Origin of the sequence: Thermorudis peleae, from assembly GCF_000744775.1 — a bacterium.
Taxonomy (GTDB): domain Bacteria; phylum Chloroflexota; class Chloroflexia; order Thermomicrobiales; family Thermomicrobiaceae; genus Thermorudis; species Thermorudis peleae.
The window spans coordinates 115,343-172,171 of record NZ_JQMP01000004.1 but is presented as its reverse complement, the minus strand read 5'-3'; the positions used below and the strand labels follow the sequence as shown (position 1 = coordinate 172,171).

Annotated in this window: 52 protein-coding genes, 2 tRNA genes and 1 riboswitch (2 of these 55 only partly in view); of the genes, 17 read left to right on the top strand and 37 right to left on the bottom strand. The window is 61.9% G+C overall.

Going from position 1 to position 56,829, the window contains the following annotated elements:
* Positions 1-412: the start of a glycosyltransferase family 2 protein gene (locus tag N675_RS10665; RefSeq protein ID WP_081887059.1), read on the bottom strand. 608 nt of this gene lie to the left of the window's left edge; the window shows 412 of its 1,020 coding nt (coding positions 1-412); the start codon lies at positions 410-412; the stop codon falls past the left edge of the window.
* On the bottom strand, positions 372-2,306 hold the full coding sequence (locus N675_RS13760) for a TolB-like translocation protein (protein WP_051914645.1): 1,935 nt from the start codon (positions 2,304-2,306) through the stop codon (positions 372-374). Before N675_RS13760 ends, N675_RS10665 begins: the two co-directional genes overlap by 41 nt.
* 252 nt (positions 2,307-2,558) lie before the next feature.
* Here N675_RS13760 and N675_RS10655 point away from each other — a divergent pair, with 252 nt between their 5' ends.
* Positions 2,559-3,782 (top strand): argininosuccinate synthase, encoded by a 1,224-nt coding sequence (locus tag N675_RS10655; protein ID WP_038039896.1) that lies wholly within the window; start codon positions 2,559-2,561, stop codon positions 3,780-3,782.
* Here the strand turns inward: N675_RS10655 and N675_RS10650 are convergent.
* Positions 3,779-4,267, bottom strand: a complete 489-nt coding sequence (locus N675_RS10650; protein ID WP_081887058.1) for an HIT family protein — start codon at positions 4,265-4,267, stop codon at positions 3,779-3,781. The genes N675_RS10655 and N675_RS10650 overlap by 4 nt on opposite strands.
* Positions 4,268-4,376: 109 nt before the next feature.
* On the opposite strand from N675_RS10650, the gene pdxH reads away from it, so the two are divergent.
* The 4 genes from pdxH (at position 4,377) to N675_RS10630 (ending at position 9,393) form a co-directional block, all read left to right on the top strand.
* Positions 4,377-5,006, top strand: coding sequence for a pyridoxamine 5'-phosphate oxidase (pdxH, locus tag N675_RS10645; RefSeq protein ID WP_038039895.1), 630 nt, complete (start codon positions 4,377-4,379; stop codon positions 5,004-5,006).
* Positions 5,007-5,051: 45 nt separating this feature from the next.
* Entirely contained in the window at positions 5,052-6,416 is a 1,365-nt protein-coding gene (locus N675_RS10640) for an MFS transporter (protein ID WP_038039893.1), read from the top strand.
* Between the two features lie 78 nt (positions 6,417-6,494).
* Positions 6,495-7,901, top strand: coding sequence for an AI-2E family transporter (locus tag N675_RS10635; protein ID WP_051914644.1), 1,407 nt, complete (start codon positions 6,495-6,497; stop codon positions 7,899-7,901).
* Between the two features lie 16 nt (positions 7,902-7,917).
* Positions 7,918-9,393: an aldehyde dehydrogenase family protein gene (locus N675_RS10630; RefSeq protein WP_038039892.1), complete on the top strand. Its 1,476-nt coding sequence runs from the start codon at positions 7,918-7,920 to the stop codon at positions 9,391-9,393.
* Positions 9,394-9,698: 305 nt separating this feature from the next.
* On the opposite strand, the gene N675_RS10625 is transcribed toward N675_RS10630, so the two are convergent.
* The 16 genes from N675_RS10625 to N675_RS10550 form a co-directional block, all read right to left on the bottom strand.
* Positions 9,699-11,033, bottom strand: a complete 1,335-nt coding sequence (locus N675_RS10625) for an amidohydrolase family protein (protein WP_038039891.1) — start codon at positions 11,031-11,033, stop codon at positions 9,699-9,701.
* Positions 11,030-12,316, bottom strand: coding sequence for an imidazolonepropionase (hutI, locus tag N675_RS10620; RefSeq protein WP_038039890.1), 1,287 nt, complete (start codon positions 12,314-12,316; stop codon positions 11,030-11,032). The genes N675_RS10625 and hutI overlap by 4 nt, the downstream gene beginning before the upstream one ends.
* Before the next feature lie 3 nt (positions 12,317-12,319).
* Positions 12,320-14,020 carry a urocanate hydratase gene (gene hutU, locus N675_RS10615; protein ID WP_038039889.1) on the bottom strand — a complete coding sequence of 567 codons (1,701 nt, stop codon included), beginning with the start codon at positions 14,018-14,020 and terminating at the stop codon, positions 12,320-12,322.
* Complete coding sequence (locus N675_RS10610) at positions 14,020-15,477, bottom strand: aromatic amino acid ammonia-lyase (RefSeq protein ID WP_038039888.1); 1,458 nt, start codon at positions 15,475-15,477, stop codon at positions 14,020-14,022. Before N675_RS10610 ends, hutU begins: the two co-directional genes overlap by 1 nt.
* Before the next feature lie 5 nt (positions 15,478-15,482).
* Positions 15,483-17,552: an ABC transporter ATP-binding protein gene (locus N675_RS10605; protein ID WP_051914643.1), complete on the bottom strand. Its 2,070-nt coding sequence runs from the start codon at positions 17,550-17,552 to the stop codon at positions 15,483-15,485.
* Positions 17,549-18,388: an ABC transporter permease gene (locus tag N675_RS10600; protein WP_156100874.1), complete on the bottom strand. Its 840-nt coding sequence runs from the start codon at positions 18,386-18,388 to the stop codon at positions 17,549-17,551. Before N675_RS10600 ends, N675_RS10605 begins: the two co-directional genes overlap by 4 nt.
* Positions 18,389-18,393: 5 nt before the next feature.
* Positions 18,394-19,359 (bottom strand): ABC transporter permease, encoded by a 966-nt coding sequence (locus N675_RS10595; protein ID WP_051914641.1) that lies wholly within the window; start codon positions 19,357-19,359, stop codon positions 18,394-18,396.
* Between the two features lie 13 nt (positions 19,360-19,372).
* Positions 19,373-21,091, bottom strand: coding sequence for an ABC transporter substrate-binding protein (locus tag N675_RS10590; RefSeq protein ID WP_038039887.1), 1,719 nt, complete (start codon positions 21,089-21,091; stop codon positions 19,373-19,375).
* A 185-nt stretch (positions 21,092-21,276) separates the two neighbouring features.
* Positions 21,277-21,756, bottom strand: coding sequence for a hypothetical protein (locus N675_RS10585; protein ID WP_038039886.1), 480 nt, complete (start codon positions 21,754-21,756; stop codon positions 21,277-21,279).
* Between the two features lie 133 nt (positions 21,757-21,889).
* The gene (gene hutH / locus N675_RS10580; protein WP_051914640.1) at positions 21,890-23,440 is read right to left on the bottom strand and encodes a histidine ammonia-lyase; all 1,551 of its coding nucleotides are present in this window, start codon (positions 23,438-23,440) and stop codon (positions 21,890-21,892) included.
* 32 nt (positions 23,441-23,472) lie between these two features.
* A complete protein-coding gene (locus N675_RS10575; protein WP_038039885.1) occupies positions 23,473-24,273 on the bottom strand; it encodes an ABC transporter ATP-binding protein in 801 nt (266 codons plus the stop codon).
* On the bottom strand, positions 24,270-25,169 hold the full coding sequence (locus tag N675_RS10570) for an ABC transporter permease (protein ID WP_231578019.1): 900 nt from the start codon (positions 25,167-25,169) through the stop codon (positions 24,270-24,272). The genes N675_RS10575 and N675_RS10570 overlap by 4 nt, the downstream gene beginning before the upstream one ends.
* A gap of 23 nt (positions 25,170-25,192) precedes the next feature.
* Positions 25,193-26,335 carry an ABC transporter substrate-binding protein gene (locus N675_RS10565; protein WP_051914639.1) on the bottom strand — a complete coding sequence of 381 codons (1,143 nt, stop codon included), beginning with the start codon at positions 26,333-26,335 and terminating at the stop codon, positions 25,193-25,195.
* A gap of 83 nt (positions 26,336-26,418) precedes the next feature.
* Positions 26,419-27,204 (bottom strand): IclR family transcriptional regulator, encoded by a 786-nt coding sequence (locus N675_RS10560; RefSeq protein ID WP_051914638.1) that lies wholly within the window; start codon positions 27,202-27,204, stop codon positions 26,419-26,421.
* A 169-nt stretch (positions 27,205-27,373) separates the two neighbouring features.
* Positions 27,374-28,726 carry a glutamine synthetase family protein gene (locus tag N675_RS10555; RefSeq protein WP_051914637.1) on the bottom strand — a complete coding sequence of 451 codons (1,353 nt, stop codon included), beginning with the start codon at positions 28,724-28,726 and terminating at the stop codon, positions 27,374-27,376.
* Positions 28,727-28,786: 60 nt separating this feature from the next.
* A complete protein-coding gene (locus N675_RS10550; RefSeq protein WP_038039884.1) occupies positions 28,787-29,434 on the bottom strand; it encodes a DedA family protein in 648 nt (215 codons plus the stop codon).
* Between the two features lie 145 nt (positions 29,435-29,579).
* Here N675_RS10550 and N675_RS10545 point away from each other — a divergent pair, with 145 nt between their 5' ends.
* On the top strand, positions 29,580-30,038 hold the full coding sequence (locus N675_RS10545; RefSeq protein WP_038039882.1) for a RidA family protein: 459 nt from the start codon (positions 29,580-29,582) through the stop codon (positions 30,036-30,038).
* Positions 30,039-30,053: 15 nt separating this feature from the next.
* Here N675_RS10545 and N675_RS10540 read toward each other — a convergent pair whose 3' ends face one another.
* Genes N675_RS10540 through N675_RS10530 form a run of 3 tightly spaced genes read right to left on the bottom strand, consistent with a single transcriptional unit; the run spans position 30,054 to position 32,503 of the window.
* Entirely contained in the window at positions 30,054-30,389 is a 336-nt protein-coding gene (locus tag N675_RS10540) for a hypothetical protein (protein ID WP_038039880.1), read from the bottom strand.
* Positions 30,376-32,208 carry an aldehyde ferredoxin oxidoreductase family protein gene (locus N675_RS10535; protein ID WP_038039878.1) on the bottom strand — a complete coding sequence of 611 codons (1,833 nt, stop codon included), beginning with the start codon at positions 32,206-32,208 and terminating at the stop codon, positions 30,376-30,378. The genes N675_RS10540 and N675_RS10535 overlap by 14 nt, the downstream gene beginning before the upstream one ends.
* Position 32,209: 1 nt before the next feature.
* Positions 32,210-32,503 carry a MoaD/ThiS family protein gene (locus N675_RS10530; protein ID WP_038039877.1) on the bottom strand — a complete coding sequence of 98 codons (294 nt, stop codon included), beginning with the start codon at positions 32,501-32,503 and terminating at the stop codon, positions 32,210-32,212.
* Between the two features lie 81 nt (positions 32,504-32,584).
* On the opposite strand from N675_RS10530, the gene N675_RS10525 reads away from it, so the two are divergent.
* A complete protein-coding gene (locus tag N675_RS10525; protein WP_038039875.1) occupies positions 32,585-33,541 on the top strand; it encodes a DMT family transporter in 957 nt (318 codons plus the stop codon).
* Between the two features lie 28 nt (positions 33,542-33,569).
* On the opposite strand, the gene N675_RS10520 is transcribed toward N675_RS10525, so the two are convergent.
* The 3 genes from N675_RS10520 to N675_RS14680 all read right to left on the bottom strand — a co-directional run bounded on the left by N675_RS10520 (position 33,570) and on the right by N675_RS14680 (position 36,701).
* Entirely contained in the window at positions 33,570-34,910 is a 1,341-nt protein-coding gene (locus N675_RS10520) for a PQQ-dependent sugar dehydrogenase (protein WP_038039874.1), read from the bottom strand.
* A gap of 92 nt (positions 34,911-35,002) precedes the next feature.
* Positions 35,003-36,271, bottom strand: coding sequence for a M20 metallopeptidase family protein (locus N675_RS10515; protein ID WP_038039872.1), 1,269 nt, complete (start codon positions 36,269-36,271; stop codon positions 35,003-35,005).
* A gap of 229 nt (positions 36,272-36,500) precedes the next feature.
* Complete coding sequence (locus N675_RS14680; protein ID WP_231578053.1) at positions 36,501-36,701, bottom strand: cupredoxin domain-containing protein; 201 nt, start codon at positions 36,699-36,701, stop codon at positions 36,501-36,503.
* A gap of 28 nt (positions 36,702-36,729) precedes the next feature.
* Here N675_RS14680 and N675_RS14755 point away from each other — a divergent pair, with 28 nt between their 5' ends.
* Complete coding sequence (locus tag N675_RS14755; RefSeq protein ID WP_051914636.1) at positions 36,730-37,107, top strand: hypothetical protein; 378 nt, start codon at positions 36,730-36,732, stop codon at positions 37,105-37,107.
* An 18-nt stretch (positions 37,108-37,125) separates the two neighbouring features.
* Here the strand turns inward: N675_RS14755 and N675_RS10505 are convergent, their stop codons facing one another.
* Positions 37,126-37,653 (bottom strand): Rossmann-fold NAD(P)-binding domain-containing protein, encoded by a 528-nt coding sequence (locus N675_RS10505; protein ID WP_038039871.1) that lies wholly within the window; start codon positions 37,651-37,653, stop codon positions 37,126-37,128.
* Between the two features lie 203 nt (positions 37,654-37,856).
* Here N675_RS10505 and map point away from each other — a divergent pair, with 203 nt between their 5' ends.
* Complete coding sequence (gene map / locus N675_RS10500; protein WP_038039870.1) at positions 37,857-38,606, top strand: type I methionyl aminopeptidase; 750 nt, start codon at positions 37,857-37,859, stop codon at positions 38,604-38,606.
* On the opposite strand, the gene N675_RS10495 is transcribed toward map, so the two are convergent.
* Both N675_RS10495 and N675_RS14490 read right to left on the bottom strand, forming a co-directional pair.
* Complete coding sequence (locus N675_RS10495) at positions 38,603-39,529, bottom strand: N-acetylmuramoyl-L-alanine amidase family protein (RefSeq protein ID WP_038039869.1); 927 nt, start codon at positions 39,527-39,529, stop codon at positions 38,603-38,605. The genes map and N675_RS10495 overlap by 4 nt on opposite strands.
* 160 nt (positions 39,530-39,689) lie before the next feature.
* Positions 39,690-41,408 carry an LPXTG cell wall anchor domain-containing protein gene (locus tag N675_RS14490; RefSeq protein ID WP_197066295.1) on the bottom strand — a complete coding sequence of 573 codons (1,719 nt, stop codon included), beginning with the start codon at positions 41,406-41,408 and terminating at the stop codon, positions 39,690-39,692.
* Positions 41,409-41,525: 117 nt separating this feature from the next.
* Positions 41,526-41,610: riboswitch (cyclic di-GMP riboswitch) on the bottom strand.
* A gap of 301 nt (positions 41,611-41,911) precedes the next feature.
* On the opposite strand from N675_RS14490, the gene N675_RS10470 reads away from it, so the two are divergent.
* Together N675_RS10470 and N675_RS10465 are read left to right on the top strand one after the other, a co-directional pair.
* Positions 41,912-42,481: an NUDIX domain-containing protein gene (locus N675_RS10470; protein ID WP_038039865.1), complete on the top strand. Its 570-nt coding sequence runs from the start codon at positions 41,912-41,914 to the stop codon at positions 42,479-42,481.
* Positions 42,482-42,872: 391 nt separating this feature from the next.
* Positions 42,873-43,586 (top strand): response regulator, encoded by a 714-nt coding sequence (locus N675_RS10465; RefSeq protein WP_038039863.1) that lies wholly within the window; start codon positions 42,873-42,875, stop codon positions 43,584-43,586.
* 4 nt (positions 43,587-43,590) lie between these two features.
* On the opposite strand, the gene purD is transcribed toward N675_RS10465, so the two are convergent.
* Both purD and guaA read right to left on the bottom strand, forming a co-directional pair.
* Positions 43,591-44,859, bottom strand: coding sequence for a phosphoribosylamine--glycine ligase (purD, locus tag N675_RS10460; protein ID WP_038039862.1), 1,269 nt, complete (start codon positions 44,857-44,859; stop codon positions 43,591-43,593).
* 4 nt (positions 44,860-44,863) lie between these two features.
* Positions 44,864-46,444, bottom strand: coding sequence for a glutamine-hydrolyzing GMP synthase (guaA, locus tag N675_RS10455; protein ID WP_051914634.1), 1,581 nt, complete (start codon positions 46,442-46,444; stop codon positions 44,864-44,866).
* A 123-nt stretch (positions 46,445-46,567) separates the two neighbouring features.
* On the opposite strand from guaA, the gene purN reads away from it, so the two are divergent.
* Positions 46,568-47,236 (top strand): phosphoribosylglycinamide formyltransferase, encoded by a 669-nt coding sequence (gene purN / locus N675_RS10450; RefSeq protein WP_231578018.1) that lies wholly within the window; start codon positions 46,568-46,570, stop codon positions 47,234-47,236.
* On the top strand, positions 47,214-48,317 hold the full coding sequence (locus N675_RS10445) for an alanine racemase (RefSeq protein ID WP_231578017.1): 1,104 nt from the start codon (positions 47,214-47,216) through the stop codon (positions 48,315-48,317). Before purN ends, N675_RS10445 begins: the two co-directional genes overlap by 23 nt.
* On the opposite strand, the gene N675_RS10440 is transcribed toward N675_RS10445, so the two are convergent.
* From N675_RS10440 to N675_RS10420, 5 genes are all read right to left on the bottom strand, one after another.
* Positions 48,314-48,541, bottom strand: coding sequence for a hypothetical protein (locus tag N675_RS10440; protein ID WP_038039858.1), 228 nt, complete (start codon positions 48,539-48,541; stop codon positions 48,314-48,316). The genes N675_RS10445 and N675_RS10440 overlap by 4 nt on opposite strands.
* Complete coding sequence (locus N675_RS10435; protein WP_051914632.1) at positions 48,541-49,206, bottom strand: helix-turn-helix domain-containing protein; 666 nt, start codon at positions 49,204-49,206, stop codon at positions 48,541-48,543. The genes N675_RS10440 and N675_RS10435 overlap by 1 nt, the downstream gene beginning before the upstream one ends.
* A 65-nt stretch (positions 49,207-49,271) precedes the next feature.
* Positions 49,272-49,775 carry a ribonuclease FAU-1 family protein gene (locus tag N675_RS10430; RefSeq protein WP_038039856.1) on the bottom strand — a complete coding sequence of 168 codons (504 nt, stop codon included), beginning with the start codon at positions 49,773-49,775 and terminating at the stop codon, positions 49,272-49,274.
* 5 nt (positions 49,776-49,780) lie between these two features.
* The gene (locus N675_RS10425) at positions 49,781-51,133 is read right to left on the bottom strand and encodes a phosphomannomutase/phosphoglucomutase (RefSeq protein WP_038039855.1); all 1,353 of its coding nucleotides are present in this window, start codon (positions 51,131-51,133) and stop codon (positions 49,781-49,783) included.
* Between the two features lie 70 nt (positions 51,134-51,203).
* Complete coding sequence (locus N675_RS10420) at positions 51,204-51,959, bottom strand: Nif3-like dinuclear metal center hexameric protein (RefSeq protein WP_038039854.1); 756 nt, start codon at positions 51,957-51,959, stop codon at positions 51,204-51,206.
* An 82-nt stretch (positions 51,960-52,041) separates the two neighbouring features.
* Between N675_RS10420 and N675_RS10415 the strand changes: the two genes are divergently transcribed.
* The 3 genes from N675_RS10415 to N675_RS10405 all read left to right on the top strand — a co-directional run bounded on the left by N675_RS10415 (position 52,042) and on the right by N675_RS10405 (position 53,533).
* On the top strand, positions 52,042-52,974 hold the full coding sequence (locus tag N675_RS10415) for a PHP domain-containing protein (RefSeq protein WP_051914631.1): 933 nt from the start codon (positions 52,042-52,044) through the stop codon (positions 52,972-52,974).
* Positions 52,975-53,382: 408 nt separating this feature from the next.
* Positions 53,383-53,458 (top strand) — tRNA-Thr (locus N675_RS10410).
* Between the two features lie 3 nt (positions 53,459-53,461).
* Positions 53,462-53,533: transfer RNA gene (locus N675_RS10405), tRNA-Thr, on the top strand.
* 397 nt (positions 53,534-53,930) lie between these two features.
* Here N675_RS10405 and N675_RS10395 read toward each other — a convergent pair.
* Entirely contained in the window at positions 53,931-54,239 is a 309-nt protein-coding gene (locus N675_RS10395) for a hypothetical protein (RefSeq protein WP_038039852.1), read from the bottom strand.
* Between the two features lie 539 nt (positions 54,240-54,778).
* On the opposite strand from N675_RS10395, the gene N675_RS10390 reads away from it, so the two are divergent.
* Positions 54,779-55,324, top strand: a complete 546-nt coding sequence (locus N675_RS10390; protein WP_038039851.1) for a VUT family protein — start codon at positions 54,779-54,781, stop codon at positions 55,322-55,324.
* 17 nt (positions 55,325-55,341) lie between these two features.
* On the opposite strand, the gene N675_RS10385 is transcribed toward N675_RS10390, so the two are convergent.
* Positions 55,342-56,829, bottom strand: partial view of a DEAD/DEAH box helicase gene (locus tag N675_RS10385; RefSeq protein WP_038039850.1) — the 3' portion only. The gene runs 3,561 nt beyond the window's last position; the window shows 1,488 of its 5,049 coding nt (coding positions 3,562-5,049); the start codon falls outside the window, past its right edge; it ends in the stop codon at positions 55,342-55,344.

Below are 56,829 nucleotides of genomic sequence, written 5' to 3'. Positions count from 1 at the left end.
CGACAATACCGGCATCGGGATGCTTGTCGAGGAACAGCGCTAAGCGCTGAAGGGTCTCTGGCTCGACGAAACAGTCGTTGTTCAACAGGAGCACAAGATCGTGTTGGTGAGACCCTTCGGCCAAAATCTCCCGCAGCACCACGTTATTTGCCCGGGCAAAGCCGAGGTTGGTGTCCAATGGGCGAATGCGCAGTCGGGGATCGCTACTATAGGTTCGGGCGACGGTCATGCTGTCATCAGTCGAGGCATTGTCAACGACATAGACAATCAAGCGCCGGTCCAGCTGGCTTGCCAGCACGCAGCGCAGACAACGGTCGAGCAACTGCGCAGCGTTGTAGCTGACGATAATCACCCAGAGCGTTCGCGTGTCGTTAGAAGCCGTAGCGCCAGCGTGCGTAGTGCCAACCGACATTGCCCATTTCCACTTGCCAGCCTGGTGGGTTCGATGGGGTGTACGTCAAACAGCGTCGTTCAAAACACTGAATGAGCACGTCCTTTACCTGCCCACCAACTTTCACCTGTGCCCAGTATGCCTCAGTAATCGGGTATCCAGTCGCGAAGAAGAGCGGATCGAAGAGCTTTCCAGTGACAAACGCTTGGCCGTTCCAGATCGGCCCTTCGCTTTGGAGATATGCCCAGAAAACGTCGGCGATCGTGTGCTGCGTTTGGGGCACAAGGTAGGCCGCATGAACCCCGCCGGGACCGTCTTGCGTCACGGTGCCGTCTCGGTGAAGCCGCTGCCGGATCTCTGCACCGACCGGCGTGGGTGGAGTGGCCAGGACACGGGCGAGCGTCGCGTAGGTTGGACCTGTCTGGTCATCAGGATCGCCAGCAACCGGGATCTGCGCCGGAGCGCGCGGAATGAACTGGTTGTCGCCGACCTGCAACTGGCCGGTGATCAGCTCACGGACAAGCAAACCGTTCGTCACATACCAGCGGTTCGATCGATCCGCCCTCGGTTGATTAACCTCCATCCGCGCTTTGTCCCAGTACTCGACTGCGCGATGACCGCCAGTGGCGTCCGCATAGGGTTCTTCGAAAACCGCGAAGGGTTGTGGACCCCACATCCAGGTTCGCTGGGCCGCTCCTGCAGCGACCGGGCGATCTTCGCGGTCCCAGACCGCCTGCCATGCCTGGAACGTTAGTGGTGTGAGGGCTGGAGGCTGCCATGCCAGCCAGCCGATGCCGTTCAACGCGTGCGTCTGCCGTGTCGTGAGATCAAGGAGTGTCACAATCGGTGGTTTGCCAGTCGGGTTATCCAGGAGTGCCAGCGTCTGCCCATCTGGCGCAACAGCGAGCAGCATGCGGTAGTCGTTTTGCAGCAGCGTCGTCTGGGCTCCCGAAGCCAGATCAATGCGCGTTACCGTGGTGGGATAACTTTGGGTGACATACGCAACCTGAGCCGTTGGGTCGATCCAGAGATAGGCGTGGGGCAAGTGCTGGCCAGGGTAGCCGATCGGCAGATTGGGATACTCCCGTACCCGCCCAGAGGCCAGGGAGAGCGCGATGAGCGTTCGCCCAGATGACGTCGCGTCGAGGAAGAACACGGTTGTGCCATCAGCCGACATAATGAGATCGCTGTGGCAGACATCAGGGGTGCGGGCGAGGAGTTGCTGAGCTTTACCGCTTGTAAGGTCGTAGCGCCAGAGCGTGGCATCTTGTCCAGAAACGTAGAGGATGGCGCTTCCAGTCCCTTGCCAGGCAAAGTCGCCAAAGCTTGTTCCGATTGGCCGAGCCTGCCCGGTTGCAGTGTCAATCCAACCGAGCACCTGGCTTGGACACTCAGGAGCGAGCTGAGTTCCGCCAGCCGGCTGTGTAAAGCCGATGGCGTGTCCGTCCGGGGCCCAGCGAATTGCCGATGCGCCGACGGCATAGGTGGCAAGTGGCGCTCCGGTGTGGTCAACAACGCGGATTGTTCCGTGATCAAGATACGCGAGCCGGCTGCCATCAGCGGTCCAGCTTGGCTGAGCGCCCGGTCCAAGCAGATGGACTGAGCCTGTCCCGAGGTCAGCAATCGCAACAATAGCCTGGCCGTTTTGGTCTGCGGTCAAGGCGACGGCATCGCCGCTCGGTGCCCAGACAACGTCGCGAACGGCAAGGTCGTGTGTCACTTGGCGCGTTGGACCGTGCTGGTCATCGCCAAACCATAACGATTGGTCGCGTGCCAGGAAAGCGAGAGGTCGTGGAGTGGTCGATGGCGAAGCTTGTGGTGATGCGGCAGCGACTAGACCGACGCCGACAAACGCTGTCAGGATCAGGAGCCAGGCCAGCGTCCGCAGCGTTCGCTGAACGGAGCCAAGTCGCACTGAGGGTCCTTCCCGCAATCCCTCCCCTGCCCTCGGCCTCTCTGCCCTGAAGAATGATAGCATGCGACGCGTGGCACAGGCTCTGCGTCTTGCGCACACTGACGCGCGTTGTTAGGCTTGGGAAGGTTATGGTTCGGAGGGTGTGGGAGGACAGCGTGATTCGACACCACCTGCCAGGACGAGTCAGGCCAAGCGGCATAGTACGCACGTTGTCGGAGCTTGGCCGGTACTGACAGAAAGGAGCATGTTCCGATGGGCGAGAAGCCGACAGTGAAGAAAGTCGTCCTGGCGTATTCTGGCGGGCTCGATACGTCGACCATCTTGAAGTGGATCAAGGAGACGTACCAGTGCGAGGTCATCACCTTCACAGCCGATATTGGCCAAGGTGATGATCTTTCGCAGATCGAGCAGAAGGCCCTGGCGACGGGCGCTTCAAAGGCCTATGTCCTTGACCTGAAAGAAGAGTTCTTAACACAATACGCATTTCCGACCTTGCGCGCTGGTGCGGTTTACGAGCGCAAGTATCTGTTAGGCACGAGCTTTGCGCGACCGCTCATCGCAAAGTACCAGGTCGAGATCGCCAAGAAAGAGGGCGCTGATGCTGTCGCGCACGGCTGTACCGGCAAAGGGAACGATCAGGTTCGCTTTGAGCTGACATACAAGGCGCTGGCCCCCGAACTCAAAGTCATAGCTCCGTGGCGTGAGTGGGACTTGAGCGGGCGTGAAGCGTTGCTCGAGTATGCCGCCTCGCGTGGTATCCCCGTAAGCCAATCGCGCGAAAACATCTACAGCCGCGACCAAAACCTGTGGCATCTTAGCCACGAAGGTGGACCGCTTGAGGATCCCTGGACTGCTCCGCGCGAGGACATGTTCCAGCTGACGAAGAGCCCGGAAGCTGCGCCCGATACGCCGGTTGAGATCACGCTTGGCTTTGAGCAGGGCTATCCCGTCAGCCTGAATGGCGAGCGACTTGATCCGGTGACGCTCCTCGAGAAGCTCAACCAGCTGGGCGGTGAGCACGGTATTGGACGCATCGACCTGGTTGAAAACCGCCTCGTCGGCATGAAAAGCCGTGGCGTCTATGAGCAGCCTGGGGCAACGATTTTGGCGATTGCTCATAACGAGCTGGAATCAATCACGCTCGATCGCGAGACCCTGCACTACAAAGACCTCGTGGCCCAGAAGTACGCTGAGCTTGTCTACTATGGCCTCTGGTTCACTCCGCTCCGTGAGGCGCTCGATGCCTTCGTTGACGTGACCCAGCGGACAGTTACTGGCGAAGTCCGACTGAAGCTGTACAAAGGAAACTGCATCGTCCTCGGTCGCCGCTCGCCCTATAGCCTCTATCAGGAGTCGCTGGCCACGTTTGGCGCTGATGCAGTCTATAACCAAAAGGATGCCGAAGGGTTCATTAACCTCTTCGGCTTGCCACTCACGGTTGCTGCATTCGCCAAACAGCGTCGCCAATCCTCCTAGCGTTCACGGTCACAGTCGTGCCGATACTCTGCCCGGGTGGAGGATTCTCCCTCGGGCAGAGTTATGAGGGTGACAAGCGCTGCACGGATACGTGCGCCGATGGCTGCCATATCCTCTGGGCTGGCATAGCGCGTCCGCGGCCAAAAGAAACCGCGGAGGCCATCGCCGCGGCGACGCGGAACGACGTGAACGTGGAGATGCGGAACGCTCTGGCTCACGCGGTTGTTGATGGCGATGAAGCTGCCATCAGCGTTGAGCGCCTGTGGCACTGCTTGTGCCAGGCGCTGGACAACGCCGAAGAGAGGGGGGATCAGCGCTGGTGGCAAGTCAGGCAACGTCGCGTAGTGTTCACGGGGAATGACAAGGGTATGGCCGAGGAAGAGCGGACGGTGATCGAGGAAGGCCACGACGTGATCGTCGGCGTACACAATCTCAGCTGGTGCTGCACCCGTGGCGATGGCACAAAACGGGCACGATCGCGACATAGCAGGCTCCTTTCCTCGCTGGCGAACAATACACGGTCTGGCTGTTCCGCTCTATCCTTAGCGCAGTCAGCGGCCTAAGCGTGCCGTGTTGCAGCGAAAGGATGGAGGAGTGCAGACGCGAGTCCCAAGTCTTGATCGCCCGCTCTGCCGCCATGACCTCGCCGATGACCCGTTTCAGCAGTTTGCTGCATGGTTTGCTGACGCTGAACAAGCCGGCATCCGCTATCCCAACGCGATGGCGCTCGCGACGGCCACGCCCGATGGAGTGCCCTCGGTACGCATGGTCTTGCTGCGCGGCGTTGATGAGCGTGGGTTTGTGTTCTACACCAACTATGAAAGCCAAAAAGGCAAAGAGCTTGCGCTTAATCCGCGAGCTGCGTTGCTCTTCTACTGGGATGCCCTCGAGCGGCAAGTGCGCGTGAGCGGCTTGGTTGAGCGTGTCAGCTCGGCTGAATCAGATGCCTACTTTGCGTCTCGTCCCTATGGCTCTCAGCTCAGTGCATGGGCGTCGCAGCAAAGCCAGCCGATTGACAGCCGGGCCGCGCTTGAGGAGCGCCACGCAGCACTTGCCCAAGCGTTTCCCGAAGGTGCTGTTCCCCGTCCCCCGTTCTGGGGCGGCTTTCGGGTTGTCCCCGAGACATTTGAGTTCTGGCAGGGGCGGCGCGATCGGCTGCACGATCGTTTTCGCTATCGCCGCCAGGCCGATGGGCAATGGCAGATTGAGCGGCTGCAGCCGTAAGGCAGGCATGCGCAGCCGATCCTCGACTGAGGAGGAGCGAGGCGAATGCATGAGCCGGCATCTCCGGGTAGGAGGGAGACAACCCGTGCGCGAACACGCCGCGATGTCGTTTTCGGAATCGCGAACGGCGCACTCCTCGTCCTCGGCGACACGCTGATCCATCCGACACTGGTGCTTGCTCCGCTCATCAGCGAACTCGGCGGTTCGAATGTCCTTGCCGGTCTCATGCCAGCTATCAACACGGGCTTCTGGCTCCTTCCACAGGCTGTAGCGGCGGCAGTCATTCAGCGTCGCCGGCGGCTCCGTGCGTGGGCCGGTTGGCCGGGACTCCTCCGTGCCTGGGCAATCCTGCCCCTCGGCCTGGTGGCCCTCGTGGGGGCACAGCAGCACGTGCTGCTCTGGCTGATCCCGCTTGCCTACGCCATCTACAATCTTGCGGCTGGCTTCGCGTTTGTCCCGCTCGTCGAACAGCTTACCCGCGCGATTCCTGCCGATGTCCGTGCCCGTTTTTTTAGCCAGCGCAACGTGTGGGGCAGTGCTCTTGCGTTCCTAGCTGGCCTCCTCGTAGCGCGTGCCGTGAGCAACGCGCAGGGCGCAACACGCGCTGCGTACGGCACGATTTTTCTTGCAAGCTTTGCTGCGCTTGCGTTAGCGAGCTACGCCGGTGCACGGGTGAGCGATCCGCCGCTGCGGCGTCGCCCGTCTATGCAAACGGCTGAGCCAGTCCAAAGCTGGGTCGCGGATTTGCCAATCGTCCTGCGACAGTCGGCATTCCGCCGGTTTCTGAGCTACCGTACGCTGGTAACCCTCGCGAGTCTCGCTGATCCCTTTTTTCTTATCTATGCGCAGCTCGTTCTCGGGGCGCCTGCTCAGTTTCTTGGGCTTGCCCTGATGATCATGGCGGCGTGCCGGTTTGCCAGTAGCCCAGTCTGGGGGTGGATCGTTGAGCGATGGGGAAATCGGCTAGCGCTCCAGCTCATTGCGCTCCTCCGTGCGCTCATGCCCCTTCTGGCACTCGCGCTCCCGCCGTTACTGAGCTGGACGGTCATCGCTGATCGATTGCCGGTGAGCGATCCGCCTGTGATCCTATTGTTCTATAGCTTGATCTTCGCGCTCTACGGAGCTGTCCTCAGTGGCCAGGGGCTGACGAACCTCACCTATCCGCTGGAGATTGCGGAACCAACGACACGCCCAGCCTTTATCGGCCTTTCGAACACTGCTATTGCTCTTGTCTCGCTCACTCCTCCACTCGGTGGTGTGCTGCTTGATCACTTTGGCTTTCTTGTCCTGTTTCTTGTTACCCTTGCCCTTGCGCTGGCCGCAGTATTGACCAGTGGCATGCTCCCCGAGGTTCGGCGGACGCCGCAGGTTCGTGCATCGTCTCGCTTGCGTCGCGTGTCGCTTCGGTAGCGTACGAATCGCGGACAAGTTTGATAGAGTTATCTTGCGGTATTGCGGCTGCTGGACGTAAGGACATCCGAGAGACACATGGACGCCTTTGAACGGATCCGCACATCGCCTGGGCTCATGGTCATTCTTGGGATCGCGATCCTGGTCGGGGGCTATGTCCTGCTCCAGGTCAGCTCGATCCTCACGCCATTTATCCTCGCGGCAATTTTTGCATACGTGCTCCACCCCCTTGTTGACTGGCTCGAGCGCAAGACAGTCTTACCACGCGTCTTGATCATCCTGCTGCTCTACGTTGTTTTCCTCGGCCTCCTTGTGCTGGCTGGCTTTCTGCTGGTTCCGGCGTTTGCTTCTCAGGTTCAAGCCTTCTTCAAGTTCTTGCCGAATGTGATCGAACAAGCCCAACAACGACTGACCAATCTGCCGTTCCTCCGTTTCGGGGAGATTGCTATTAGTACGGAAATGATCTCGCAACGGCTTGTTGCCGTCACACAAGCCCTGGCGGAGCGCTTCGGTACACAAGCGGTACCGATTGTGCTTGCGACCTTCGAAGTCGTCATCAAGTTTTTCGTCTTCGCTGTCTCAAGCTTCTACTTCCTCCTGCATGGGCGGCAATTGATCGCACACCTGCGTCGTCTTGCCCCGCGGCGGTACCAGCGCACGATCCACCGCATTCTCTCGCAGGTGAATGCCACGTTTGGCGCGTATATCCGCACGCAGTTGTTGCTGCTCCTGATCATGACAACGGCCAGCTTCATCGCCCTGACAGTGCTCCAGGTGCGCTATGCGCTCGCGTTAGCGTTTGCAACTGGTGTGCTTGAACTGGTGCCGTTTGTTGGCCCCTGGATTGCGGGCGCAACGGCAGTGATCGTGGCCTTGGCGCAAGGAACGGCACCGTTCGGCTGGTCCTCGCTTGAGCTGGCGCTGGTGATCGCTGCGATCTACTTTGCCCTGCGCATCCTGGAAGACCAGTTCGTGATTCCGCAACTGGTTGGCCACTTTATCCGCCTTCATCCCGTGCTGGTTATCTTTGCTGTGCTGGCTGGGGCGAGTTTGGCTGGTTTCCTTGGCCTGCTCCTGGCCGTGCCGACGCTGGCTGCGTTGAAAATCATTGTGCTCGCGATCGTTGAAGAGTTACGGCATCCACCGCCCCGTGAAATTGTGCTGGTGCGGCATCGCGATGATGTGCCGTTACTCCGCGAATATCTGCAGCAGCGGCCGCGGCGGACGCTCGTGCTGTTGGTCCAGCCCAATGCGCTGACGTGGGATGATCTCCCGGCATTGAGCCTGCTGGTTGAGCAAAGTATAGAGACAACCAGTCAGCTCCAGGTCGTGACGCCGGATCCGCTGATTGCCAGCATTGCCACAGCTGCCGGTATCCCGTCCGCAAGCCGGCTTCCCGTTCCCCTTCGTCCCGATCGCGTTATCATGGACCTTCGACAGGAAATGCAATCGCTGTCCGTGCCCGTTGTGGGTCAACATTGGTAGGGGAGGCAGGGCGAACATGACGACAACGGTTGCGCAACAGTACAAGAACTACATTGGCGGCGAGTGGGTCGAGCCAAGCGGCAATGAGGTGCGACCCGATGAAAATCCGGCCGATACCCGTGAAATTCTTGGTCTTTTCCCGCGGTCCACAGCCGAGGACGTGAATCGCGCGGTTGAAGCGGCAGCGGAGGCGTTCAAAACCTGGCGCCGGACCTCAGGGCCACAGCGTTCCGCGATTCTCCACAAGGCTGCCAATATCCTTGAGCAGCGTGCTCAAGAAATTGGCGAAGCGCTCACCCGCGAAGAAGGCAAGACCATCGGCGAGGGGGTCGGTGAAGTTCTGCGCGGTGTCGCGATTCTCCGCTTCTTTGCCGGCGAGCCCGTTCGGCCCATCGGCGAAGTCTTCTCGGCGACGAACCCAGAGACGTTCCTGTGGGCAGAACGGGTGCCGCTCGGCGTTGTCGGCGTCATTACGCCATGGAACTTCCCGGTCGCGATTCCGTTGTGGAAGCTCGCTCCGTGCATTGCGTACGGCAACACGGCGGTCTTCAAACCGGCTGAGCTGACGCCCCTCACCGCGCATCTGATTACCGAGGTCTTTATCGAGGCTGGGCTACCGGCTGGCGTGCTCAACCTTGTCCACGGCTCCGGGTCGGTGGTTGGCGAGGCAATTGCACGCCATCCCAAGGTCAATGCGATTACCTTCACCGGGTCAGGCACAGTCGGGCGGCACGTCTATCAGGTCGCCAGTGAGCGTGGGGCGAAAGTGCAGCTTGAGCTCGGTGGCAAGAACCCTGTGATTATCGCCGACGATGCGGATCTCGATCTGGCAGTCGAAATCGTCACATCCGGCGCGTTCCGCTCAACTGGCCAGAAGTGCACGGCGACGTCTCGCGTCATTGTTCTTGAGCCGGTGCTGAAGGACTTCACTGCGAAGCTGGTGGAGCGGGCACAGTCGCTTCGTGTTGGCCCAGGCATTCGTCCGGATACCTACATGGGGCCGCTCGTCTCGGAAGACCAGCGTGAGAAGGTGTTGCAGTATATCGAAATCGGAAAGCAAGAGGGAGCCAAGCTGCTCACCGGCGGCACAGCGCTGAGTGAAGGCGAGTATGCCTACGGCTACTACGTTGCCCCAACAGTCTTTGCCGACGTCGAGCCGCAGATGCGCATTGCTCAGGAGGAGATCTTTGGGCCGGTTGTCGGGATTCTTCGGGCTCGAACGCTGGATGAAGCGATCGCCATTGCCAATAGCGTGCGGTATGGCCTCTCCGCCTCAATTGTGACGCGCGATATCCGCAAGGCGTTCTACTTTGCTCGCGAGATTGAAGCTGGTGTTGTTCACGTCAATTCGGAGACGGCAGGTGCTGAGCCACATGTACCCTTTGGCGGCATGAAAGAGTCCAGCTCATTCTCGCGCGAGCAGGGCCGCGCTGCGATGGAATTTTTCACGCAGGTGAAGACCGTGTATCTCGATATGCCACCAGCCCAGTAGACGCAGGAGCGCGCTTCATCGTGCGTGACGGAGCGTGACGCTGATGGCGCACGGCGCCAGAACAAATCGGTATGCCGCCCTCTCCCTGCGCACCGGGGAGGAAGAGGCCTGATCACGGCGCATGATGCCCGATCTGCCCAGCGTGCGCAGGGTAATACACGGGCAATGAGGCAGGTTGACCAGTACGCTATCGTTGCGGACTCGTGTGTGAGGCGGGGCAGAGGCCGAAGGCAAACGTGATACCAGCCTCTGCCCCGCCTTGTCTCTCAGACAACACGCGGCTGTCGCCGGACACACCTGTGCCGTCAGGATAGGATCTGGGCTGCTTCGTGTGCCCACGCCTCGGTCAACGCTCGCACCCGGGCGACGATCTGCTCTTCGGGTACCCGAACGAGCAGCCCGTCACGAACAACCAGCTCGCCGTTGACATAGACAGAGGCGATTGCTCGATGGTTAAGCGCATACACCAGGTTGCGGACAAGATCATGCGGCGGTTGGAGGGACAGGTCGCGCAGGCGAAGCAGCACGATGTCCGCGCGGTACCCTGGAGCAAGTTTGCCAACCGGCAGGCCGGTCACATGCTCACCGTTGGCTGTGCCCATCATGAAAACATCGGTGGCGGTGAGCGCTGCGCCATTGCCAGCCAGCCCTTTCTGCAATGTGGCGGCAAGGCGCATCTCGTCAAAGAGACAAAGCCGATTGTTTGCTGAGCCGCTGTCACAGCCAAGGGTAACGGTAACCCCGGCCTGCAGGTATTTCGGCACCGGTGCGATGCCGTCCCCAAGGAACAGGTTGGATCCGGGACAATGAATTAAGCCTCCTCCGGCGCGACCAAGAGCGGCGATCTCCTCGTCCTCGAGCCAGACACCGTGAACAATCCGGATCCGTTCATCAAGCGCGCCGAGTTGAGCGATCCAGGCCAGCGGGCCACAGCCATAGCGGCGGCGTGTCTCCGCTCCTTCGTACGGCGCTTCGGCGACATGGATGTGCCAGGGCGTTTGCCATTCAGCCGCGAGCCGCGCCCCAGCTTGAATCATCTCACCGGACGCGCCATGTGGACTGTGCGGCGCGGGAATGACCGTAACGAGCGGATCGCCTTGCAGGGCAGCCGCTAACGCGCGACCGTTCGTCACGGCTTGCTCGACCGTCTCGCGGAACGCTGCCGGCGCGACGTGCCAGTCCATCATCGTGCGCCCGAGCACAAGACGAATACCGAGGTCGCGCGCAGCTTGGGCGACGGCAAGATCGTGGGCGTTGCCGCCGTGGTGCAGGTAGAAGAAATCACAGACCGTCGTGATGCCGCCCCGCAGCATCTCCGCGAAGGCAAAGAGCGCGGCGGTGTAGACGCCCTCTTCATCAAGACGCGGCATAAAGTGATACAGAACGTGGCGCCACGCGTTGAATGGCTGATCGTCTCCTAAGCCACGTAAGAGCGACTGAAAGGAGTGGCTGTGCGCATTGATCGTCCCTGGCACTGCAAGCATGCCAGGGGCTGCCGTCGTCGTTGCGCCAGGATGTGCTGCCTGGAGTGCTGCTACCGGGCCAAGCGCGACAATCGTCCCGTGATCAATCGCGATGCCCCAGCCTGCTCGTGCCTCGAGGCCATCGAGCAGCAGTTCAGGGGCAAGAATCCACGTCATCGGCAAAGCCGTCCTTCCTGTACCACAACCTGCCCGTTGAGAACAACGGTGTCGACGAGTGGCGCGCCAAAGTAATAGGGAAGGTAGCGGTAGCTTGGCGCGTCGAGGATGACGAGATTGCCATATTTGCCCGGCTCAAGGCTGCCGTGAGATTCCCCAAGACCGATCGCGTAGGCAGCGTTGATGGTGGCAGCCACAATCGCTTCTGCTGGCGTAAGTCCTTGCTCGAGACAGGCGAGGCCAATCGCCAGGGACATTGACCAGATTGGGCTCGAGCCTGGATTGAAATCGGTCCCGAGCGCGACAGGCACACCGAGTTCGACCATGCGCCGAGCTGGCGCGTGCCGCTGTTCTCGTAAGAAAAAGGCTGCGCCGGGGAGCAATACGGCGATCACGCCAGCATCGCGCATGGCAACCAGATCCGTGTCCTCAGCATATTCAAGGTGGTCGGCGCTGATAGCACCGAGCGTCGCCGCAAGCTGAGCGCCGCCGAGGTGATGCTTTTGTTCGGCGTGCAGCTTGGGACGCAGCCCGTAACGCAGCCCGACTTCAAGCACCCGGCGTGCTTGTTCGACCGAGAAGACGCCGGCTTCACAGAACACGTCGCAGAATCGGGCAATCCCGAGTGTAGCCGCAGCTGGAATGGTCTCCGTGCAGACCACGTCCACGTAGGCATCAGGGTCGCCATGGAATTCTGGCGGAACAGCGTGGGCGGCAAGCAGCGTGCCAACAATCGCCTGCGGACGCTGCTGCGCGAGTTGAGCAATGACACGAAGCTGCTTTAGTTCAGTTTCCGTATTCAGGCCATAGCCTGTCTTGATTTCGAGCGCGGTTGTGCCGGCAAGGAGCATACGGTCAAGCACGTGATCGGCTCGTGTGAAGAGGTCATCAAACGAGGCAGCGCGAGTCGCACGCACGGTCTGGAGAATGCCGCCACCGGCAGCAAGAATCGCCAAATAGTCAGCTCCGGCGAGCCGCTGCTCAAATTCGGCAACACGGTCTCCTGCAAACACCGCATGGGTATGTGGATCAACAAAGCCGGGTAGCACGGTCCGCCCATGGGCATCGAGGACGAGCGCATCAGGGGCAAGCGTGACCTCGTCGCGCACGTGCGCTGTTGGCCCAACCGCTATGATGCGGCCGTCAGCGCCAATCGCGACGGCGCCGTCTTCGACAATCGCAAGCTGCGACTGGGCCGCACCGGCACGCGGACCGGGTGGGCCGGCGAGCGTAACGAGCTCAGCGGCGTGGACAACCAGGAGGTGGGCAACGCGCTGGCCCACGATCTACGCCTCCGTTTCTGGCTCAGGCGGGACCGTTGGAGGCGAGGGAAGACGGATGCCCATTGCCCGAGCTGTGCGAAGCGCGCGAGCATAGCCTGCGTCGGCGTGGCGAACCACGCCCATCCCAGGATCAGTACGCAGGACGCGTGCCAGCTTCCGCGCAGCGCGCTCACTCCCATCAGCAACAACGACCATCCCAGCGTGAATCGAGTAGCCGATGCCGACACCGCCCCCGTGATGGACACTGACCCAGCTCGCGCCTGCAGCAGTATTGAGCAGTGCATTGAGGATCGGCCAGTCGGCAATCGCGTCCGAGCCATCGCGCATGGCTTCAGTCTCACGGTATGGTGATGCCACCGATCCGGCGTCGAGGTGGTCGCGGCCAATCACGATTGGCCCTTTGAGCACCCCGCGGCGCACAAGGTCGTTGAAGAGCAGGCCGGCCTTGTCACGCTCGCCATAGCCGAGCCAGCAGATGCGGGCTGGCAGACCCTGGAAAGCGACACGCTCTTGGGCCATTTCCAACCAGCGTCGCAGGCTCGTGTTTTCGGGGAAGAGTTCAGCAATCGCTTCGTCCGTGCGGTAAATATCCTCTGGATCCCCTGACAGCGCTACCCAACGGAACGGGCCCTTGCCCTCACAGAAGAGCGGCCGGATATAGGCTGGGACGAAGCCTGGGTAGCTAAAGGCTTCCTCATGGGGCACGCCCCCAAGCTCACCCTGCGCCCGGAGATTATTCCCATAGTCGAAGACAATGGCGCCACGCCGCTGCCATTCGACCATCGCGCGTAGGTGCTTTGCCATGCTCTGTCGTGCGCGCTGGCGGTAGTCCTCAGGATCAGCTTTGGCGAGGGCCCGGGCTTCTTCCGGTGAGAGGCCCTCGGCAACGTAGTCACACGGTTCGTGTGCGGGCGTCTGGTCGGTGACGACGTCGACCCGAAGGTTGCGCGCCAGGAGTGCGTGGTGCACCTCGGCTGCGTTGCCGATCAGCGCGATGCTGAGTGGGCGGCCAGCGCGACGCGCGTCTTCAGCCCAGCGGATTGCCTCATCGAGGTTTGCTGTTACGCGATCGACATACCGGAGTGCGTGCCGCCGCTCAGCGCGGGCAGGATCAACTTCGATACAGAGCGCGACGCCTTCGTTCATTGTCACGGCCAGAGGCTGCGCGCCGCCCATCCCGCCAAGTCCAGCGGTGACAACGAGCCGGCCACGCAGTGTTCCGCCAAAGTGCTGACGCGCGACCGCAGCGAACGTTTCATATGTTCCCTGCAGAATGCCTTGTGTCCCGATGTAGATCCATGAGCCGGCCGTCATTTGGCCATACATAGTCAGCCCGAGCGCGGCGAGCCGGTCGAATTCAGCGGCCGTCGCCCAGTGTGGTACGAGGAGGGCGTTTGCGATGAGGACGCGTGGTGCGTCAGGATGTGTCTGGAAGACCGCAACGGGCTTGCCGCTTTGGACGACGAGCGTCTCGTCATCGCCGAGTTGCTGCAGTTCGCGCACGATGGCGTCAAACGCTTCCCATGATCGCGCGGCCTTGCCGCTTCCGCCGTACACGATTAACTCATCAGGCCGCTCCGCGACGTCTGGATCAAGGTTGTTCATGAGCATGCGCAGCGCCGCTTCCTGTTCCCAGCCGCGGCAGTGCAGCTCGCTGCCGCGTGGCGCTCGCACAACCCGTGGCCCTGGTGGCAACTTACTCATCAAAATCCCTCCGTTCCTTGCGGTACTTCCGTGCTCTGATCAAACCACGAGTGGAGACAGCGGCGGACGCGAATGAGTTGGTCAGCTGGAGAATCGGAGACCTCTTGGGTAATGCCCTCGTCCAGAAGCGCGTTTTGCAGGGACTGAATGCTCTTGCCAATCCGCACTGGACGCCGCAGAAGGAGTGCATGATGGGAAACAAGTAGTTCGATGCTGATGATCCTCCAAGCAATCTCAAGTTGCTCAACGAGACGACGAGCTGCGAGTAGAGCAAAGGAACCACGATCCTCAATCCCTGCAGCAATGGCGCCACTTACCGGCTCAAGCGCGACGGGGGCAGCGAGCGTGCGGGCTTCGGTAACCAATGCATGCGCAGCGATTTCAAGGATGGCATATCCAGAATCGGGAAGCGTTGTGACGGTGGTAAGGCCTGTAGGCAAGCCAGACCAGGGCGAATTCAACAATTTCGTGCTACGCTCGGCTGAGGCTTGCAGTAACGGCACAAGCGCGCAGCGGAGGTAATCAAGCGCAGTACTGATATCAGCTGATTCAAAATTGCCGCACGACACCAGCCGACGCTCTTCTGGAATAACCATTGGGTTGCCATGATAGGTATTCAGCCAGCGGATCACGTAGTCGGTTGCCGTAGCCAGAGATTCCCACGCCGTACTGAAGAGTTGTGCTCCACAGCGGAACGAAAGCGGATCCTGCAGCATTCGTGCGGTGCCACTATTCCAGAGCTGGCTTCCTTCGAGATGTGCGGTGAGTCGACGCATGGTCGAGGCGAGCATAGCCGAGTGTCGAGCCTGCGCAATAGCGGGATGATATGCACCGAGGTTTGCTCCAAACGCCTCTAAGCTTGTTGCAAGAACAAGTTCGCCCGCACGAAGTAGTTTTTGTGTTTCCCAAATTGCCAGACTGGCGAGACCAATTGTCGGACTAGTGTGGTTAAGGAGGATAAGACCTTCACCTGGGTAGAGAGGGACTGTGGTAAAAAGAGGGCTGACGAGGTCAGCATTGGCAGCAAGATCAGATGCGCCGATAGAGCCACTCAGTCGAAATCGTAGAGGAATTTGGGTGTTAAGTGCCTCGACAATGACCATGAGCGTTTGTGGACGAATTGGGGCGAAACCCGTACTGAGCTGATTGAGAAGACACAGTAATGCAGCTCTCCCGGCTTCAACTGAACTCCATTCACCGGAGGCAACACTGTGAGACCAAAGTAATCGCTGGTTAAACTGCTGCTGTACTTCACCCGCCACTGTCTGATCACGAAGTGCCCCAACGCCCGTAGTGATCCCGTAGAGAGGCGTCCCATCCTGAGCACATGCTTGGGTAATCTCCCAGGCTTGCTGGACGCGATTGATCACTGAGGGAGCCAACGAAACTGGTTCGTGTTGAACAGCAACGCGGACAACGTCCTGAATTGTAAGCGATTGTTCACCTAACCTAAGCATACAGCTTACCTCTCATTCGCATGGGGAAAAATAAGCGTTATGCTGTTTTCTGATTCCGCTACTCGCGTGATGCGTGGGAGATGCTCGAGTGGAGCGTGGCAAAAAATTTGGTGATTACGTTGTGGTTCTTGACAAGGCGGAAACTGTTGGTCGCAAATGCCAGGAATAGCAAGAGGGCACTGCTGAACATACGGACAGCCCTCAGGTGAAGGTGTAAGCGTCAATGCTTGATGTTCGCTGGCACGAATTGCCACGTTCTGCCGTAGACCACTTGTCAAGAGTGCCGCGGTATAGGGGTGTAGCGGAGCGTCAAAGAGGTAGTCTGCCGGGATGCATTCCATGACTGATCCGGCGAACAAGACGATGATCCGGTCGGCTATGTAATGCACGAGTGCAAGATCGTGCGAGATGAAGAGGTACGCCATGGATGTCTGTTGTTGCAGATCAACAAGGAGGTTCAGAATCGCAGCTTGAGTTGAAACGTCAAGCGATGAAGTGGGTTCATCAAGGACGAGCAATTGTGGATGGCCGGCTAATCCGTGAGCGATCGCCGCTCGTTGTTTGAGTCCACCAGAAATTGCCGCTGGACGTGCTTGCAAGAGATGGAGGGGAAACTGCACCTGTTGGGCCAGACTACGAACAGCTGCATGAGCAGCCGCGCCGCGTTGGCTTCCTAGTTTGACGATCGCGCGGTGAAGGATGTCGCCAATACGACGTCGAGGGTTAAGAACGAGTTCTGGATTTTGAAAGATAAGTTGCACGCGCTGACGCTGCGAAGCACTCCGTTGGCGAACACGGTCGGCAAGCGGTTGTCCATCAAATACAAGACGGCTGCCAGCGTCAGGGGACTGCAAGCCGACAATAATACGAGCAAGAGTTGACTTTCCGCTGCCGGACTCGCCGATAAGACCAATAGTTTCTCCTGCGGCCAGAGAGAAGGACACGTGATTAACCGCAAGTGTCTTGTGTCCTTGTCTCTCGTAAGTTTTCCTCACACGTTCAAGTGTGAGCAGAGGTGCAGTCTTGTGAGAAGGGCTTGGTAATGAAGGCTGTTGCGTGCTGGCAGTACGCGAGTTGACCGGTGGGGGGGGAAGATGCGGGGCGAAGTGGCAGACGCTATAGTGCTCTCGGGAAACAAAATGTGCTGCCGGGGACTGGTCAGCACACAGTGGTGCTGCCGCATAGCAGCGGCTGGCAAAGGCACATCCCTGAAGAACTTGCCAGGCAGCGATTGGATCTCCTGGTAAACTCAACAGTTGCTGTTGAGTCTTTCGCATGCCAAAACGAGGGAGACATCGGAGCAAGCTCACCGTATATGGGTGGCTTGGGTGATTCACAATCTCCTGCACGGGGCCTTCTTCGACCAGACGGCCAGCATAAAGAACGCCGACTCGATTGCAGGTTCGCGCCACAGCATGGAGGTCGTGCGAGATGAAAAGGATGGCCGTTCGGTATTGCGTCTGTAGCTCACTAATCAACTCGAGAACGTCGGCCGCAACAGTTGCATCGAGTCCTGTCGTTGGCTCATCAAGGATGAGTAGTGATGGTTGTCGTGCAAGGGCAATGGCAATTGCAACACGCTGTTGCATTCCTCCGGACAATTGATGGGGATAGCTCGTAAGCACTCGCTTCGGATCACGAAGGCGAAGCTGTTCTAAAAGGCTGATCATCGAGGCATAAACGTCAGGGCCGGTCAACCCTGCTGCGCGAAATGACTCAGCGAGCTGGGTTTGAATGCGCAGGGCGGGGTTGAGGCTTGCCCCTGGGTTTTGGAACACAACCGCAAGAGTATGACGCCAGAGGCGTTGCCATTCACGTCGAGAGTATCGCGTGACATCATGATCAAGAACGTAGATGTGACCGCCGCGTATGCGACTGTTTTTAGGCAAGAAGCCAGCGACAGCCGCAGCAAGTGTTGTTTTGCCGCTCCCAGACTCTCCAACAAGTCCATAGGTTTCACCAGGAGCGATTGACAGTGAGATGTTTGTGAGCGCCAGTCGCCACTCACCATCGACGCGATAGTCGACAGTGAGTTGATCAAGATGAAGAACAGGCGATGAGCGGACAGTTGTCATAAATTCAACCCTTCGGCTAGGAAAGTGAACCCAATGATGAGACTCGAGATTGCGAATGCTGGAAACACAACAGGCCACCAGATACCCGCAGACAGAAAGCTGTAGTGCTCGAATATGATCACTCCCCACTCAGACGAAGGCGGTTGAAGGCCAAGTCCAAGGAACGATAGGGTTGCGCTGGTAAAAATGGCATATCCCGTTCGTGTGGTGAATTCGATAATCACAAGGTGAAAGACGTTTGGGAGGATTTCTCTGACGCAGATGTACCATGGACTTTCTCCCCGAAGAAGCGCGAGCTGTACATAGTCTTTCTCTCGCTCGCTGAGGACAGCTGATCGAATAGTGCGCATAACGAGCGGTGTGAAAATTGCTGCAATAACCAAAATCACTGCGATACGTGAAGGACCTACGGCAGTCAAAATCAGTAGCCCAAGGAGAATTAGGGGAATCGCCAGAAGCGCGTCGGCGATACGGTTAAGCGCTTCATCGACGAGACCTCCCCAGTATCCACCAATCAGAGCAAGAAGGGTGCCAGCTAGCGTGCCGAGAAATGAGGCGATGGGGGCAATAAGAAAAACCTCGCGTGCTCCACCGAGGATTCGGCTAAGTACGTCACGTCCCAGTCGGTCTGTACCAAGCCAATGGCTCGCTGATGGCGGATTGAGTCGGTGAAGAGGGTCAACCGCATAGGGATCATACGGTGCAAGGAGCGGGAAAGCCATGGCACAGCATGCCCAGAATGCCACCAGCAAGAAGCCACAGAGAAAAACCGGGTGCTGTCGAAGCCAATGCCATGCCTGACGGTAATGAGAAGAGGAGACCAGGAGTACCACCACGAAAATTACCCCCTTTCACGCAGTCGAGGATTCAGAAGCCAGTAGAGGAGATCGGCGAACGTGTTGGCAAGCACGTAGGTCAGACCGACCAGGAGAACCCCCGATTGCAGGACAGGGAAGTCTTTTTGTCGCCCGGCGGTTAAAAGGAGTTGACCCAAACCTGGGTAGTTAAAGACAGCCTCAATCGCGACCAAGCCACCAAGAAGGTACCCCAGCTGATTGGCAGTAACAGCAATGACGGGTGGAAGCGCGTTCGGCAGGAGATGCCAGAACAAGAGGCGCCAGCGAGAAAGGCCTTTCAACTCTGCGGCGCGAATATAGTTCGTATGCAGTATCTCGACGGCACTGCTTCGCATAACCCGACAGAGATATCCAACAAGGACTAAGGTGACTGGCGTAATTGGCAGGATCAGGTAGTAGATTTGAGTAGGTAGGCTACTGTGAGGTGGGGCAACGGCTGTGACCGGAAAGAGCGGGATCGCAATGGCAAACAGCAAGATAACAGCAATGCTTGTCACGAATTCAGGCAGTACCGTCGTGACCAGTCCGCTTAGACGGATAAGAAAATCAAGAGCCTTGCCCTCGGAAAATGCAGCGACGAGCCCGAGAAAAATGCTCAGGGGAAGGATAACAAGCAGAGCACTACCGGCTAATTTTGCTGAATTGGCTAGGGCTGGAAGCAGCAGTTGCGCGACAGGCCGGCGCATCGCGAGCGATGTTCCAAGATCACCGTGAGCTAACCGGCTGAGCCAATGAATGTATTGCTCAGGAAGAGGGCGATCAGTGCCAAGCTGATGGTTTAATGCTGCAACTGCTCGTTCATCAGCAAACGGGCCAAGAATGCGCCGTGCTACATCTCCGGGCAGTACATTCGTCATGGCAAAGACAACGATCGTAATGAGCCAAAGTGTCAGCACACTACTGCCCAGGCGACGGAGAAGGGGTATGCCGTACTGTCGAATCCAGCGCATCGCGTATCCTCAACTAGCTAAAGCGCGCATGAGCCAGACGCAGATGGCCAACTGCTCCCGGTTCGATTCCACTTAATCCGCGCCGTGCAGCGATCAAGTAGCGTTCAAAGAACGTAATAAGGAGCGGGGTTTCTTCAAGAAGGAGTTCTTCAATATTTTTCGCGATTTGTCGTTGCCGCTGCAGATCGGTTGCCGCCGCATAGTCGTCAACAAGTCGGTCGTAGGTGGTATTTTTGAAATGTGCAGCATTCCAGACACCGTCACTCCGAAGGGCTGCCCGGAGAACGACGTCCGGCGCACCGCGGTGTCCATAATCAGTGATACCAAGTGTCGAATCAAGCCAAGGTGATTCCCCAAAGACCGCTTTGCCATAGTAGGTACCAGCATCGGTTAATTCAATATCGATACGAATACGAACTTGCTGGGCTGCCTGCTGAATAACTGCGGCAAGGTCTGGAATAGCCAGTCCACGCCAGCTCACGAGCTTGATCGAGAAGCCGTCACCATACCCAGCTGCCTGGAGCAAGCTCCGGGCTTTGGCGAGATCTTGCTGCCGCTGCGCGACAGTCTTGTCAGTTGACGGGTACACAGGGGCAAACGGATGATCGTTCCCGATATCAGCTTTGCCAAGCAAAATTCCGTTGATGATTGCAGGTCGATCGAGTAGCAAAGCTATTGCTTGTCGTACGCGGCGGTCATCAAAGGGCTTGGTGTCGGTACGCATATGCACCTGGAGATGGGTGGTGGATGAGAATTCAATCATTTGGGTCGTTGAATCCTTGAAAAGCGGTTGCCCATTGGATGCAGTGACATGGGTTACGACGTCGACTTCGCGACCTTGGAAGGCAAGAATGCGCGCGCTCTCGTCTTCGTAGAATCGTAACTCCACCATATCAGGAATTGCTGGTTTACCCCAGTACGTTGGATTGCGGACGAAGACAGCCTTGCTACGTGGCTGATATTCCTTAAGCTTGAGCGCTCCGGTACCAATAAATGTGCTCTCATAATTTCCATCATACTCTTCGGGCAGGATAATGGTGTTGTAGTTATCTGAGCTAACCAGGTATGGGAAATTACTAAACGGTCGTTGCAGTTCGAAGACAACAGTGTATTCATCTTTTGCTTTGATTCCATCCGGGGTGATAACTCCTTGAAACGCTGACAAGGCGTTTGATCCACTATTGGGATCGGTGAGCCGCTTGAAGGTGGCGACAACATCTTGGGCTCGAAGAGGCTTGCCGTTGTGGAATGTTACCCCTTGACGCAGGGTAAATGTCCAGACACTCGCGTTATCGTTAGGTTGCCACGACGTAGCAAGCTCTGGCCGAAGGTTAAGTTGCTCATCGGCCCAACAGAGATATTCTCCTGTCTGGCTAAGTAAGCAAAGACCACCTTCATCCGCAATCGTAATAGGGTCAATCTTTCCAGCGGGCATGAACACTGCCGCTCGCACGACAGGGACGCTGCCAGGTGTACCAGCACCTGCTGGCGTGGCGTTCAGCGTTGGTTGTGGTGCAGGTGACCCCGTTTGTGGCACCGCTGCTGTTGGGCTCGCCGCGTTCTGCCCACCGCCACAAGCGCTTGCAAGGAAGTTGGCAAAGGAGAGATTAATTCCCAATACCGATAGGCGGCGAACAAATTCTCGTCTTGTCAGTCTGCCTGCCTGGTATTCGTCGATGAGATGATTTGCAATGGGATGAAGTTTCTGACGGAGTTCAGCGTCGCGGGACATATCTTCCTCCTCGAGTGCTGCATGCCGGTTAGTGTTCGCCAGGATGCCTTGATGGCTCGTCCCTGGACTGCGATGAGTATGCGATGTGAATATCTACAATGCAAGAATCTATTCTCATATAGTGAGAAACAGAATGTGCTGGCCGGTATGCATCCGCATACAGCCTGCTACCGGCCAGCGCCGAGTCAGGACATGAGTGGTTCAATCTTTACTTTGGGGTCACCTGCTTCTTTAAAGAGCCGATAACGCTCGAGGACAAACCATGTATAGGTCTCTGGCGCAAGTTGCGCAGCGCGGGCGTGCTTCGGCAACCGAGCTGACCGCTGCGCATCAGCCTGGGAACGCCAGACGCAGAATGAGAGGCAGTATCGTTCATCATCCAGTTCTCCGGCGAAGTAGCAGAGTAACCCGCCGGTGGCCATCGCCTCTTCATAGGCTTCGTCGTCGAACTCGGTGAGTAGGACTTCGTTTGCTGTTGTTTTGCGCTGGGAACGGAAGACGACAAGGTACCATTCTCCTGTTTCAATATCTGCGAGGGCTTCGTCCCAGTTGAATGCTGTGGTAATTGGTGCTGTCTGGTAGGAAGGCGTCAGTGGACGAAGTCGGAGAAAAGCACGGCGTTCTGCTTCTTCTGCATGCTGAGGAAGAGATATTGGTCGCAGCATTCTCCCCTCCTTATCATCAAGCGATCAGCTGAAAATCTGGCGGAAGATGGTTCGCTCTGCTTTCTGTTCACCTCCTTCCTGAATCGCTGCAGTGCTGTAAAGCAAAGTCTGGGCAGGCTACGTAATGTTAGTGCTACGCCAGCGGGCCGATGGCGCGTTCGGCCGCGGCGAGAACCGCGCCTTCGCGTACCAGTTCCTCGACCGTCGCTAAGATTGGCGCAAGGAAGAGGTCTGGCCCGGGCGGTGGCACATGGTCGAGAACGAGTTGGGCGACCGCACCGGTCCCCGCTGCCGGCTCGAGTGGGCGACGGAAGACCTGCCCGTAGGTTGCCGCAAGGACTTCGACGGCAAGAATGCGTGTGCAGCAGTCGAGTGCCTCGTGCAGTTTGAGCGCGGCATTCCACCCCATCGACACGTGATCTTCTTGCATCGCGGAGGTTGGCAGCGATTCCACGCTCGCTGGCTGGGCCAGACGCCGGCATTCAGCAGCGAGCGCCGCAGCTGTGTAGTGGGCGATCATCAGGCCGGAGTTCACCCCCGGTTCCGGCGTGAGGAACGCTGGGAGCCCCTGTGAGCGTGTTGGATCAAGCAGGCGGTCAATGCGTCGTTCGGCAATGGCGCCAATCTCAGCGACCGCGATGCTGAGGAAGTCGGCGGCAAAGGCGAGCGGTTCGCCGTGAAAGTTGCCCGTTGATTCAACGCGCCCATCGTCGAGTATAACCGGATTGTCGACGGCCGCGCCGAGTTCGCGTCCCAGCACATCCTCGGCAAACGTGAGCGTGTCACGGGCCGCTCCGGCAACCTGGGCGTGGCAGCGCAGTGAGTAGGCATCCTGGACGAGATGAGGCGAATCGCGGTGCGAACGCACAATGTCCGAGTTGGCAAGGAGACGGCGAATATTGGCCGCGCTTGCCAGTGCTCCCGGATGCGGGCGCAGCGCCTGGATCTCTGGCGCGAAGGGGCGATCAGTGCCGAAAAGCGCTTCGACGCTCATCGCACACGCCACATCAGCCGTCTTGAAGAGACGCCGTGCGGCGGCACAGGCGAGGGCGAGCAAGGCTGCCATGCCATCGGTGCCGTTGACGAGGGCGAGTCCTTCTTTGGCCTCGAGGGCCAGCGGTTCAATACCATGCGCAATCAGTGCCGGTGCGGTTGGTTGTGGCGTATTATCCGGCCCAAGGATCCACCCTTCGCCAGTCAAGCACAGCGCAATGTGCGCAAGGGGAGCAAGGTCACCGCTTGCGCCCAGAGAGCCATAACGTGGCACATACGGGATAATGTCATGGCGCAGGAGCGCAAGCAGTTGCTCGATAACGACTGGACGCACGCCAGAGTATCCCTGCGCGAGGCTGTTGGCCCGTGCAAGCATCATCGCCCGTACGAATGGGCGTGGCAGCGGTGCGCCCATCCCCGCAGCGTGTGATCGCACCAGCGCGTGCTGGAGCGCGCGACGGGCCGGGGCCGGAATACGCGTTTGCGCAAGTGCGCCGAATCCTGTGGTCACACCATAGACCGGCCGGGCTTCATCGCTCAGCTGATCAACGAGGGCGCGCTTGGCTTGGAGCCGCTCAGACGTTTCTGGCGCCAGGCGGACGTCGATTGCATCAGGCCGTTCAGCGATTGTGACGAGATCGTCGAGGCGTAGCGGCTGACGGCCGAGCCACACGGTGTGCACAGCGTTCATTCCTCCTTCTGTTCCCGGCAGAACCGCCCCGCTCAAGCTGGTTCTTGAACGCGCAGCTGGGCGGCTTTCAGACTCTCCTCATGGATGAGACTGAGGATCTGGTTGCGGTAGCGTGCGAATGCATCGCTGGTCATCGTCTCAAACGTGCGGGGGCGTGGCAGATCGATCGGAATACGCGCGCGAATGCGTCCTGGCCGAGCGGTCATGACGTAGACAACATCGCCAAGGAAGACGGCCTCCTCGATGTCGTGCGTGACGAAGAGAACCGTCTTGTGATACTGCTCCCAAATCTGGGTTAACAACTCCTGCATCACGGTGCGTGTCTGCGCATCGAGCGCACCGAATGGCTCGTCCATCAGCAGCACCTCTGGATCGTTGGCCAGCGCCCGGGCAATGGCAACGCGCTGTTGCATGCCGCCGGAAAGCGCCTTGGGATACGCGTCGGCAAAGCCATCCAAGCCCATCAGGGTGAGCAAGCGACTTGAGATGCGCTGCCGCTCTTCACGCGGCACCCCGCGCAATTCAAGCCCAAACTCGATATTGCGGCGGACGCTGAGCCAGGGGTAGAGCGTGTACGACTGAAAAACCATCCCACGATCAGCCCCCGGGCCAAGCACTGGACGGCCGCCAACCAAGACGCGCCCGCTGCTTGGTCGTGCAAGCCCGGCAATGACTTTGAGCAGCGTCGATTTCCCACATCCTGAGGGGCCAACAATGCAGGCAAACTCGCCATCAGCCACGGTCATGGAAATAGCCTGGAGCGCGACGACGGGCGGTGTGCCGCGCCGTGCCTGATACACCATTTCGACCTGGTCGATGCGGATATCGCTCACAGGTTCACCCTCTCAACGTAGGGGAAGAGCCACGAATACAGCAGCTTGAAGAGCGCGTCGCTGATCAGCCCAAGCACGCCAATGGTGACAATGCCCGCGATGATCCGCGGCGTTTCAATGTAGCGCTGTGATTGCAAAATCACGTGACCGATGCCTGTTTCTGCGGCGACGAGTTCGGCAACAATCAAGTAGGTCCATGCCCAGCCAAGGATCGTGCGCAGGCTTTCGACAATTCCCGGCAGGCTCGCTGGAATCAGCACTTTCCAGAACACCTGCCAGCGTGACGCCCCAAGGGTGTAGGCAATGTCGAGAAAATCGCGCGGCACGTTCGCGGCCACGTCCATAATCAGCAGGACGAGTGGGAAAAATGATCCAAAGACGATGACCGCGATCTTCTCGGCATCGCCAATACCGATCCACAAGATGAAGAGCGGGATGAACGCAGAGGCTGGCAAGTAGCGAATGACGCCAATCAGTCGCTCAAACAGCGCCTCAAACAGCTTGAAACTGCCCATCAGGACGCCGAGTGGCACGCCAACAACGGCCGCGATTGCAAACCCGGCGAGGATGCGGTAGGTACTCGCCCAAACATCCCGCAGAAAGCCATAGTGGATGAACAAGTCCCAGAGTGCTCGGAGTGCCTCGGTCGGCGTCGGCAAGAAGAGCGGGGCGACGATATGGCTGTAACTCAGCGCTGACCAAACTGCCAGTACGCCCAGGAAGCCGAGCATTGATGCAATGGCGTAGACGCCGCTGGGAATGCTCCGCTTGGGCGTTAGGTAGCGTGCCACCCACGATTCGCGTGGCAACGGCTGCTCGGCTGTCCCCGCAGGTATGGTGGAACCTGCGGGGACAGCTGTTTCGTCCAGCTTTGCGGCGGTACGGTCGCGTGACAAGGGTACGCCCTTTCTCCGGTATCCTACGACACCTGCTGCAAGAAGGATGGATCAATCAACTGGTTGACGTCTGGCTTCTTGTCAATCACCTTAATCTGCATCCAGAAGTCTGCGATCTGCTCCGACACCTTGTAGATCGGTCCGGGGTTTTGTGGCGTACCAAAGTACTGCTTCGAGTCAGCGATCGAGAACAGCTTGATTGTCTGCAGATCAGCCTTGACGTCTTCTGGCTTCTGCTTGAACTCCGTGGCCATCACCTGGATTGCGTCATCTGGGTTCTTCTGCCAGTAATCATAAGCCTGGGCCAAGCCCTTGAGGAATGCGACGACAACATCCGGATGCTGCTGGGCAAAATCTCGGCGGAAGCCGAACGTGTCGACGATCAAGCCGGGGTAGTCCTTGGTCGTGACCAGGGTGTGGCCAAAGTCGGTCTTTTGAGCGCGGCTGAGCCAGGGCTCCCACGTGACTGCAGCGTCGACTTTGCCGGCCACGAACGCTGCGCCAGCGTCGCCCGCCGTCATGTCCTGAATCTTGACGTCGTTGAGTGACATGCCGTTCTGGGCGAGCACGTTGGCCAGGAACCAGTGGCTGGTCGAGCCGATGTTCACGGCAACGGTCTTGCCCTTCAGATCCTTGATGCTCTGAATCTCTTTCTTGGCCACGATGCCATCGCCGCCCAGCGATTCATCGAGCCCGACAACTTGGACAACCGGAATGCCTTGGGCGCCAACCCGGGTGAAGGCATCGAGGCTAGAGGCCATGCCATCAAGCGAGCCGGCCGCTAACGCGTTGAACCGTTCGCCAGGACTTTCAATCAGTTGGATCTGCACGTCGATGCCGTTCTGCTTAAAGAAGCCCTTATCCTTCGCCAGCCAGATCAGTCCATAGCCCGTCCAGGTTGAGAACGAAATACGCACGGGCTTGTCATACGATGGCTTGCCTGCTGCCATCGTCGTTGGGGTCGTGGCCGCTTTCGTTGGACTTGCCGCTGCAGCCGTCGGGCTTGCGCTCGTGCTCGCAGCCGTGGTTGGTGACGTCGCCGCACGTGGCGCTGCTGTGGGGGTTGGTGTCGCTGCAGCACCGCCACAGGCACTTGCAAGGATGCTGAGGATGAGCAGGAGCACACTCAGCACCGAAATGCGCATGACTGAGGTCGATCGCGTCATGATGGATCCTCCTCACTGCCTGAAAAGTCCAGAAACGCCCACATTACTACTGCCGTATCGTACCATGCTGCTTTCTCAAGCATCTAGATTCGGCGTGCATAATCTGATCCTGCTTGATGCACAAGCGTTTCCCCTTGCACCAACGTGGTGAGCTGGTCAGCTGCCGCGACTGCGCGTTGGATCAGGGCGGCGCGGCGCTCAGGGGTCAGCCGGGCGACCGGGGCAATGACGCTGAGCGCGCCAAGCAGTTCATCGCTCGGGCCAAAGACGGGCACGCCGACGGCCCAGACTCCAGTGTCAACCTCACCTTCGCTTTCGGCGTACCCTCTGGCTGCAATACGGGCAATGTCGTCCCAGAGCGCAGCTTGAGCCTCTTCGCTCAAGCCGGCCTGGCTCATCGCCCGTTCAACCCTCGTCCGTGGGAGATAGGGGAGCAAGGCTTTTGCCGACGCACCGCGTAAGAGCGGGAGGACGGCTCCGCGGGTGAAGGAGTAGCGCAGGGCCTGCGTGCTTTCGACCGTTTCGACGCAGACAGCGCGCTCGCCAACGGGTACCACGAATGCCACAGTCTCCTGCGTTTCACGCGCAAGACGCTGCATGACCGGGCGGCAGACGGCCGCGACGCTGAAGGTTTCCTCAAAGCTCCGTGCCAGTTGGACAACCCGCGGCCCAACGGCATAGTGTCCGTTGCCAACGCTCCAGACCAATCCCTGCGCCCGCAGCACGCTGAGATAGCGGTAGATCGTGCTTAACGGTAGACGCATGCGCTCAGCCAGCTCCCGGGCCGAGAGGGGATGCTTGCTCTCGGCAATCGTCAGCAACAACTCGATAATGCGTGCGCCTGAAGCTGCTGCTACCCGCTGTGCCATTGCCCCCGTCCTTGCGTCGTTTCGAGGAGAGCATAGCAGAGAACTCTCAAAGAGCAAGAGGGTTCTCTCACATTGTGAGATCACCCAGGGGCGACAAGCGATCGGGGTGCTGCCTGGCAACTTCGCTGGAAGCTTCGCCATCACTGCCGAGGCGATGGCGCCAACGGGACTAGATCAGTTCGCCGTATTCGGCCCACTCGTAGGGATCGATGCGGCTCTGCCAGGCCTCCGTGCCGTAGTCTGGCACGTGCTGGCGTGCTTTCTCGACGTCCCAGCGCTTGACGCGGACGTACGTCGTGATGAAGGGCTCGCCAAGGAGCGCGCAGAGCCGCTCGTCGGCCTCGAGGGCGTCGAGTGCTTCCTCCAGCGAACGCGGCAAGGTTGGCAAGCCCGCAACGCGCCGTGGATCGTCGCAGACTGGCGGTGGTGGCTGCAACGCGCGCTCGATGCCATCCCAGCCAGCAGCGAGCGACGCGGCGAGGGCGATGTACGGGTTTGCGGCGGCACCACCGAAGCGGTTCTCAATGCGTGTTGCAGCGCCGTGGGCGTCGGCCGGGATGCGCACGGCGGCAGCGCGGTTGTCGGGCCCCCAGCAGAGATGCGTCGGCGCAAAGAAGCCTGGCTGGTATCGCTTGTAATCATTCGGTGTGGGAGAAAGCAGTGCGACGAGTGCTGGCGCGTGAACAAGCAATCCGCCTAAGAAGTGCCAGGCAAGCGGAGAAAGGCCGTAGGGATCAGTGGGATCGGCGAAAAGGTTGGCGCCGGTGGTTGGGTCGATCAGGCTGTGGTGAAGATGACAGCCTGATGCTGGTTGGTTGATAAAGGGCTTGGTCATGAACGGCGCGTCATAGCCGTAGCGGCGCGAAATTTCTTTGAGTGCAGTGCGGAAACTAAATGCCTGGTCGGCCGCTGTCAGACCGTCGGCTGGCGTAAACGTAATCTCAAACTGGCCAGGGGCATTTTCCACGCTGAGCGTCGAAAACCCGATCCCGAAGGCGGCCAGAGCGCGCAGTACCTCGTCACGCCATTCCGGCAACATGTTGTTGCGGATGGTCGAGCAGATTTGGCGGTCGGGGAATGCCGGAGACCGGCTGACGCGGTCGATGAGATAGAACTCATACTCAAACGCGCTACGCGGCAACCAGCCGGCCGACTGAAACCGTTCGACAAGGCGGCGGCAGACAACACGCGGATCCTCAGGCGCGGGCTGGGCATCACGGTAGAGATCGCCAATGACCCGCGCTTCGCCAGGCGCGTAGGGAAGAACGGCGAGCGTGTCGAGATCGGGGCGGAGTTGATAATCGGGCGGCGGGAGCTGGTCCTCGGGCGGAATATCCCACCCCGAGGCATCTTGAAGCAACATGCCCCCATAGAAATTGATGCCACCTTTGTTGACATAATCGGCAAAGCGTTCCAGCGCGACGGTCTTTGACCGAGCGATGCCGTGTGTATCAGCCATTTCGATGCGAACAAGCCGGACACCAGCGGCTGCAAGCAGCCGGACGATCGTACGAGAGTCCATCTTTCCCCCATTCCTGCCGGCAGTATAACCGGCAGGTGGGGGCTGGCGGCAAGCCTCCCGCTACTGCTCTGGTTCCGGGGCGCGAGCGAGTCGCCGCCGGATCGCCGCAATGATCGCTGAGCCGTTCTCGCGCCAGAGATGGATCGCCGACGGGGCAATGGAGACGACGATAATGAGCAAGACAATCGGCAGCAGGTAGCGGTCGATGTTGGGGATCGCCTGGCCAAGAAAATAGCCAGCGAGTGGCACACCGCATCCCCAAAGGATACCGCCGACGACATTGAATGCGAGGAAACGACGATACGGCATCCGGCCGATGCCAGCGATGATCGGCGTACCAGTGCGCACAATGGGGATGAAACGAGCGAGTAGGATGGCCTTCCCACCGTGCCGCAGGAAGAACGCTTCCGCCTGCTCGAGATACTGTCGCTTAAAGAAACGTGACTGTTCACGCTCGAACAGGCGGCGGCCAACGCGCGCGCCAAAGCTATAGCCCGTGGAGTCGCCGAGAATGGCCGCGAGGGCAGCCAGGACAATCAGCCACCAGATATTGAGGAAGCCTTGAGAAGCAAGGAAGCCAGCGGTAAACAGCAGGCTATCACCAGGGAGGAAGAAGCCGATGAGGATGCCACTTTCCGCAAACACGATGGCCGCAACGCCGAGTAGTCCCACGGCTTCGATCAGCTTCACAAGATCGAAATGGGGCATGGTCTCCCTTCCACTTCCTGAGCCGGACTTCGGCCCTTGACAGCTCCTGTCATGGCGATTAGCCTCGACAGCGCCGCCAGCCGAAGTATACCCGGCAGGCGGTAAACGTTCTGTTACGAATACTGAGACGTGGAAGGAGAATCCAGTGGAAGTCGAACGACGGCTTGCTGAACTCGGCATTACGCTCCCCAAGGTGCCAGAGCCTGCTGGCAACTATGTCCACGCTGTCCAAACGGGGAATCTGGTTTTCCTCTCGGGCAAAGGGCCGCTCAATCCTGATGGGACAGTGCCGATCGGTAAAGTTGGGCGCGATGTGACGACTGCCGAAGCGTACCAGCATGCCCGCTCGGTTGGGCTGACGCTGCTTGCAGTGCTCAAGGAGCATCTCGGTGACCTTGACCGCGTCCGGCGAGTTGTCAAGGTCTTTGGGATGGTGAATGCTGCGCCGGATTTCGGTGAGCATCCGGCGGTGATCAACGGCTGCTCTGATCTGTTTGTCGAAGTCTTCGGCGACCGAGGCCGTCATGCCCGCTCGGCTGTCGGCATGGGCTCACTGCCACACGGCATTACCGTCGAGATCGAGGCGATCGTCGAAGTTGAGTAAACCGAGCGCGACTGGCTATTCGCCGTGCGAGTGTTCCGCTGACTGCTCGTCCAGGCTGGCTTGCTCTTCGACCTCTTCCAGCGTCGTTGGCTCGTCTGGTTGTTCGGGATGCAACGCCTGACGGACGAAGAGCAGCTCGCGACGGCGCAGATCCCAGAGCCGTTCCAGTTCAAGGCTCAGTTCGGTAACGCGGCGCAGGGCAGCGTCCCGTTCGGGCGAAAATGGCATATCCGCGATCGCGCGCAAGAGCTGACGTCGCTCTTCTGCCAGTTCTTCGATGCGACTCAGGACTGGAGAGGGAAGACGCACCCGCTCCAGTTCGAGCAAGAGGAGTTCATCATCGTCGAGCATAGCCGCCGCACACCCCTTCAAGGGGGCCGAGGAGTGCCTCAAGCCCCAGTGCGCGCCACTGGGGCAACGGAATCCGCCCGGCGTCGTCCCAGCCGCGCACTGCATAGTATGCCGCGACAAGACGGTCAAGTTCAGTGCCATCAACGAGCGAGTCGGGGCTCTGCAGGAGGCGTGGCGGCAGCGTGTCCTCGTGGCGCGTCCATCCCTCGCGAAGGTTAAAGGCTTTCTTCAGAGTGTTAATCCGTGTACCAGCTTGCCGAAGGCCATCAGCATCAAGGGGTAAGCCAGTAACGAGCGTCCAGAGGTGGGCAGCCTCTGCAAAGAGGTCGTCGAAGCAGTGGCGCAAGAACTTGCAGAGTGTCAACGAGTCGATAACGGCTGCGGTATCTTCCGCCCGGACAGCGGCTTCCGCACGCGCGCGTGCTGCGGCATCGGGCGGAAGCTGATCGGAGAAATCGACTTCATAGGCTGAAGAGCGGTTGTGACACGCCCCCCGGGTTGCGACTGCCAGCCCTAACGCCATCGTCTTGAGCTTACGCGGGTCGTAGCCGGGCAGCTCGAGCCCCTTGACATGCATGGCCCATGCCTCGCTGCCCTGACCAAGCACGTGCGCAGCGCGGCGCGAGCCTTCAGCCAGCAGCGCACCAAGTGGCCCCTGCCGTTGGCCGATCAGGTTGAGGGCGCGCAAGAGGCTTGGGCCATCGCCGAAACGAGGCCAGTCTGCGGGATCACCAGGGAGGGCAATCCCGCGTTCAACACACTCCATTGCCCACGCAATCGTGCCGCCGGCGCTGATGGCGTCCATCGCGTAGCGATCGCAGAGGGCTGCGGCTTGCACCACGATATCAGGGTCGGCGATGCCACAAAGCGGGCCGAGGGCGTAAAGCGTTTCATACTCGAGCCGCGCCTTTGCCCCATTGCCTTTCGCAAGGAAATGATGCTCACAGCCAATCGTGCAGGCAGCGCAGGCATGGGTATCGACGCGGCGCGTGGTAACGAGATGTTCACCGCTCAGTTCCTCGGCCCCCTCAAACTGTCCAGCCTGGAAGTTGCGTGTTGGGAGCACGCCGAGCCGGTTGAACAGCGCAACGTTGGCAACCGTGCCGAGCACGCGGTACTTCGCTGTCTCCGGCCCCTGACTCCGTGCCGCGAGGGCCCGCGCAGCCGCAGCGACCGCCGCCGGATCAGCCACTGACGGCAGCGGGCGCGTGCCACGCACGGCAACAGCCTTCAACCGTTTCTGTCCCATCACGGCACCGAGGCCCGTGCGACCAGCCAGGCGCCCATCGTTGCTGATCGACGCAAAGCGGACGCCGCGCTCACCGGCAAGCCCGATGGCCGCGACGCGAAAGCCCCGTCCGAGGCGCGCCCGCAGTGCGTCAGCGGTTGCCGTGGGGTCAAGCCCGAGCATGTCGTCAGCAGGCTCAAGGCGTACCTGGTCGTCTTCGACGATCAAGACGGACCAGTCTCGCGCTTGCCCGCGAATGACCAGGGCATCGAAGCCAGTATGCTTCAGCGCAAGTGCAAGGTAGCTTGAGGAAATTGAATCGCCAATGCGCTCGGTTTGCGGTGACTTGGCGGCCAACGCAAGCTTGCTCGATGTCGTGAGCCCAGTGCCGAGGAAAGGACTTGTCGCAAAGATCAGGGGGTTTTCTGGCCCAAGCGGATCGGCCCCGGGCGGGCAGAACCGGTACAGCAGGTAGCTGGCAAGACCGTTCCCGCCCAAGACGCTGGCAAAGACCAGCTCAGGTAATGCAACTGCGGTCGCAGTGCCATCGGAGAGGTCGACCACGAGGCACTGGCCGTGTACGGCCTTCATCTCACATGCCTCCCGCTTGTGCGGCGACTAAAAGGACACGTGCGCCACGGGCGAGCTGGTAGTTCGGATCGCGCGTGAAGCGCCCATCGACGACGAAGATGTAGCCCGGCAGGAGCCAGCCGGTAGCGCGATCGACCACGCTGCCTGCAAGCGCGGGGAGGCGTGTCGCGAGTTGCTGGGCAAGCTCGTGCAACGTCGCGGCCGAGAGCTCGACCTGCCGGGTTTGAGCCAAGAGCTGTGGCACGCCGAACAATTCTACCGTGACTGTTGGTTGTTGGGCTGATGTTGGTCGCATGCAGAGTACACTCCATCATTGCGCCCTGGTAGGCAATTGCCTAGTATGCCTCAGCATGCCAGCGATGGGCAGGGGGAAGGCATGGACGCACAACGAGCAGGCGCAGCGGAGGCAGCAAAGGCCGGCCGACTCGCAACCTGGACGAAGAAGGTCGCTCGGGTCATTGACCTACCGGCGCTGGTCGCGGTCGCAATTTGGGGCGCAGCCTTTCCCGTGATCAAAGTAGGCTATGAAGGCTTCCCGCCGCTTGCCTACGCTGCCCTGCGGCCAGTGCTGTCGGTCCTCGCGCTCCTGCTGGTGCTTGGTTGGCAACATCAGCCGGTCCTTGTCGAACGCCGCGATTGGCCGCGGTTGCTCCTTGCGGGCTATGCTGGCATGGCTGTGTTTCAAGCGAGCTTCCTGTACGGCCTGGCCCGGACAAGCGCTGGGCATAGTGCGCTGCTCCTCTGCGCAAGTCCGCTGCTTGGCGCACCCTTGCTGGCCGTAGCTGGGGTCGTGCCCCTGACACGCCGGGCTGCCCTTGGCCTGCTCTGCGGCTTTCTCGGCGTCGGCCTCGTCGTGCTCGATCGCTCGTCAGGGGCAGGCGTGACGCTGCTTGGCGACGCGCTCACGTTGCTGGCCGCACTTGGCTGGGTCGGCGTAACGGTGCTGCCGCAGCCGTTAGTCGCCCGCTATGGCGCCGTGCGGATCACCATGTGGATGCTCGCGGCGAGTGCGACGGTGTTACTGCCACCAGCCTGGCGCGAACTGATCCAGATTGTGCGGCATCCGCCTGGGTTGCTGCCCTGGCTCTCGCTGCTCTACAGTTCCGTGATTGCAATGGCCCTAGCGAATGCGCTCTGGCAGCAAGCGGCGCATCGCTTAGGGACGGTGGCAACCCTCGCCTACTTCTACCTCCAGCCGGTCGGGGCTATTCTCCTGGCGTGGCCACTGCTCGGCGAGCGGCCCAGTTGGCTGCAACTCCTTGGCGGCGGCATCGTCTGCCTCGGTGTTGCGCTGGCTCAGTCGCCGCGGCCGTCCGCTGACGCGTCGACATAATCGCTGCGTGGGCAATGCAGCGGTTAAGTTAGCTTCCTGCTGGCTTGATCAGCAGGACCCGGTCGTCGCCTTGTTGTGGACGACCCCGGCCATCGCGGTTATTGGTGAGCACAGAGAGGGTGCCGTCTGGCCCTTCAACGACCGTGCGGAGCCGGCCGAACTGGCCCTGGTAGAGCACTTCGGTTCCAGTGACGCGTCGCCCATCTGCAGAGAGCGTGACGCGCCAGAGCCCTTCACCGCGCAGGCCGGCAAAAAGCAGGCTGCCTTGCCATTGCGGAATGCGGTCATGGCTGACAAACGTCATGCCAGACGGTGCCCACGTCTGGTTGCCACTGTCGAGCAGTGGTGGAACGGCATCGACACCGCCGCTAATCCGCACGTCGCTCGCGTAGGCCGGCCAGCCGTAGTTCTTCCCGGGTTCAATCAGGTTCAGCTCGTCGTGGGCATACAGACCAAATTCGCCAGACGGGCCGTGCTCCGTCTCGTAGAGCTGGCCAGTGCCAGGACGCCAGGCAAGCCCTTGCGGGTTGCGATGGCCATACGACCAGATTGGCGAGTTGGGAAACGGGTTGTCGGACGGGATTGAACCATCGGGATTGATGCGCAAGATCTTGCCCGACGGGGAACGCAAATCCTGTGCAGCGTTGGGGTTCCGTGCGTCGCCAACTGTAATATAGAGCTTCCCATCGGGTCCGAAGGCGATGCGCCCGCCATTGTGCAGGACAGCGCCAGGGATACCGTCGAGCAGCACGGTCGGATCAGTCAGTTGATTATCGTGCTCGGTGAAGCGGACGACACGGTTGACCAGTGTGCCATTGGCTGTGTGCGTCGTGTAGTAGAGGTAGAGGTAATGATTGTGGGTGAAGTCGGGGTCGAGCGCAAGCCCGAGCAGGCCGCCCTCGCCAGTTGCGGCGACGTCGCTGAGCGTCGCGACCGGCTCGGGACGCAGCTGGTTTTGGATCACCACGCGTAGCCGTCCAGGCCGCTCGGTGATGAAGATGCGGCCATCAGGAGCGAAGGCGATATCCCACGGCACTTCGAGGTTAGACAGGAAAGTTGTGACGGTGACCGGCACAGGACCGCGTGGTGCCGGGGTCGCGGTCGGTGGTGCGGGAGTTGGCGACACGCCTGCGCTTGGCGAACTCGCGATGGTCATCGTTGGTGATGCAGCACGGGCTGATGACGGCGGCGGTGTCGAGGTCGAGGGGGCCGCTGCTGTCGCCGAGCTCGCATGAGCTGGCGCCGGGCTCGCCGGAGCTGGCGTTGGGCTTGGCGCGGCGCTGCGGCCGCACGCGAGTAGCCCCACTCCAAGCGCTGCCGTCAGAAGGGAGCGGCGGGTGAGCCGGTGGCTTTCACGTTGACGAACCATACACTCCATCCTCTCAGCAACGGTATTGTGCTGTTGAGTGTAGGCCAGCTGGCAAGGACGCAAAACCGGCTCACCCTATCGCCATCGTGGTGTCAGTTGTCTTGCGCGTGCGCTTCGAGCCAGCGCAAGGCCGCGGTGGCCATGACGCGGACGCCGACCACAAGCGCGTCTTCGTCCAGGTCAAAGCGTGGATGGTGCACGGGATAGCGGATGCCGCGTTCAGGGTTGGCCACGCCTAAACTGAACATGCACGCAGGCACACGCTCAGCAATGTAGGCGAAGTCTTCGGCGGCCATAATCGGCGCGCGCTCGTAGACGTGCTCAGGACCAAGCAGTTCGCGGCCGACCTCCTGGACCAGCGCTGCGAGGGCTGGGTCGTTGTAGAGTGGCGGATAGCCGCGCAGGTAGATGACATTGGCCTCGGCGCGCATCGCCTGCGCGAGTCCGCGTGCGAGCTCACCGATGCGCCGCTCAAGATGATCCCGCACCGCTGCGTCGTACGTGCGGACGGTGCCTTCGAGCGTGGCCTCGTTGGGAATCACGTTATCGGTCGTGCCGGCGGTCAGCCGCCCGACGGTCACGACTGCAGGCTTGAGGGGATCGATCTCCCGGCTGACGAGCGTCTGCAGGGCGACGACGAGTTGAGCGGCAATGACGATCGGATCGACCGCTGCCTGCGGCCGTGCGGCATGTCCGCCGAATCCACGCACGGTAATCGTGAACGTATCCGCAGCGGCGGTGGATGGGCCACCGGAAACCGCAATCTCGCCAGCGCGATGGCTTGGGTCGACGTGCAGTGCCAGGGCGGCGTCGACCGGTGGATCATCGAGCACGCCGTCGTGGATCATCGCGAGCGCGCCAGCCGGGCCTTCCTCGGCAGGCTGGAACATGAGCTTGACTCGCCCTGGCAGGTGCGCTTTCAGGCTGTTGAGCACTTCGGCAACGCCCAGCAAGATCGTGGTATGGGCGTCATGCCCACAGGCGTGCATCACCCCTGGCCGCTGCGAGCGATAAGGCACGTCGTTCTGCTCCTCGATCGGCAGCGCGTCCATGTCAGCGCGCAGCAGGAGCGTTTTCCCCGGGCGACCGCCTTCGATCAGCGCCACGACACCGTTGCCGCCGGTCGTCGGCTTCGGCGTGATGCCTGCGGCAGCCAGCAGTTCGGGTGGGAGATGGAGTGGGCGACCATCGCCACCGACGCCAGTGCGATGCGGAATCCCGAGTTCCCGCAGGTGTCCGGCGACAAACCGGGCGGTGTTGGTCTCTTCCAGTGACAGCTCGGGGTGCATGTGCAGATAGCGACGGGTTTCACGCAACCACGCGTCGAGTTCGGGTGTGATCGCGACCTGAGGTGTTGACATCGGCTCTTGCTCTCCTTTCAGACTCCCCTTCTCCGACAGTCACCGGTCAGGCGACTGCGCCGGCATGGTAGCACAAGCCAGCCGGAAGGCGTCGGCCGGAGAGCCCTGAGTCACAACGGCTGACCTCGTCAGGCCAGACGGATTATCACAGGCTGCACAGCAGCATGAAACAGCGTGCTCCCCGACATGCCTGAGGCGTCTGGCGAGCATCCCCCTGGCAACGCTATGGCTACCGAACGATCACCGTGCCGAGCATAGTTGGGTGGAGGGTGCACCAGTACGCGTATTCACCAGGTTGGGTGAAGGTGTGCTCGAACCGTGCACCCGGATCGAGGATCGATGAACTCCAGGTGAGTTGCTTGTCGGCGACGGTATGCTGGACTGCGCCCGTATTCACCCAGACGACCGTCGTTCCCGGCGCAACCGTGATCGTCGCGGGATTGAAACCAAAGTCATAGATGGCGACCTGGACCGTTTTCGGGCCACTCGAAGTTGGAATGGGTGAAGGCTGCGGTACAGGCGTTGGCGACGGTGAAGCGGGCGAGGTTGCGGTCGGCGATGCTGTCGGAGCCGGCGTCGGTACTGCCGGAGCAGTCGCCCCTGTCGTCACCGTCGGGTTCGCAAGCCCGCCTGCGCTGCTCGTGCTCGGCGAGCTCACCGGCGTGACCGCTGTGGACGGGGAAACTGTCGGCGAGGCTGGTGCGGCTCCGGACGCGCCGGAGTACGACGGCGTTGCGCTCCCAGAGCCGCAACCAGCAAGCAACACGATGAGGGACAACCAGAGTAGCCAGGGCATCCGGCATCGCGGCATGCTGTTCACCGTTCTCCTCGCGTAACTGGCCTACCGTCACTCGCTATCCGCGCACGCGCCGCAGCCCAAGGCCAGCTGCGATCAGCCCGAGCCCCGCAACTGCAGCAAGGGCTACCGGCAGCAAGCCGAGTGTGGCCCGTGGCTGGCCAGTTGCAGGCGCTACTGAACCAACGATGTTGCCGCATGCGACGTAGGTCTGAATCTCCTGCGCTGACTTGTGCACGTTGATGGCGAATGGCTTGGCAAGGAGGTCACTCAGCGCGACGTTCACCGTCGTATCCGACATACCATTGACCACGTTGTTGAGCGGATACTTGGGTACGGGATTAAGGTTGGCGCAGGTTCCCTCATGGATGTGGGCTGGCTGGGCGACATTCGCCGGCGCACCCTTCAGCTGGATTACCACACGCGTCTGATTGGTGCCGACCGCGGTCAAGGTTGCGGTTCCTGATTCGCCAGAATTGTTCTGTTGACTGAGGGTAATCGTAATGCTCTGTTGCGCTGCGACCATGCTGGCTGTGAGCAGAAGGGCAATGAGGACACCGCCGAGCGCGAGAAACCACCGCCGCATTCTTGATCCTCCTTCACTCCCCGCTATCACGCCACGGGCTCACTGCCGCTGCCGTCCTGCTACGCTGGTTGTCCTCACCAGTCCATACGTAGAAGCATGGGCGTTGGATTGCCCGTGGGCACGCATGGCCCGGATCCCTTCCGGAGTACACTTAGACGATGTGGTATGGGCCTGCTGTGTGCCCATGGTGAAGGATGGAACCAATGGCGATCTCGCTGAAGCAGCCGGAACAGCTGCGACTGATGCGCGAAGCTGGCAAGATTGTCGCTGAGACGCTCCGCGTCCTCGAGGCTGCTGTCCGGCCCGGTATCACGACGGCTGAACTTGATGCCTTAGCTGAGCGGACGATCCGTCGCTACGGCGCCGTTCCGTCGTTTAAAGGCTACCGCGGCTTTCCGGCAAGCACCTGCATCTCCGTCAATGACGAGGTCGTCCACGGCATTCCTGGCCCGCGCGTGCTGCGCGACGGCGACATTGTCAGCATCGATATTGGCGCGCGCTACCGCGGCTACCATGGTGACGCGACCATTACCGTACCCGTTGGGGAAATCTCGCCGGAAGCTGCGCGGCTGATTGCCGTCTGCCGTGAGGCGTTAGCACGTGGCATCGAGCAAGCCCGCGCGGGACGGCGGCTGACCGATATCTCGGCAGTGATTCAACAGTACGTCGAAGCGCAGGGCTTTTCCGTCGTGCGTGATCTCTACGGCCACGGCATTGGCCGCGCGCTGCACGAGGAGCCGTTGCTGCCCCACTATGGCCCGCCAGGACAAGGCCCGTTGCTGCGCCCCGGTATGGTGCTGACCATTGAGCCGATGATTACCGCAGGACGGCCCGAAACGCGCGTGTTGCCCGATAACTGGACCATCGTGACAGCGGACGGTAGCCTCGCGGCCCAGTTCGAGCATACCGTCGCGATTACCGAGAATGGCCCGGAGATCCTGACCGAACTCTAATTGGCCGTTGCCCCGCGCAGAAACGCCTCGATCGCATCGGCATATGCACGCGCGAGTGCCTGCTGGATAGCCGGGTTGGTGGCGAGCGTTGCTTCCTCGGGGTTCGAGATGAAGAGCGGTTCACTGAGCGCTCCCGGCATCTGGCTCGGATTGACCAGCCCGGGCAGTTCCGGGCCGAGCAGGACGAGGTGGTTATAGCTTGCCGGGAGCACGCCGAAGGATTCGCCGCCAGTGAGGTCGCTGTCGTTCACTACTCCCCGATCATCGACGGGATAGCCGGCCTGGTGTAGCGCCGCGACAACGTGCTGCTGGACAAGCTGCGCGAACTGCAGGTTTTGGTCAGCGAACGGGCGGCTGGCGTCATAGATCGTTTCAGCGCCCCCAACCTCCGGGTCATCGAAGCTATTGAGGTGAATGCTCAGGAGCACGCGTGCCCCGCTGGCGTTTGCCCGGTCGATGCGGCGTTGGAGGTCGTGGAGCACGCCGTCGGGCGTGAGGGCATCGCCCTCGGCTGTCAGGTCGCTCGGCTGCAAGTCGGGCAGGGAATCGTCAGTGCGCGAGAGCGCGACGCGAAAGCCGTCGGCTTCGAGCATGGCCGCAGTTTGCAGCGCAATCGCGAGCGTGATTGTCTTCTCAGCGACCGGGCGACCGTCGGAGGTCACGCCGGTGGCGCCATCATCGACACCACCGTGACCTGGGTCGATGAAGGCGTCGACACCGGCATGACTCGACGGTGTGAGGGGGAAGGGAGTTGCGGCGGTGAGGGGAGGAGGGGGAGGGGTGACGGCGAGAAGGTGAGCGCTTGGTGTGCTGGCAGGCATCGCGGGAGCATCTGGTGTGCGCGGGGCAGGGGAGAGGCACGCGGGCAGACAGAGGAGCGCAACCATCCAGCAGATCCACCCCCAGGACGCCGGCCGTCGCATTGCTCCGCCCCCTTCCGTGACCGTCGCCCCACTGCTTCCACGATAGCCCTCTTCGGTAACCTCGATGTAACCGCGCTCCCCCGGTGTACGAAAGAATGATGGCCCGTGGAGGGGGGATTCCACGGGCCATCGAGGAGCCGTCGTTAGCGTGATGAGCAGCTTAGCGGATGCCAGCGCGCCGGCGGAGCTTCGCAGCCGTCCCGAGCGAGAGCAAGGCCAGGCCGGCAATCGTGAGCACCCAGAACGGGCTGCTGTCCTGCGCCTGACCGGTCTTCGGCAGCACCTGTGGCACCGGCGTGCCGGTCGCCGGGGAAGCTTGGCTCACCGTCGTTGGCGTGCTGACCGCCGGTGAGGCCTGGCTGACTGCCGGTGTGGTCGCCGTAGCCGTGATCGGCGATGGCTGCGAGACCGGCGTCGGCGTGCTCGTCGCCGTCGCGGTTGCCGTTGCCGTCGGTGTCGGCGTACCGACGATTGGCGATGCCTGGGAGACCGGCGGGATCACGATCACCGGCGGTGGCGCGCCTCCACCAGTCGGCGGCGGTGGCGGCGTCGTCGTGCGGGTGTTGGTGACGGCGTGGCTGCAGGCGGTGGCGTTGCCGCAGAGCTGGCTGACCGTGTAGGTGCCAGTGCCAGCGATCGACCAGGTGCCGGGTAGCGCGGTTGTCTCGATGATCGTCACCTGCGCGTTCGGGTTAGCGGGCAGGGTCACGGCTGGGCTGCAGTTCCAGGTTGCCCCGCTCTGCACTGAGCCAGAGCAGGTGACGGTCGTCGTGCCGTTGCTGGTCGTGACCTGGATCGTGACGCTGCCAACGGTCGGCGTACCGCTCCAGACCTTAGTGAGCGTCAAGATCGGCGCGCTCGGCGTGATCGGCACCGTCGGCGTTGGTGTGGCCGTGGGTGTTGGCGTCACCGGCGTTGGCGTGGGCGTCACCGGTGTCGGTGTCGCCGTCGGCGTCGCTGTTGGCGTCTCCGTCGGGGTTGCCGTTGGCGTCTCAGTCGGGGTTGCCGTCGGCGTGGCTGTTGGCGTCTCAGTTGGTGTCGCCGTCGGCGTCTCAGTCGGTGTCGCCGTCGGTGTCTCGGTTGGGGTTGCCGTCGGCGTCTCAGTCGGCGTCGCCGTCGGGGTCTCAGTTGGGGTTGCCGTCGGCGTCTCAGTCGGCGTCGCCGTCGGGGTTGCCGTTGGCGTCTGAGTTGGGGTGGCCGTTGGCGTGGCCGTTGGTGTCTCAGTTGGCGTGGCCGTTGGCGTCTCCGTCGGGGTCGCCGTTGCCGTTACCGTTGGCGTGGGTGTGCAGTGCTCATCTTCGTCATCGCACTTACAGCATGGCGTTGGGGTCGGTGTCTTCGTCGGGGTCGCGGTTGGGGTCGCCGTGTTGGTTGGCGTCGCCGTCGGTGTCTTGGTTGGCGTGGGTGTGGGGGCTGGATGACATTTTGGGCTGCTCAGATTGAACTGCCCGCTCCAGTCTTTGTAGATCTGCGCGGTGGCGTTCAGGAGCGTGTCCCCTGGTCCGGTTTGGACGATGTAGTGCGCGGTTCCGCCATTGGTAACTGTGTAGAGGTTTACCGTCTTTGTGCCAGCTTGCTGGAACGTGACAGTGATTGAGCCTGGTGCGTCGCTCGGAGTATCGATTTGATTGATGATGAAGTGCCAGAGCATGGTATCGGCTGACTGGCAGCCTGTGGTGCCGATTTGGCTTTGCTTGACAGGGATTGTCTGTAATGTTGATGTCTCTGAATTTGATGGTTCTGACTTTCCACTCGATGCAGCAACGGAAAAGGTGGGAAGATTCCCAAGAACCACCCCCAACGTAAGTAGTAGTGCAATCAAGAACTGGATTCCAACTATTGAGTGAGGCGGTCGTTTCCCGCGGAATAGTTTAGGCATGGCTATACTCCCCTTTCCCCTCCAGGGTGTGTTCGCGATGTGCTCGCCACCAGTCACAACAGTGCATGTCTATCCCCCTCCACGAAAACCACATGGCGCACCCGGCCTCGAGAGCGTTGGTCTCCGGCCGGGTGCGCCACTGGCTCAGCGCAGGCTCGGCGCCCACTGCTACTGCCTGCGCGTCATCGCCTCCGGATGGTCGGTTCCTGTGACCTTTGGGTGGGGTACCCCCCACCAATCGGCTAGTACGATTCTAACGGAACTGTCGGATCATAACCAGGCCCAGAAGTACTGGAAATAGTAAAAAACTTTGCACTATTTTTCCGGTTGCGATCCGCACCTACGTGCGCGTTCCTGTCCCCGCACCGCTTCCCGTCAATCTGCCTTAGAAAACGCGAGCAGCAGCTGACCCAACGAGGGGGAAACGCGACCAGGGCTTCGAGCAACGCCCTGCCCCAGCCGACGTTCCCATCGGTGGTACACTCGCCGCGAAAGGAGGAGACATGCCAGAACCAGCGACCGAGCCACCCGAGCAGCCGGTGTCGTCCCGGGTCGCGTTCCAGGGCCGGCTGATCCGTGTCCGGGTCGATCAGGTGCGCACGCCCGATGGACAGGAGCATACGCGCGAAGTTGCCGAGCACCCCGGTGCCGTTGCGATTCTGCCGGTGTTGCCGAGCGGACAACTCGTGCTCGTCCGGCAGTACCGCCATGCTGTCGGCCGGACGTTGCTTGAGGTGCCGGCTGGCACGCGTGAGCCCGGTGAATCGCCGTTAGCTACCGCACAGCGCGAGCTCTTCGAGGAGACGGGCTATCAGGCCGCGCGCTTTGAAGAACTTGCTCGCTTCTACGTCTCACCCGGCTGGGCCAACGAGGAATTGATCGTCTACCGAGCCATGGGTCTGCGGGCTGGCGCGGCCCGTCCAGCTGACGATGAGCGGATCGATGTGGTCATTGTCGATCCTGAGGCGTTGCCACGGCTCGTCCGCCAGCGCGAGATTGCCGACGCCAAGACGCTGGTCGCACTCGGCGTGCACTTCGGCGGTATCCCACGGTTGAACGGGGCGGGAAGCTGAGGCGCCGGCTGGCTGAGCAGCCAGCGGATGCGCTCGCAGTCCTGCATCGGCACACGCGTGCCGTGTGTCGCGCCTCGTGTCTATTGGCAGCCCGGGTGACAGCGGCGGGCAGACCGGGCTCGGCTGTTTGGGAGCGGACGCGCTTTTTGTCGATTGGCGCCCCTCGTGGCAGCGGGGCCGGGGCGAGCGTGCTGGAACATGCTACAGTTTCAGTGTATGGACACCGGGTTGACTGGCCCGCACGTACTAGGCGGACTAGGACTCTTGCCTTGTGTGTCTCAACCGTTTTCCTCATAGCAAATCCTGGTGATTGCGTCGATACTTGCCAATGAGCTTCTTGTTTTTCTGGTTGTCCGGTGTTATCCGGCGTTATCAGGGGGAAGGGGTTGGCATGGGGAGACGAGAAGCCCGTGGGGCGACCCGGGTGTTGATTGTTGATGACCACCCGTTGTTCCGGCGCGGGCTACGGCAGGTGCTGGCCCTTGCGCCGCAGTATCAGGTGGTTGCTGAGGCCTCGGCCGTCTACGAGGCGATCCATGCCACCGAGGTGCACCAGCCGGATATCGCGCTGGTGGATATCCATCTTCCCGGCGTTACCGGGATTGAGCTGGCGCGCTTGCTCCGGCGGCAGCGCCCACGGTTGGCTGTCGTGATGCTGTCCGCGCTGGAAGATCCGACCTGGCTCGTCGAGGCAGCGCGGGTTGGGGCAGCAGCCCATATCGCTAAGACGGCCCCGGTCGATGCGTTGCTGGCCACGCTTGAGCGGGTGGCCGCGGGCGAGCAGCCGTTGGCGCAAGCGCTCCTGGCCAACCCGGCGGTCGCGCGCCAGGTGTTGCGTGAGCTGCAGGCTGTTCCCGCCTGCGCCGCTGAACCGCTGACGATGCGCGAGATCGAAGTGCTCGATTGCATGGCGCAAGGCCTCTCCAATAAAGAGATTGCCGATGCGCTGTTCATCACCGAGCAGACGGTCAAGAACCACATCACGACGGTGCTCCGCAAGCTGCAGGCCAGCGATCGCCTGGAGGCGATCTTAAACGCGGCGCAACGCCGGCTCGTGCTGTTCCAGCCGCCAGCTGGTGAACCGGGCGTGTCGCTTTCGGCGTAGCGCCTCAGCGTAGCTCGCGGGCAGCGATGTCTCGCCGGTAGTGCATGCCGGGGAACTGGACACGCGCAACGGCAGCGTAGGCCAGCGCCCGTGCCTCGGCGATGGTGCGTCCACGAGCGGTGAGCGCGAGCACCCGGCCGCCAGCGGTGCGGAGCGTGCCGTCCGGGTCGCGGCGCGTGCCGGCGTGGAACGCGAGCACGCCTTCTGGGAGATCCGCTAACCCGCTGATCGGCTTGCCGGTCTCAGAGGGGCCGGGATAGCCGCCGGAGGCGAGGACAACGGTCACGGCCGCGCCGTCGTGCCACTGCGGCAACGGCTGATGGGCAAGCTCGCCCAGCGCTGCAGCTGCGAAGAGTGCGGCGGCGTCGCTCGCGAGCAACGGTAGCACCGCCTGTGCTTCTGGATCCCCGAGTCGACAGTTGAATTCCAGCACCTTCGGCCCGTCAGCCGTCATCATGAGCCCGGCGTAGAGGATGCCGCGGTAGCGGATGCCGCGCTGGGCGAGTTCGGCCAGCGTCGGCCGCATGATCCGCTCAAGGACGACCTGCTGCTGGGATGCATCGAGCCAGGGAACCGGGCTGTACGCGCCCATGCCACCGGTGTTCGGGCCGGTATCGTTGTCGCCGACGCGTTTGTAGTCGCAGGCCGGCAGCAGCGGGACGACGCTCTCGCCGTCGGTCAGCGCAAAGCAGGAGACTTCGCGACCTTCCAGGTATTCCTCAAGCAAGACTTCGCGTCCCGCCTCGCCAAGCCCGCCAGCCTCGAGCATCCAGCGCAGGGCCTGTTCAGCCTCAGCGCGACTGCCAGCCACAATCACGCCCTTGCCGGCAGCGAGGCCGCTGGCTTTGACCACGACTGGCGTCGGCCAGTCGGCCAGCGCCGCGAGCGCGTCAGCGAGCCGTGTGAAGCGTTGGGCCCGCGCCGTCGGCACGCCAGCTGCGGCCATCACCTCCTTGGCCCAGGCTTTACTGCTTTCAATGCGCGCACCGGCAGCATCTGGCCCCAGCGTTGGAATCCCGGCGGCGCGCAGCTGGTCAGCCAGGCCGCGCGCCAACGGCTCTTCCGGGCCGACGACGACGAGCTCGACGCGACGTTCCCGCGCGAGCGCTGTCAGCCCAGCGATGTCATTGGCCGGAACGGGCACATTCTCGCCGAGTTCGGCAGTGCCAGCGTTGCCGGGGGCGATCAGCAGGTCGGTGACGTGTGGCGAGTGGGCCAGTGCCCACGCAAGCGCGTGTTCGCGTCCGCCGCTTCCCACGACCAGTACGCGCATCGCGTCACTCCCATTCGATGGTCGCCGGGGGCTTGCTGGTAATGTCGTAGACCACGCGGTTAATCCCCGGCACTTCGTTGACGATCCGCTGGCTGATTCGCGCCAGGAGGTCGGCTGGCAGTCGAGCCCAATCAGCCGTCATGGCGTCGGTGCTCTGGACCGCGCGGATAGCACACAGGTTGGCGTAGGTGCGGAAATCGCCCATCACGCCGGTTGTCCGTACCGTCGGCAGGACGACGGCGAAGAACTGCCAGAGCTGGGAAGCGAGGCCTGCTGCCTCGATCTCCTGCCGGACAATGGCGTCGGCCTGGCGGGCCATGGCGACGGCCTCGGGGGTGACTTCGCCGATGACGCGCACGGCGAGGCCAGGGCCGGGGAACGGCTGGCGCTGGACGATCACCTCTGGAAGGCCAAGCGCTCGGCCGATGGCGCGCACTTCATCTTTGAAGAGCCAGCGCAGCGGCTCAAGCAACTCGAAGGCGAGGTCGGGGGGAAGCCCGCCGACGTTGTGGTGCGTCTTGATTTTCGCAGCGGTTTTGGAAACGGGGCCAGCGCTCTCGATCACGTCAGGGTAGAGCGTGCCCTGCGCGAGGAAGCGAAACGGCCCGTGCTCGCGCGCAACGGCCTCGAAAACGCGCACAAACTCCTCGCCGATAACTCGCCGCTTTTCTTCGGGGTCGACGACGCCGCGCAGCCGGGCGAAGAAGCGCTCGGCCGCGTTGACGACGACCAGCGGCATCTGGAAGTGCTCACGGAAGACCGTGACAACCGTCTCAGGCTCGCCAGCGCGGAGCAGGCCGGTATCGACGAACACGGGCGTGAGTTGCTCGCCGATTGCCCGGTGGATCAGCACGGCCGCGACGGCGCTGTCGACACCGCCGGAGAGCGCGAGCAGCACGCGCTCGGAGCCCACGCGCTCGCGGATCGCCGCCGTCGTCTGCTCGATGAACGAGCCTGGTGTCCACGTTGGGCGGCAGCCGCAGACGCGAAAGAGGAAGTTAGCGATGATCGCCTGGCCGTACTCGGTATGGGCAACTTCAGGGTGGAATTGCACGCCGATCAGCCCATCGTGCCCGCAGGCGGCATACGGGGCGTTGTCGCTGCGTGCCAGCGGCTCCCAGCCGGGTGGCAACGCGGTTACCTGGTCGCCATGGCTCATCCACACTGTCGAGCGTGCGGGCAGGCCGGCGAAGAGCGGGTGGTCGGCCACGACCTCGAGCGTGGCTGGTCCGTATTCGCGCGCGGCGGCTGGCGCGACCTGTCCGCCGAGCGCCTGGACGAGGAGTTGCAGGCCGTAGCAAATGCCGAGGACAGGGAGGCGACGCTCGAGGACCCAACGTGGCAGCTGTGGCGCACCGGGCTCGTAGACGCTTGCGGGTCCGCCCGAGAGGATCACGCCTTTCGGCTGCAGCGGTGCAACGTCTTCCCAGGCCACATCATGCGGCCAGAGTTCGGCGTAGACGTGGGCTTCGCGTACCCGGCGCACAATCAGCTGGCTGTACTGGGAGCCGTAGTCAAGTACGACCACCGCGTCGACACCAGTTGCCGGGCGACCCAGCGCGGCGGCGTTAGCGGTCTGCTCCATACGACGTGCTTGCTCCTTCATCATGTGCCTGTGCCGCGCGCCCTTGCGCAATGGCGCGCTGTCCTCCATTCTATCCCGCGGGGGCAGCGGCTGCTGCGCTCTGCATCGTGGATGGGGGATTGCGTGCGCCGGTTGCGACTCGGCGTGTTGATCTCAGGCACTGGACGGACGTTGCTCAATCTGTTGCGTCAGCAGCAGGCGGGGGCGTTGCCAGCCGAGGTCGTTGTCATCGTGAGCAGCCGAGCGGATGCGCCGGGGAACGCCTTTGCGGCGCAGTTTGGCGTTCCCCTGGTCGTCGTTGATGCGCGGCAGGTGAAGGGCTCGGCGTTCGCGGAGGCGGTCTACGCTGCGCTCGACCAGTATGCTGTCGATCTCGTGGTGATGGCTGGGTTTCTCAAGCGCTTGCCGGTGCGGCCGGCGTACGCTGGCCGGGTCATCAACATCCATCCCTCGCTGCTCCCGCTGTTTGGTGGCAAAGGGATGTACGGCGAGCGTGTGCACCAGGCCGTGCTCGAGGCTGGCGTCAAGGTCAGTGGATGCACGGTGCACTTCGTGACGGATGAACTCGACGCTGGGCCGATTATCTTGCAGGCGTGTGTCCCGGTGGAAGACGACGATACACCAGAGACATTAGGGGCCCGGGTCTTCGCCGAAGAATGCCGCCTCTACCCTGAGGCGATTCGGCTCTACGCTGCTGGCCGGTTGCGGATCGAGGGTCGGCGGGTGCGCATTCTGCCACCGGCTCCGGCTGATGAAAGGAGTGACCCTCGTGTCCTATCGGGAGATGCTTGATACGCCCTGCCTGGTCGTCTTCGACGATGTGCTGGAGCAGAACTTGACGGAGATGGCGAGCTATGCCCGGGCGCATGGCCTCGCCTTGCGCCCCCACATTAAGACGCACAAGACTGCTGAGATCACGCGCCGCCAGGCTGAGCTCGGCGCGGTTGGCCATACGTGCGCCAAGCTCGGTGAAGCGGAAGCGTTGGCTGATGCTGGCGTGCTGCATGACGTGTTGATCGCCTATGAGATTGTTGGCGAGGCGAAGATCCGTCGCCTGCTGAACCTGATGGAGCGCGTGCACGTGACCGTCGCCGTCGACAGCGTGGCCGTGGCCGAGCCGCTCTCGCGGGCGATGCAGGCGGCTGGCACGGTGCTGGATGTGCTGCTGGAGATTGACGCTGGCCTTGGCCGCGCGGGCGTGCTGCCCGGGGAGCCTGCCTTGCGCCTTGCCCGGGAAGTCGTGCAGATGCCGGGGCTCCGGCTGCGCGGGCTGATGACGCACGAAGGACATGCTGGCCGGGCCGCTGATACTGCTGAGCTCGAGCGGCTTGGGCGTGCCGCTGGTGAGGCGATGGTGGCGACGGCTGAGCTGCTGCGCCGGTCGGGTATTCCGGTTGAGGTGGTCAGTGTTGGTTCAACGCCGGCGGCCTTCGTGACCACCGCTGTCCCGGGGATCACGGAAATGCGCCCGGGCACGTACGTGTTCTACGACGCGGCGTCGTTCCGCTTCGGCCGGATCGGTCCGGAGCGCTGTGCCTTGCGCATCCTCACGACGGTGATCAGCCGGCCCGCGCCCGACCGTGCCATCCTCGATGCTGGCTCAAAGACGCTTGCCATGGATCCGCCACCGCCGGGGCGACACGGGCACGGCTACCTCGTCGAGTGCCCGGATGCCGTGATCACGCGGCTCAACGAAGAGCACGCCTTTGTGCAGCTGCCGCCGCACTGCCAGGGATTACAGGTTGGTGACCGCGTTGAAGTAATCCCCAACCACGTCTGCCCAGTGGTCAACCTGCAGGATGAGCTGTTCGTCGTGCGTGACGGCGACGTGGTGGCGACGTGGCGCGTGCTGGCGCGTGGCAAGGTGCGCTAAGCTTCGTCGGGGGCGATGATCGGCACTGTGTCCTCGCCCCGAAGCTCACGCCAGCATTCCGGGCAGAGCAGGACATACTCGACGTTGGGCATCCCGGCTTCAGCGCCAGAGACCGCGCGTGCCTGGCGCCGCGTGATCAGCTGGCCACAGAGGGTACAGGCGATCATATTGCGCCCACCGCCGAATTCGCGCTGGAGAATTGCCCGCTCGTCTTCCACCGTCATCACCCTTTCGTCGTTGCTCCGCTCTGCACTGGCTGGCTACACGCGTCGAGCACGGCCAGCAAGACTGTGTCGAGCAGGTGCGTGACCTCAGCAACCGCATGCATCAGCCGCGGGGCAGGAATCGGCGATTCGTCCGCGAGTTGTTCGAGGGCCCGCAACACGGGCTGGCGAAAGAGCAAGAACGCTTCGACCGCGTCGCTGACCGTGAGGCCGGCCGCGCGACTCAGCTCACCATACCGCCGGCCAATCGCCTGCGCTTGCGCGAGGAGCACGGTGCGCTGATCGCGCCGGGTGACGACCCGGAAGGTCAGCTCGACCAGCTGCCGGCCTAAGTGACGAAGTTCCTCCCGCTGCTCGGGCCGGTACGCGCTCAGCCATGGCCGCTCGCTGGCCGACTGGAGCACCTCAGTGCGATAGGCGACGATTGAGCGGTCAGCCAGCACCTTATGGCTGAGCCGGCCGCGGGGGCGCGCGCCGCTCCGCAGCATCGCGAGCACGTCGCTTTCGCGAAAGCGGCGATGCCCACCAGCGGTGCGGTAGACCGGCAGTTTGCCGCTATCACTCCACCGGCGCAACGTCGACTGCCCGACGCCGAGCAACCGGCTGGCTTCGTCGATGGTCAGCCAGCGTTCGCTGCTCGCTTGTCCTCCCGTGTTCCCCCGCATCGTCTGGCGCCCTTTCGCCTGACTCGCGCTGATGTGCAATTGTACGGCGAACGCGCAGTGCTGCGCTAGCGTGGGGGCACGGTCGCGAACGGGTACTCCCGCGCGGCAAGCGCGGCGAGCGCGCGGTCGCGTGCCTCGAGGATGCACACGGCCTCGGCTGAGCCGGGCTGCGCCAGCGGGGAGGCGCGCCACTCGGCTTCATCAAGCACGACGGGCACGCCGCCGGGAACCGCGACAATGTCGAGGTAGAGGTCACGCCAGGCCAGCTGGCCATCGCTGTAGACGGCCGGACACGACACGTTGATGTACCAGCCCTTGAACGTGTCGTCGGGCGCGAACACCGCAAAGGCGTTGATCGGCTCCACGACGGAGAAGTACTCTAGCAAGCGATCGCCGGGGGTAAACGTCAGCGGGCCAGTCGTGACCGCGCGCATCGTCCACTGCGCTGCGACGACGAGCCAGCCGGCGTGTCCGGGGACGACCGTGCCGGTGTAGCGCGCCGATTCCGTGCCGTCTGGCGCCAGTTTCACGACCGTGACCCGTTGGCCAGGCTGGGGCAAGGCGACCATCGCGCTTACTCCGCCAGGCGCTGGACAAGGTCGAGGATCTCCGTCTTCTTTGCCTCGAGCAACTCGCGCGTCGTCGCCTCGATATTGATGCGGAGCAACGGCTGGGTGTTGGACGGCCGGGCGTTGAACCACCAGTCGGGGTAGTTCACCGTGAGGCCGTCCAGGTGGTCGATCTCCCCATCGGCAAAGTGTTCCTCGAGCCCGCCGAGCACGCGCGGGATGTCGCGCACGGTCACGTTGATCTCGCCCGAGCGGACATAGCGGTCGATCGGCCGGATCGCCGCTGACACCGTGACCCCTTCACGCGAGAGCAGCTCGAGCACGGTCAGCGCTGCGATGATGCCGGAGTCCGCGTACCAGTTATCGCGGAAATAGAAGTGACCGGAGTGCTCGCCGCCGAAAATCGCGTCGTGCTGGCGCATCAGCGCCTTGATGAAGGAGTGGCCGACGCGGGAGCGGATGGGCACACCGCCCTCAGCGCGGATGGTTTCGGGCACGGCCCGCGAGCAGATCAGGTTGTAGACGATCGCTGCGCCAGGATGCTTGCGCAGGAGGGCTTTGGCGACGAGCGCGGTGACCATGTCGCCGCCGACGAAGTGGCCGTGTTCGTCGAGGATGAACATTCGGTCAGCATCGCCATCGAAGGCGATACCGAGGTCAGCCCGCTCGGCGACGACGGCGCGCTGCAAGTCCTTGATGTTTTCCGGCTCGATCGGGTTCGGCACGTGGTTCGGGAAGCGGCCGTCCAGCTCAAAGTAGAGCGGCACGACCGTCACCGGCAGCTGGCCGAAGACGGCCGGAGCTACCAGCCCGCCCATGCCGTTGCCCGCGTCGATCACAATCTTCATCGGCCGGATCACCGATCGATCGATGAGCGAGAGGACGTGAGCGGCGAAGTCGGCCAGGATGTCACGCTGTTCGAGTGTGCCGCGGCGTGGCGGATCAGGAAACTGGTTGGCGAGCACGAGGTCGCGAATCTCGCCGATGCCCTGGTCCATGCTCAACGCTTGCGCCTCAGCACGGCAGAGCTTGAAGCCGTTGTACTCCGGCGGGTTGTGCGAGGCGGTGACCATAATGCCGCCGTCAAAGCCGTACTTGCCGACGGCGAAGTAGAGGCCGTCAGTGCTGATGAGCCCGATGTCGGTGACGTCGGCGCCCTGGTCGCGCAACCCCTCAATGAGCGAAGCGGCGAGGACTGGGGAGGAGACGCGCATGTCGCGCCCCACGACAACATGGCGCGGCTGGAGGTAGACCACGAACGCGCGGCCAATCCGGTAGGCGAGTTCTGGCGTGAGCTCGTCCGGGAAGATCCCGCGGACGTCATAGGCTTTGAAGACGTCGGCGATCTGCTGGCTCATGGTGTACTCCTTCCTCTCTCCCCCGTATGTCGTTGCAACGGCAACGCAGCCTGACCTGGGCAGTGCGAGCCTAGACGGGGTTTGGATCAGGCAAGAACGTGGTCTCGAGCCCGAAGTGCTTGGCGAGTTCGGCGCTGAGCGCTTGCACGCCGAGCCGTTCGGTGGCCTCGTGGCCGGCGGCGATCAACGTGATGCCGAGTTCGCGAGCCAGGGCCATGCTCGGTTCACGGGCTTCGCCGGTCAACAGTGCCGCGCAGCCGCGTGCGGCAGCCTCGGGCAGGGTGTGCGCGCCAGCGCCACTGACAATGGCGAGCCGCTCGATCGGTTCAGGCCCGCCGGGGAGCACGAGCGGCTCGCGCCCGGTCACGTCCCGCACGCGAGCAACGAGGCTGGCGAGCGATGGCGGCGTCGCTGCCTGGGCGATGCACCCGATCGGCATGCCGCCGATTTCGGCGAACGGCTCAACCGGCTGCAGCCCGAGCGCGTGCGCGAGCTGGGCGTTGTTGCCGAGCTCAGGGTGGGCATCGAGTGGCAAATGGTAGGCGATCAGCACAAGGTCGTGTCGCAGCAGCAGGGCGAGGCGCTGGCGCAGGACGCCGCTGATCGGCCCGGCGCGTTCGCCCCAGAAGAGGCCGTGGTGGACAAGCAACGTGTCGGCCCCCCAGGCAATCGCCTGCTCGATCACCCGCTGGCTGACGCTGACAGCGCAGGCCAGGCGTTGCGTTGTCCCGCGGCCCTCGACCTGGAGCCCGTTGAGCGCACTGTCGCGAAAGCGCGCGCTTGCCAGCAGCTGGTCGCAAAAGGCCACCAGTTCAGCGATCTGCATTCCGATCCCCTCGTTCACGCCCCGTCGGCATCCTGCAGGCAGTATACTGCGACCAGAGGGGCGTGTTGCCCAAGGAGGGAGCATGATCGCCGAAACGCCGATGGTGCTCAGCCTGCCGCCGGACGCGCTGGTGGACCTGCACCTGCATACCCGTGAAAGTGACGGGGGGTGGACGCCAGAGGCGCTCGTTACCCACCTTGCTGACCGCGGCTTTCGCGTCGTGGCGGTCTGCGACCACGACACCATGCGGGCCGTGCCGCGGGTGCGCGCGCTCGCTGAGCAGCGTGGGATGGTCGTCGTGCCCGGCATTGAGGTAACGACGTGGTGGGGCGACCGTGAGTGCCACGTGCTCGTCTATGGCATCGATCTCACCTCGCCGCGTGGCCAGCGCTTTGTGGCGTTCCTCGAGCGCCTGGAGCGGCAGTTGCGGGAGGCTGCCGAGCGCGGGATTGCCGTCCTGACGGCACACGGCTATGCCCTGCCCTCGCTGGAGGCCGTTGTCGATGGACGCCCGCTCCGGCCGGTGCACGTGCTACAGGCGGCGATCCGCGATGGGCATGCGACCAACCTGGCGACCGCGCATGAGCTGACCAAACGCTATGGCGAGCCGATGCGGGTGGGCGTGCCGATTGAGGAGGCGGTGGCGATTGCGCACGAAGCTGGCGGGCTCTGCGTGCTTGCCCATCCGGGACGGGCTGACATCGGCGGGCCGTTCAGCCTTGAGCAACTGGCGGCGCTGCTCGACGCCGTGCCGCTGGATGGCATCGAGGCGCACTACCGCAGTCACACGGATGAGCAGGTGCGGCAGTATCGCATGTTCGCCACGGCGCGCGGGTTGCTCGTGAGCGCGGGGTCAGATTCGCATGCGCCCGGCGTGCCGGTTGATCCCCTGCCGTACCAGGCGCGCTGGATTGCGACGTTGCTCGGGCGCCTTGGCATTGGCGTTGAGCAGTATGGTGGCCCGTCCTGGGAACCAGCTGCCTCTGCGGTGACCCCTGAGCGCGTCGTCGCGTAGGCAGGCGCGCAACCCGCAATTGCCGTGTGATGCAGCACCGCGGACGCGCACCGCTGACGCCCATGACATCGGTGGACGGCGCGTGAGGGTCTCGTCGGCGAGATGGGGGACGGGACAGGTGATGCCGCGAAGGCCGACGCGGACACCAGGCGTGATCACGGCGCACACCGGCGTGCTGGGCAGCAACGGGGATCGGTGGTCAGCCAACCCGGCGGCCTGACAGGGGGCACGGCCATGGGGCCTGACCGGCGAGTTGCCGATCCAGCCGCCGCCAGAAGCAGAGCCGCCGCGTCCATGGCCATGCTGGGCACAACCGGCGGCCGCGAACTGCTGCCACGTGGCCCCGGTGGTGGGGAGGGTTGCGTGCGTCGGTGGTGATCGGCTATACTGCCCAGTGTGCACGCCTGGGCCCACGTAGCTCAGGAGGCAGAGCACAATCTTGGTAAGATTGAGGTCCCGGGTTCGAGTCCCGGCGTGGGCTCCAGAAGCCGGTGTAGCTCAGCGGTAGAGCAGCTGTTTCGTAAACAGCAGGTCAAGGGTTCGAATCCCTTCACCGGCTCCCCGAAAACCCGCAGCAGGACGCGGAACCAAGCAACAGATTGGCTTCCGCTGCGTGTCGCTCACGCCGCGTGTCCTGCAACCATGCTGCAATGCGCACGGCGGCCAGGTGGCCTTCGGTTGCAGCGGCTGGCATTTGGCATGCTGCGGCCTGTGCGGAGTGAGCTGCTTCCGCGTTTGACTGGCAAACGGACTGGCAATCGCTGGCAATGACCTCTGGCCCTAGCAGCCGTCACGGGAGGAGGGCGTGTCCCTGCGCCCACTCCCGCGCTGCCCAGGCTTCTGCGAGATGGCAGCAGTGGACATTCCATGGTGCAGGTTGGTCGTTCGCCCACTTCAGCATGGCCCGATCAAATACCTGAGCGGAGTTGCTGATGACATTGCTGAGTTACTTACAGCTATTGTCGGTCGAAAGACTGATTTTTGGTCGAAATAGTGATCTTGGCATTGCGGAAAGCATCCCGAATCTGCTTGGCGAGCTGACCTGGCACGGTCACGACGGTGCCGTCTGGCATGGTGATGATGACCGTGCGGCTCCAGTAGTCGGCCGAGTCGGTATAATAGCCGACAGTTATCAGCTCGAAATCCATCACCCACTTTCGCCAACGCCTGACATACTCCTGGTGCTCGGCGAAATGCTTCATCTTCGTGCGGGGTGTCCATCGCCAGATCCGGGTACTTGTGCATGACCGGGTGAGCGAAGCCATTGACATGCTCCTTCCTGTGTCTTACCACTTGCTGCACAAGTATCCCCATGAAGTGAGAAGAAAGGGGTTCCCGTCCAACTGCCGCATTTGCTTTCGCGTGTCTCTGCTGATGAAGCCTCGTTATCACGCGTACAGGATCCTGACCGTTATGCATTTGGCACAGCGGTTGGGTCTGGCGAGGTTGCCAGGTCGGGCCACGTGTAACCCTGCATGCAGCAAATTGTTGACATAACGGATTGCCCTCCTTTGTTCGCGCGTGGTCCAGCGCGGAAACCGGCCGCAATCCGGCTACTCATGTCTTGGCCTTGAACAGGCATGAGCTCGCGGTTTAGCTGCGCGAGACACTTCGAGCATGCCTATGTGCTGCTTGAGGTCAGCACTGCCTGGAGAGAATGGGTATGGGTGCAGAAGTATCTGCCAGTTCAATGGCTTTCATAGCCATGCATGTGCGGAGCGTTTCGCTATCCTTGTCAAGTACCGGACACGGTCGCGTATGCGGCCGCAGTAGGCGTGTTCGTCAAGGAGATGCAGGGTCTCAGATGCCGGCTCTTTTCGTCGCGGGGTACCTTGCTGCGGTAGTGGCCGCAAATCTCTCCGCTGCATTCGTGGCTGCGCGGGTGCCGCTGCGCTGGTTTGCGGTATTCGACTTCCTCATCTGTTTTATCTTCATCGCGGTCGACCTTGTGGTCCGCGACACGTTGCACGAGCACTGGGAAGGGCGAGGACTCTGGTTACGGATGCTGGGGCTGATTGGCACGGGTAGCGTGCTTTCGGCGCTGGTCAACGGTGCGGCGAGCCGGATTGCGTTGGCATCGTTCTGCGCATTCCTGGCGGCCGGCTTGACTGACACCTTGGTCTACCATCTCGCGCGGCGATTTCCGCGCTTCACCAGAGTCAACACGTCGAACCTTGCCTCAGCGTTCGCTGACTCGCTGGTTTGGCCCCTGGTAGCCTTTGGGTCGCTGCAGGTCGGGCTGACAGCGGTGGAATTCGCCGCCAAAGTGCTGGGAGGGGCGGCATGGGCTGCGCTGTTGCTGCGCACGGTGTGGCGTGAGCAGGCGTGGGATGCAGGGCCGGTCGATTAGTAGTGATGCCAGCGGGCTCAAGCGGTGCCAAAGATGTCAGGATAGGCTTGCATCTGGGCAAGCAGATCCTGGTCGTACCGAAGCACGACCACGCGGTAGCCTGCCGCGAGGAGGATGCGCCGGGTTCGCTCGCCAAGATGTCGCTGGTCAGGCTGATCGTGCACCGGGCCGTCAAGGAAGACGAGCACGTTCGGCTGGTAGAAGAAGTCAGCGCGGCACCGTGGCGTCTCGATGAGTCGCTGCGCGTCGTCTGGCAGACGCAAGCGGTGTTGCCAGAGGATATCAAGGAATTGCCGTTCGAGTGACGACTCACAGCGTGTTTGGAGCCAGGCATAGTGGGCAGCAGCGTCCCGGGAGCCGACCCGAAGGCGCGTCTCGGCGCGGACGAGCTGTTCAAGCAGTGGACGCACGGCGAAGCGGTCGAGCAAGGCGAAATCGCGGGCGTTGGTATAACTCAGCAAGCATTCGGCGCATGCGCTGGTGCAGGTGGGCTTTTCAGTCTCAGGTGCGAAATGGCAGAGGCGCAAAGCTTCGCGGGCGACTTCGGCCAGCGCGTCTGAATCCTCGAGGATGCGCCGTAGGACACCAAGGCCACCTTCGGTTTCCTCAATAAAGAGCAGAGCGTGGTACTCGTCTTGGCCGACCTCGACGACTCCCAACTCGCGTTCCTCGAGTTGGAATGTTGCACCGATGCCGCGCTGTAAGGCCGCCCGCAGGGAGGCACGCAGTTTCGCATCGCGGCGGAGTTCTGGGTCAAGGTGGAAGACGAAGAGTAGGTTGCGCGTCTCCTGCACGCCCAGGGCGAGGCGCTGCCAGTTGCTCGTTGTGGCCGGTGACCTAGAGGACTGAGTAAATTTCTCGTCGTCCATCTTGACTTCTCCGCTGGCCAGGTCGATCTGGAAGCCGAACGCGCCGCTTGCCCGCCAGCCCATATTGAGTGTGAGCAAGGTTGCCGATGGGGCGTAGCGAAGCCGCAGCAGCGGTTGGCCATCGACCAGCACGTCGGCCTCAATCGGGCTATCTGGCCCATTCGGTGCAGTCCGGTAGGCTATCTTGCGAACATAGCTCCGCAATTGCCGCTCTTCCTCGTTACAGGTGATGCGCTCGTCGCGCTCGAGGCAGACGTTCGGCATCTCGAGGAAGGACAGCAATTCGAAGGCAGCCCCACTCAGTTCTTGGCCGCAGCCGGGACAGAGGTCGTCGGTTGGCTCGGCAAAGCTCTCGCACCGTAGACAGCGCTTGCGGGTGACCACCCGAGACTGCAGTTCACCCGTGGGAGCGATGAACCGGCTAAACCGCCACTTACTCCCTTCGTGATAGACAATGTTCCCTGGTGCGAACTCTGTCACGGCTAAGAAGCGTGGCCGGGCAATGTACTCGCCGTCGCCCCGAGGCACCCAGGCGCGCACCGGTAGAGCAGGGAAGTTATAGCCGGGCAAGAACCCTTCAGTGGCGAGGTAGCGATAGGGGTAAAAGTCGCTCTCCTCGCGGGCAACATTTTGCTG

What these genes read in the sequence shown, in the direction of transcription:
- N675_RS10565 (WP_051914639.1), bottom strand. Translation starts at nt 26,335, where the DNA reads ATGACGCGATCGACCTCAGTCATGCGCATTTCGGTGCTGAGTGTGCTC.
- N675_RS10505 (WP_038039871.1), bottom strand. Translation starts at nt 37,653, where the DNA reads ATGCGGCGGTGGTTTCTCGCGCTCGGCGGTGTCCTCATTGCCCTTCTG.
- map (WP_038039870.1), top strand. Translation starts at nt 37,857, where the DNA reads ATGGCGATCTCGCTGAAGCAGCCGGAACAGCTGCGACTGATGCGCGAA.
- N675_RS10605 (WP_051914643.1), bottom strand. Translation starts at nt 17,552, where the DNA reads ATGACAACTGTCCGCTCATCGCCTGTTCTTCATCTTGATCAACTCACT.
- N675_RS10585 (WP_038039886.1), bottom strand. Translation starts at nt 21,756, where the DNA reads ATGCTGCGACCAATATCTCTTCCTCAGCATGCAGAAGAAGCAGAACGC.
- N675_RS10560 (WP_051914638.1), bottom strand. Translation starts at nt 27,204, where the DNA reads ATGGCACAGCGGGTAGCAGCAGCTTCAGGCGCACGCATTATCGAGTTG.
- N675_RS14755 (WP_051914636.1), top strand. Translation starts at nt 36,730, where the DNA reads ATGGCGACCTGGACCGTTTTCGGGCCACTCGAAGTTGGAATGGGTGAA.
- N675_RS10470 (WP_038039865.1), top strand. Translation starts at nt 41,912, where the DNA reads ATGCCAGAACCAGCGACCGAGCCACCCGAGCAGCCGGTGTCGTCCCGG.
- N675_RS10530 (WP_038039877.1), bottom strand. Translation starts at nt 32,503, where the DNA reads ATGCGACCAACATCAGCCCAACAACCAACAGTCACGGTAGAATTGTTC.
- N675_RS10465 (WP_038039863.1), top strand. Translation starts at nt 42,873, where the DNA reads ATGGGGAGACGAGAAGCCCGTGGGGCGACCCGGGTGTTGATTGTTGAT.
- N675_RS10640 (WP_038039893.1), top strand. Translation starts at nt 5,052, where the DNA reads ATGCATGAGCCGGCATCTCCGGGTAGGAGGGAGACAACCCGTGCGCGA.
- N675_RS10550 (WP_038039884.1), bottom strand. Translation starts at nt 29,434, where the DNA reads ATGCCCCATTTCGATCTTGTGAAGCTGATCGAAGCCGTGGGACTACTC.
- N675_RS10650 (WP_081887058.1), bottom strand. Translation starts at nt 4,267, where the DNA reads ATGTCGCGATCGTGCCCGTTTTGTGCCATCGCCACGGGTGCAGCACCA.
- N675_RS10555 (WP_051914637.1), bottom strand. Translation starts at nt 28,726, where the DNA reads ATGGACTCTCGTACGATCGTCCGGCTGCTTGCAGCCGCTGGTGTCCGG.
- purD (WP_038039862.1), bottom strand. Translation starts at nt 44,859, where the DNA reads ATGCGCGTACTGGTCGTGGGAAGCGGCGGACGCGAACACGCGCTTGCG.
- N675_RS10390 (WP_038039851.1), top strand. Translation starts at nt 54,779, where the DNA reads ATGCCGGCTCTTTTCGTCGCGGGGTACCTTGCTGCGGTAGTGGCCGCA.
- N675_RS10420 (WP_038039854.1), bottom strand. Translation starts at nt 51,959, where the DNA reads ATGCAGATCGCTGAACTGGTGGCCTTTTGCGACCAGCTGCTGGCAAGC.
- N675_RS10540 (WP_038039880.1), bottom strand. Translation starts at nt 30,389, where the DNA reads ATGCTCGACGATGATGAACTCCTCTTGCTCGAACTGGAGCGGGTGCGT.
- N675_RS10635 (WP_051914644.1), top strand. Translation starts at nt 6,495, where the DNA reads ATGGACGCCTTTGAACGGATCCGCACATCGCCTGGGCTCATGGTCATT.
- N675_RS10535 (WP_038039878.1), bottom strand. Translation starts at nt 32,208, where the DNA reads ATGAAGGCCGTACACGGCCAGTGCCTCGTGGTCGACCTCTCCGATGGC.
- N675_RS10515 (WP_038039872.1), bottom strand. Translation starts at nt 36,271, where the DNA reads ATGTCAACACCTCAGGTCGCGATCACACCCGAACTCGACGCGTGGTTG.
- N675_RS10425 (WP_038039855.1), bottom strand. Translation starts at nt 51,133, where the DNA reads ATGAGCCAGCAGATCGCCGACGTCTTCAAAGCCTATGACGTCCGCGGG.
- N675_RS10430 (WP_038039856.1), bottom strand. Translation starts at nt 49,775, where the DNA reads ATGGTCGCCTTGCCCCAGCCTGGCCAACGGGTCACGGTCGTGAAACTG.
- N675_RS10520 (WP_038039874.1), bottom strand. Translation starts at nt 34,910, where the DNA reads ATGGTTCGTCAACGTGAAAGCCACCGGCTCACCCGCCGCTCCCTTCTG.
- N675_RS10495 (WP_038039869.1), bottom strand. Translation starts at nt 39,529, where the DNA reads ATGCGACGGCCGGCGTCCTGGGGGTGGATCTGCTGGATGGTTGCGCTC.
- N675_RS10395 (WP_038039852.1), bottom strand. Translation starts at nt 54,239, where the DNA reads ATGGCTTCGCTCACCCGGTCATGCACAAGTACCCGGATCTGGCGATGG.
- N675_RS10655 (WP_038039896.1), top strand. Translation starts at nt 2,559, where the DNA reads ATGGGCGAGAAGCCGACAGTGAAGAAAGTCGTCCTGGCGTATTCTGGC.
- N675_RS10435 (WP_051914632.1), bottom strand. Translation starts at nt 49,206, where the DNA reads ATGCGGGGGAACACGGGAGGACAAGCGAGCAGCGAACGCTGGCTGACC.
- guaA (WP_051914634.1), bottom strand. Translation starts at nt 46,444, where the DNA reads ATGGAGCAGACCGCTAACGCCGCCGCGCTGGGTCGCCCGGCAACTGGT.
- N675_RS10610 (WP_038039888.1), bottom strand. Translation starts at nt 15,477, where the DNA reads ATGCTTAGGTTAGGTGAACAATCGCTTACAATTCAGGACGTTGTCCGC.
- hutH (WP_051914640.1), bottom strand. Translation starts at nt 23,440, where the DNA reads ATGAACGCTGTGCACACCGTGTGGCTCGGCCGTCAGCCGCTACGCCTC.
- hutU (WP_038039889.1), bottom strand. Translation starts at nt 14,020, where the DNA reads ATGAGTAAGTTGCCACCAGGGCCACGGGTTGTGCGAGCGCCACGCGGC.
- N675_RS10595 (WP_051914641.1), bottom strand. Translation starts at nt 19,359, where the DNA reads ATGCGCTGGATTCGACAGTACGGCATACCCCTTCTCCGTCGCCTGGGC.
- N675_RS10625 (WP_038039891.1), bottom strand. Translation starts at nt 11,033, where the DNA reads ATGACGTGGATTCTTGCCCCTGAACTGCTGCTCGATGGCCTCGAGGCA.
- N675_RS10440 (WP_038039858.1), bottom strand. Translation starts at nt 48,541, where the DNA reads ATGACGGTGGAAGACGAGCGGGCAATTCTCCAGCGCGAATTCGGCGGT.
- N675_RS10525 (WP_038039875.1), top strand. Translation starts at nt 32,585, where the DNA reads ATGGACGCACAACGAGCAGGCGCAGCGGAGGCAGCAAAGGCCGGCCGA.
- N675_RS14490 (WP_197066295.1), bottom strand. Translation starts at nt 41,408, where the DNA reads ATGCCTAAACTATTCCGCGGGAAACGACCGCCTCACTCAATAGTTGGA.
- N675_RS10590 (WP_038039887.1), bottom strand. Translation starts at nt 21,091, where the DNA reads ATGTCCCGCGACGCTGAACTCCGTCAGAAACTTCATCCCATTGCAAAT.
- N675_RS10415 (WP_051914631.1), top strand. Translation starts at nt 52,042, where the DNA reads ATGATCGCCGAAACGCCGATGGTGCTCAGCCTGCCGCCGGACGCGCTG.
- N675_RS10630 (WP_038039892.1), top strand. Translation starts at nt 7,918, where the DNA reads ATGACGACAACGGTTGCGCAACAGTACAAGAACTACATTGGCGGCGAG.